Annotated in this window: 47 protein-coding genes and 2 tRNA genes; 28 read left to right on the forward strand and 21 right to left on the reverse strand. The window is 45.6% G+C overall.

The features are described from left to right. Positions 1-408: 408 nt before the first annotated feature. Positions 409-909: an autotransporter gene (locus QUA44_RS17325; RefSeq protein WP_333252553.1), complete on the reverse strand. Its 501-nt coding sequence runs from the start codon at positions 907-909 to the stop codon at positions 409-411. 671 nt (positions 910-1,580) lie between these two features. On the opposite strand from QUA44_RS17325, the gene QUA44_RS17330 reads away from it, so the two are divergent. After that, on the forward strand, positions 1,581-2,216 hold the full coding sequence (locus QUA44_RS17330; protein WP_333252552.1) for a L,D-transpeptidase: 636 nt from the start codon (positions 1,581-1,583) through the stop codon (positions 2,214-2,216). Between the two features lie 202 nt (positions 2,217-2,418). Here the strand turns inward: QUA44_RS17330 and QUA44_RS17335 are convergent, their stop codons facing one another. Both QUA44_RS17335 and QUA44_RS17340 read right to left on the reverse strand, forming a co-directional pair. Further along, the gene (locus tag QUA44_RS17335; RefSeq protein ID WP_333252551.1) at positions 2,419-4,287 is read right to left on the reverse strand and encodes a tetratricopeptide repeat protein; all 1,869 of its coding nucleotides are present in this window, start codon (positions 4,285-4,287) and stop codon (positions 2,419-2,421) included. Positions 4,288-4,359: 72 nt separating this feature from the next. After that, the gene (locus QUA44_RS17340) at positions 4,360-5,274 is read right to left on the reverse strand and encodes a Uma2 family endonuclease (RefSeq protein WP_333252550.1); all 915 of its coding nucleotides are present in this window, start codon (positions 5,272-5,274) and stop codon (positions 4,360-4,362) included. A gap of 555 nt (positions 5,275-5,829) precedes the next feature. Between QUA44_RS17340 and QUA44_RS17345 the strand changes: the two genes are divergently transcribed. Continuing rightward, positions 5,830-6,753 carry a hypothetical protein gene (locus QUA44_RS17345; protein WP_333252549.1) on the forward strand — a complete coding sequence of 308 codons (924 nt, stop codon included), beginning with the start codon at positions 5,830-5,832 and terminating at the stop codon, positions 6,751-6,753. A gap of 411 nt (positions 6,754-7,164) precedes the next feature. Here the strand turns inward: QUA44_RS17345 and QUA44_RS30730 are convergent, their stop codons facing one another. Both QUA44_RS30730 and QUA44_RS17350 read right to left on the reverse strand, forming a co-directional pair. Continuing rightward, positions 7,165-7,377, reverse strand: coding sequence for a PAN domain-containing protein (locus QUA44_RS30730; protein ID WP_445243734.1), 213 nt, complete (start codon positions 7,375-7,377; stop codon positions 7,165-7,167). A 55-nt stretch (positions 7,378-7,432) separates the two neighbouring features. Then, on the reverse strand, positions 7,433-8,299 hold the full coding sequence (locus tag QUA44_RS17350) for a HEAT repeat domain-containing protein (RefSeq protein ID WP_333252548.1): 867 nt from the start codon (positions 8,297-8,299) through the stop codon (positions 7,433-7,435). Between the two features lie 211 nt (positions 8,300-8,510). Here QUA44_RS17350 and QUA44_RS17355 point away from each other — a divergent pair, with 211 nt between their 5' ends. The 6 genes from QUA44_RS17355 (at position 8,511) to QUA44_RS17380 (ending at position 18,050) form a co-directional block, all read left to right on the forward strand. Then, positions 8,511-9,323 (forward strand): ABC transporter ATP-binding protein, encoded by an 813-nt coding sequence (locus tag QUA44_RS17355; RefSeq protein ID WP_333252547.1) that lies wholly within the window; start codon positions 8,511-8,513, stop codon positions 9,321-9,323. 161 nt (positions 9,324-9,484) lie between these two features. Then, positions 9,485-10,222 (forward strand): ABC transporter ATP-binding protein, encoded by a 738-nt coding sequence (locus QUA44_RS17360; protein WP_333252546.1) that lies wholly within the window; start codon positions 9,485-9,487, stop codon positions 10,220-10,222. Further along, on the forward strand, positions 10,219-11,079 hold the full coding sequence (locus QUA44_RS17365) for an EamA family transporter (protein ID WP_333252545.1): 861 nt from the start codon (positions 10,219-10,221) through the stop codon (positions 11,077-11,079). The genes QUA44_RS17360 and QUA44_RS17365 overlap by 4 nt, the downstream gene beginning before the upstream one ends. A 191-nt stretch (positions 11,080-11,270) precedes the next feature. Next, positions 11,271-15,158 (forward strand): cobaltochelatase subunit CobN, encoded by a 3,888-nt coding sequence (cobN, locus tag QUA44_RS17370; RefSeq protein ID WP_333252544.1) that lies wholly within the window; start codon positions 11,271-11,273, stop codon positions 15,156-15,158. A 75-nt stretch (positions 15,159-15,233) separates the two neighbouring features. Further along, a complete protein-coding gene (locus QUA44_RS17375) occupies positions 15,234-16,832 on the forward strand; it encodes a hypothetical protein (protein ID WP_333252542.1) in 1,599 nt (532 codons plus the stop codon). A 297-nt stretch (positions 16,833-17,129) separates the two neighbouring features. Further along, positions 17,130-18,050, forward strand: coding sequence for an NAD(+) kinase (locus QUA44_RS17380; RefSeq protein ID WP_333252541.1), 921 nt, complete (start codon positions 17,130-17,132; stop codon positions 18,048-18,050). A gap of 293 nt (positions 18,051-18,343) precedes the next feature. Here QUA44_RS17380 and QUA44_RS17385 read toward each other — a convergent pair whose 3' ends face one another. The 3 genes from QUA44_RS17385 to QUA44_RS17395 all read right to left on the reverse strand — a co-directional run bounded on the left by QUA44_RS17385 (position 18,344) and on the right by QUA44_RS17395 (position 20,546). After that, complete coding sequence (locus tag QUA44_RS17385) at positions 18,344-18,613, reverse strand: transposase (protein ID WP_333276641.1); 270 nt, start codon at positions 18,611-18,613, stop codon at positions 18,344-18,346. Beyond that, positions 18,610-19,317 carry a transposase gene (locus QUA44_RS17390; RefSeq protein WP_333252538.1) on the reverse strand — a complete coding sequence of 236 codons (708 nt, stop codon included), beginning with the start codon at positions 19,315-19,317 and terminating at the stop codon, positions 18,610-18,612. Before QUA44_RS17390 ends, QUA44_RS17385 begins: the two co-directional genes overlap by 4 nt. 635 nt (positions 19,318-19,952) lie before the next feature. Beyond that, on the reverse strand, positions 19,953-20,546 hold the full coding sequence (locus QUA44_RS17395; RefSeq protein ID WP_333252537.1) for a transposase: 594 nt from the start codon (positions 20,544-20,546) through the stop codon (positions 19,953-19,955). 261 nt (positions 20,547-20,807) lie between these two features. Between QUA44_RS17395 and QUA44_RS17400 the strand changes: the two genes are divergently transcribed. The 9 genes from QUA44_RS17400 to QUA44_RS17440 all read left to right on the forward strand — a co-directional run bounded on the left by QUA44_RS17400 (position 20,808) and on the right by QUA44_RS17440 (position 29,582). Next, positions 20,808-20,978, forward strand: a complete 171-nt coding sequence (locus tag QUA44_RS17400) for a hypothetical protein (protein WP_333252536.1) — start codon at positions 20,808-20,810, stop codon at positions 20,976-20,978. 206 nt (positions 20,979-21,184) lie between these two features. Then, a complete protein-coding gene (locus QUA44_RS17405) occupies positions 21,185-22,195 on the forward strand; it encodes a transposase (RefSeq protein WP_333252534.1) in 1,011 nt (336 codons plus the stop codon). Positions 22,196-22,314: 119 nt separating this feature from the next. Further along, positions 22,315-22,800: a hypothetical protein gene (locus QUA44_RS17410; RefSeq protein ID WP_333252533.1), complete on the forward strand. Its 486-nt coding sequence runs from the start codon at positions 22,315-22,317 to the stop codon at positions 22,798-22,800. Between the two features lie 172 nt (positions 22,801-22,972). Further along, on the forward strand, positions 22,973-24,946 hold the full coding sequence (locus QUA44_RS17415) for a carbamoyltransferase (RefSeq protein WP_333252532.1): 1,974 nt from the start codon (positions 22,973-22,975) through the stop codon (positions 24,944-24,946). Positions 24,947-25,092: 146 nt separating this feature from the next. Further along, positions 25,093-25,500 (forward strand): SxtJ family membrane protein, encoded by a 408-nt coding sequence (locus QUA44_RS17420; RefSeq protein ID WP_333252531.1) that lies wholly within the window; start codon positions 25,093-25,095, stop codon positions 25,498-25,500. Beyond that, positions 25,501-25,665 carry a DUF5989 family protein gene (locus QUA44_RS17425; protein WP_333252530.1) on the forward strand — a complete coding sequence of 55 codons (165 nt, stop codon included), beginning with the start codon at positions 25,501-25,503 and terminating at the stop codon, positions 25,663-25,665. 4 nt (positions 25,666-25,669) lie between these two features. Then, positions 25,670-26,902 carry an SGNH/GDSL hydrolase family protein gene (locus tag QUA44_RS17430; protein WP_333252529.1) on the forward strand — a complete coding sequence of 411 codons (1,233 nt, stop codon included), beginning with the start codon at positions 25,670-25,672 and terminating at the stop codon, positions 26,900-26,902. A gap of 13 nt (positions 26,903-26,915) precedes the next feature. Beyond that, positions 26,916-28,241 carry a hypothetical protein gene (locus QUA44_RS17435; protein ID WP_333252528.1) on the forward strand — a complete coding sequence of 442 codons (1,326 nt, stop codon included), beginning with the start codon at positions 26,916-26,918 and terminating at the stop codon, positions 28,239-28,241. A gap of 6 nt (positions 28,242-28,247) precedes the next feature. After that, positions 28,248-29,582 carry a hypothetical protein gene (locus tag QUA44_RS17440; RefSeq protein WP_333394934.1) on the forward strand — a complete coding sequence of 445 codons (1,335 nt, stop codon included), beginning with the start codon at positions 28,248-28,250 and terminating at the stop codon, positions 29,580-29,582. Between the two features lie 191 nt (positions 29,583-29,773). On the opposite strand, the gene QUA44_RS17445 is transcribed toward QUA44_RS17440, so the two are convergent. Beyond that, positions 29,774-31,105 (reverse strand): hemolysin family protein, encoded by a 1,332-nt coding sequence (locus QUA44_RS17445; RefSeq protein WP_333252525.1) that lies wholly within the window; start codon positions 31,103-31,105, stop codon positions 29,774-29,776. 344 nt (positions 31,106-31,449) lie between these two features. Between QUA44_RS17445 and mfd the strand changes: the two genes are divergently transcribed. The 3 genes from mfd (at position 31,450) to QUA44_RS17460 (ending at position 37,495) form a co-directional block, all read left to right on the forward strand. Next, the gene (mfd, locus tag QUA44_RS17450; protein WP_333252524.1) at positions 31,450-35,022 is read left to right on the forward strand and encodes a transcription-repair coupling factor; all 3,573 of its coding nucleotides are present in this window, start codon (positions 31,450-31,452) and stop codon (positions 35,020-35,022) included. A 132-nt stretch (positions 35,023-35,154) separates the two neighbouring features. Then, complete coding sequence (locus QUA44_RS17455; protein WP_333309815.1) at positions 35,155-35,808, forward strand: S-layer homology domain-containing protein; 654 nt, start codon at positions 35,155-35,157, stop codon at positions 35,806-35,808. A gap of 466 nt (positions 35,809-36,274) precedes the next feature. Beyond that, positions 36,275-37,495: a GTPase domain-containing protein gene (locus tag QUA44_RS17460; protein WP_333252522.1), complete on the forward strand. Its 1,221-nt coding sequence runs from the start codon at positions 36,275-36,277 to the stop codon at positions 37,493-37,495. A gap of 102 nt (positions 37,496-37,597) precedes the next feature. Here QUA44_RS17460 and QUA44_RS17465 read toward each other — a convergent pair whose 3' ends face one another. From QUA44_RS17465 to QUA44_RS17475, 3 genes are all read right to left on the reverse strand, one after another. Then, positions 37,598-37,999 carry a hypothetical protein gene (locus QUA44_RS17465; RefSeq protein ID WP_333252521.1) on the reverse strand — a complete coding sequence of 134 codons (402 nt, stop codon included), beginning with the start codon at positions 37,997-37,999 and terminating at the stop codon, positions 37,598-37,600. A gap of 97 nt (positions 38,000-38,096) precedes the next feature. Beyond that, positions 38,097-38,174, reverse strand: a tRNA-Glu gene (locus tag QUA44_RS17470). Between the two features lie 29 nt (positions 38,175-38,203). After that, positions 38,204-38,276: transfer RNA gene (locus QUA44_RS17475), tRNA-Asp, on the reverse strand. 141 nt (positions 38,277-38,417) lie between these two features. Here QUA44_RS17475 and QUA44_RS17480 point away from each other — a divergent pair. Together QUA44_RS17480 and QUA44_RS17485 are read left to right on the forward strand one after the other, a co-directional pair. Further along, positions 38,418-38,618, forward strand: a complete 201-nt coding sequence (locus QUA44_RS17480; protein ID WP_333145486.1) for a glutathione S-transferase family protein — start codon at positions 38,418-38,420, stop codon at positions 38,616-38,618. Positions 38,619-38,630: 12 nt separating this feature from the next. Next, entirely contained in the window at positions 38,631-38,882 is a 252-nt protein-coding gene (locus QUA44_RS17485; protein WP_333252520.1) for a hypothetical protein, read from the forward strand. A gap of 123 nt (positions 38,883-39,005) precedes the next feature. Here the strand turns inward: QUA44_RS17485 and QUA44_RS17490 are convergent, their stop codons facing one another. Continuing rightward, on the reverse strand, positions 39,006-39,722 hold the full coding sequence (locus QUA44_RS17490; protein ID WP_190739611.1) for a biliverdin-producing heme oxygenase: 717 nt from the start codon (positions 39,720-39,722) through the stop codon (positions 39,006-39,008). A 756-nt stretch (positions 39,723-40,478) separates the two neighbouring features. Then, positions 40,479-42,419, reverse strand: coding sequence for a DNA topoisomerase (ATP-hydrolyzing) subunit B (gyrB, locus tag QUA44_RS17495; RefSeq protein WP_333252519.1), 1,941 nt, complete (start codon positions 42,417-42,419; stop codon positions 40,479-40,481). Between the two features lie 257 nt (positions 42,420-42,676). On the opposite strand from gyrB, the gene miaA reads away from it, so the two are divergent. Then, positions 42,677-43,582 carry a tRNA (adenosine(37)-N6)-dimethylallyltransferase MiaA gene (gene miaA, locus QUA44_RS17500; protein WP_333252518.1) on the forward strand — a complete coding sequence of 302 codons (906 nt, stop codon included), beginning with the start codon at positions 42,677-42,679 and terminating at the stop codon, positions 43,580-43,582. A gap of 61 nt (positions 43,583-43,643) precedes the next feature. On the opposite strand, the gene QUA44_RS17505 is transcribed toward miaA, so the two are convergent. Together QUA44_RS17505 and msrP are read right to left on the reverse strand one after the other, a co-directional pair. Further along, positions 43,644-44,303: a Uma2 family endonuclease gene (locus tag QUA44_RS17505; protein WP_333252517.1), complete on the reverse strand. Its 660-nt coding sequence runs from the start codon at positions 44,301-44,303 to the stop codon at positions 43,644-43,646. A 267-nt stretch (positions 44,304-44,570) separates the two neighbouring features. Continuing rightward, positions 44,571-45,554: a protein-methionine-sulfoxide reductase catalytic subunit MsrP gene (gene msrP, locus QUA44_RS17510; protein WP_333252516.1), complete on the reverse strand. Its 984-nt coding sequence runs from the start codon at positions 45,552-45,554 to the stop codon at positions 44,571-44,573. Positions 45,555-46,060: 506 nt separating this feature from the next. On the opposite strand from msrP, the gene QUA44_RS17515 reads away from it, so the two are divergent. From QUA44_RS17515 to QUA44_RS17530, 4 genes are all read left to right on the forward strand, one after another. Beyond that, positions 46,061-48,139, forward strand: a complete 2,079-nt coding sequence (locus tag QUA44_RS17515; protein WP_333252515.1) for a serine/threonine-protein kinase — start codon at positions 46,061-46,063, stop codon at positions 48,137-48,139. Between the two features lie 482 nt (positions 48,140-48,621). Then, positions 48,622-49,191, forward strand: coding sequence for a tetratricopeptide repeat protein (locus tag QUA44_RS17520; protein WP_333252514.1), 570 nt, complete (start codon positions 48,622-48,624; stop codon positions 49,189-49,191). 55 nt (positions 49,192-49,246) lie between these two features. After that, complete coding sequence (locus QUA44_RS17525) at positions 49,247-50,164, forward strand: hypothetical protein (protein WP_333252513.1); 918 nt, start codon at positions 49,247-49,249, stop codon at positions 50,162-50,164. Positions 50,165-50,305: 141 nt separating this feature from the next. Further along, complete coding sequence (locus tag QUA44_RS17530; RefSeq protein ID WP_333252512.1) at positions 50,306-50,599, forward strand: DUF3288 family protein; 294 nt, start codon at positions 50,306-50,308, stop codon at positions 50,597-50,599. Between the two features lie 97 nt (positions 50,600-50,696). Here QUA44_RS17530 and secA read toward each other — a convergent pair whose 3' ends face one another. The 5 genes from secA to QUA44_RS17555 form a co-directional block, all read right to left on the reverse strand. Further along, positions 50,697-53,513 carry a preprotein translocase subunit SecA gene (gene secA, locus QUA44_RS17535; protein WP_333252510.1) on the reverse strand — a complete coding sequence of 939 codons (2,817 nt, stop codon included), beginning with the start codon at positions 53,511-53,513 and terminating at the stop codon, positions 50,697-50,699. A gap of 464 nt (positions 53,514-53,977) precedes the next feature. After that, the gene (locus QUA44_RS17540; RefSeq protein ID WP_333252509.1) at positions 53,978-54,238 is read right to left on the reverse strand and encodes a hypothetical protein; all 261 of its coding nucleotides are present in this window, start codon (positions 54,236-54,238) and stop codon (positions 53,978-53,980) included. 250 nt (positions 54,239-54,488) lie between these two features. Continuing rightward, positions 54,489-54,803, reverse strand: coding sequence for a hypothetical protein (locus QUA44_RS17545; protein WP_333252508.1), 315 nt, complete (start codon positions 54,801-54,803; stop codon positions 54,489-54,491). Further along, positions 54,796-55,110, reverse strand: coding sequence for a hypothetical protein (locus QUA44_RS17550; protein WP_333252506.1), 315 nt, complete (start codon positions 55,108-55,110; stop codon positions 54,796-54,798). The genes QUA44_RS17545 and QUA44_RS17550 overlap by 8 nt, the downstream gene beginning before the upstream one ends. An 85-nt stretch (positions 55,111-55,195) precedes the next feature. Further along, positions 55,196-56,134, reverse strand: coding sequence for a ribonuclease Z (locus QUA44_RS17555; protein ID WP_333252505.1), 939 nt, complete (start codon positions 56,132-56,134; stop codon positions 55,196-55,198). Between the two features lie 264 nt (positions 56,135-56,398). Between QUA44_RS17555 and QUA44_RS17560 the strand changes: the two genes are divergently transcribed. Beyond that, entirely contained in the window at positions 56,399-57,574 is a 1,176-nt protein-coding gene (locus QUA44_RS17560; protein WP_333252504.1) for a SpoIID/LytB domain-containing protein, read from the forward strand. Positions 57,575-57,671 lie beyond the last annotated feature (97 nt).

Consider the following 57,671-nt stretch of genomic DNA (forward strand, 5'->3'; position numbering starts at 1 on the left):
GAACTCTAAACCTGGTGGGTTTACCCTATCGCTGCTAGCCATCCCCCCTTTCAGGTTTCGGCTAAACGAATCGCACCCAATTCTATTATTCTAACTGCTATTAAACAGCTAAGCCACCGCCGACGCGGTGGCTTAATTCCATTTACTGATACCAGTTGCCAAAAAGAATGCAAGTGTAGGCGAGTGATCCAAACCTTGAGCTTGATCAGTCAATCGATTTGAGATTTGAGATTTTAGATTAAAGAATTGAAGAAAGCGACCCCACTGATAACTCCGAGGGCTGGCGATCAGGATTCGAGCTTTTTTTCTCGCTCCACGAATGAATCACGCCGCTGGTGACCACATTGCTTTTGGTCATTCCCAATTCTCTAATCAAAAATCAAAAATCGAAAATAGTATAACCTCGCTCTACCAAAGTCCTCTCACAGGAGCCGGACGGGGAGCAGGAGCCGGAATTGGACGGGGAGCCGGAATCGGAGCCGGAGCCGGAGCTGGACGAGGAGCCGGACGTGGTGGCGGTTCTGGGGCCGGACGCGGTGCCGGTGCTGGGGTTGCGGGACGAACAACCGTTGTGGCTACCACCTTATAATCGGGGATCACCGCGATATTTTGGATCTGAGATCCGGCGACGGTGGCTCTGACTTTCATTCCCGGTACTAGACCAATAATTCTCAGGACGCATCTTTGAATCCTGAGAGTCCTGTACGGCGCGCTTTCTTCGCGAATAGTTACTACGTCGCCGACAATACTTTTGACAAAACCGGTAATGGTTCGAGTGCTTGCTGTTGTGGTGGTCTGCGTTTGGGCTATTTGAGTTGCAGGGTTAGCCATCGCAGGATGTACTGAAACCGCCGAAATTAGCACCGACAGGGTTGCACCTGTCAATAATTTGATCTTCTGAAGACGCATTGAAACCTCACATTAACTGCTATTCAGGGTCGGGTTTGCTTCCGCTGCGCGAAAGTCCCAACCTCTATACCTAATCCAGTTTAATCCCCAGAGTAGGAAATTTATGACAATCTCAAAAAAAGATTATCGAACAAGTATTGAAAGACTTAATTTTACATCATAAGTTCCCGATTTACAACAAGTTCAGCGGTTCGCATCTATAGAGTGTTGGCGTGATATATTTGAGTTTGTTCGATCGACCTTAGCAGTTTTTTTCCGCCAACCTAACTGTTGCTGGGGGCAACTCTACCCAAAGACAGATTGTGCTTGCCGGATACAGCAGCGCCATATTTTGAATACTCGATCGCCAGTCGGCTATGGCTAAAAAATCAAATTAGTCGGAGGTATAATTTAATCATTTTCTGGCAATATTTACGCACAAACCGGGTTTTCTCACGACATTCTATTGCGTAACTCCACTGATCCCCTTCTAAAAACCTTGTGGTTTTAGTATTATTGCCTAAGCTTTGTGTAGAGTTACAAATTATCAGTGGTGGAATTTAAACTAAAAACTGTGCAGCGCAGTGGCCGTCAAAAAGCCATCTCAAAATTTTTCTGATCGGGTGCGATTTGCGGATAATTAGATAGGAACTTTGTAGGAACTGCTGGTGAGGAGTTTAGCGAACAAAACAATGGTGAAGAGCAAATTTTTGTTTAACAAGTTAATTGTACTGAGCTTGAGTGCAGCCGCGCTGTCGGTCGGCATACAGCAGCAGGCGACTGCCGAAGTGGTGGCTAATTCAAGTAATAGTGCGATCGCAGCGCAGCGGCCCACATCCGAGACACAATTGCCGAATCTCGGAACCCCAGAACTGCCGCCCCTGGGAGAACCATTTCGTTATATTCCCCAGGAACCCAAGCCTGCGGTAAATCCTATTGAGGAAGTGCGTTTAGTCCTGAAATTGCGAGAACGCCGCGTCTATGTTTACCGACAAAATAAGGTGCAAACCAGTTTCCCGGTTGCTGTGGGAAAAGGCGGCTGGGAAACTCCTACAGGCAATTTTAAAGTTATGCAAATGATCAAAGATCCAGTTTGGCAAAATCCTTGGACAGGAGAACTTATTCCTGCTGGGCCAGACAATCCATTAGGGAGTAGGTGGATGGGGTTTTGGACGGATGGCAAGAATGTGATTGGTTTTCATGGTACTCCGAATCCAGAGTCGATCGGGGGGGCGGCTTCTCACGGTTGTGTGAGGATGTTTGATAAAGATGCACAGGCTTTATTTGAGAAAGTCGCAGTTGGCACACCGGTGATAGTTGAGCATTAGTTGTGATCGAGTAGAAAAATATCAATTCCCGGCGATTGAAATCGCGGCTACAAAAACAAAGTCCGCCGACGCGGACTCAAGAATCTCTTAGTCTGCGAAGGCAGACTTCGTTTGACAAGGAGCGGTTTCAACAGCCGAGTGATTAAGGGGCTGTGGTTTCTACCGCTGATCTATAAAATGGATAACAAACCCTGATTTGATATTAAATAGATTGCTGATATTTTTCCAGCAACTCCGGGATGTAATCGTAGCCATCAACACCGATCGCCGGAATGATATTCGCTCGACTTTTAGCCAAAGATTGTTTAAAAGATTCCGCCCCCATTTGACCCCGCAAAATTGTCAACAAACCAGCCGATTGACGCCACTCCATCGCTCCAATTTGCTCCAAAGTATACATCCCCAAGCTACCCGCAAATATCGCTTTTTCTAGTGAGTTGATTCTGTAATAAGCTTGAGCCAAATAAGCCAAATTCAGGCCTTGCAAATACAAGTCGCCAGAAAATTGGGCAGCTTGCCAACCTTTGAGCAAATATTCGATCGCACCTTCAGCATTTTCCAGGGCAATTTTAGCAATACCGAGACTGCTGGAACAAAAAGCTTGACTTTGCCTGTCCCCCAATTTTTCAGACAGCAACAAACCTTGTTCCAAATAACCGATCGCACTCTCGTAAACCTCCGGTTCCACCTCCTCCAACTGCCGCGCTTGAAAGACTTCACTGTAACCCAAATTAGCCAGAGCATTTGCCTCGCCTTGTCGCTCTCCCGCTTGTCGTGCCATAATTAAAGCCCGCTGACTGTAATTAATCGCTTCTTGATAATTTTTTTGAGCAACATAGTTGCGGCTGATGTGATTGAGATTAGCAACTTCGCAAGCTTTATCTCCTTCCAGACGGGCAATTTCCAGCGATTCCTTGTGCAGCAAGATCGATCGCTCGTAGGCCCCAGCCGCCTGCATCGAATAACCCAAAAGCGTCAGAATCCGAGCTTTCGCTTGAGTGCCTTCAACTCGCCGCAGCGGTTCATCTAAATAATCCAAAGTATGCCGCAGAGCTTTACCATCAAATGAAGCAAAAATTCCCCCGTAAAGCGGAAAATATTCTCGCTGAGAAAACGCGCGCAAAATTTGCAAAGTTACTTGAAAACAAGCATTTGCCAACTGCTCGCCGCTCTTGGTAGAATTATTAAACCCACTAGCTAGTTGACTCCAAATTACCGCAAAAGTAATGTAAGTAGAAATTGAAGCCTTTGTTGACACTTTGGAATCATAAACTTGCTTATCAAACCATGTCGCCAACGCCCGTTGCAAGCACTGCAAAATAATCGCCACTTCCACCAATGTACCAATTTCTACAGCAGATTGCTTTGCTGCAAATTCAACTATAGATTCACCGATTGAAATAGCGTGCAAAAGAGCGTGAGGCAACGGACTGTTAACCTTTTTTGCCCAAAAAGCCCAAGGCCCATTTTGTTCGGGACTGCCAGCGAATCCTAGCTGCTGCGGCTGATAAATCCAACCGACGAGTTCCGGTTCCAACCGCTGCCAAGATTCTAAACCTTTGGCAATACCGGCGGTAATTTGCTGCAAATCTCGCTCGGTTTCGGGATTAGTTGTTTGCAGCATTTGTTGGTGCAGAGATTTTGCCAATTGCTGCAATTGAGCGAGAGTCAGCGGATGTTCTTTATTGGGATCGATTACTTGCAATATTGCCAGGAGGCGGCCGTTGGATTCGGCGGTAAGGATTTGTTGGATGGAAGATGCAATTTCGCGATCGACGCGGTTATCTTTCTGCCAGCGTTCCCATTCTCCTTGGATGGTTTTGAGCGCTCGCAGGCTGCGATTTGCCTTTGCTTGTTTGATTTCGTCTTTTTCATTCCTGAGTTGATTTTCGGCGGCATCAAGGCGTTCGCCGAAACAGCGTTCAAAGATTTCGCCAGTACCGGTACTAATGTCTTGCACCAGCATTTGATAAACTTGTTCTTTGGAGCGAATTTGACCTTTGAGGGTGATTTCGACAATTTTGTCGATTAGGGCTAGGTAGCGATCGCGCAATGAGGTAGATTCAGGCATAATTTATTTTTTGTTAATAAGTTTTTATTGACACCGCTTGCAGCTTGCACCATTTCATGCTGCTACTTAATTTTACAGCTCATCTGGATTAATGCCCATTGCTCGCAGTCGATCGGCCAATTGATTGGCTCGTCGACTTTCCGATTCAGCCCGTTGACTTTCTAATTCAGCCCGTTGACTTTCCGATTCGGCTCGTTGTCTTTCAAATTCAGCTCGCTGTCTTTCCGATTCAGCCCGTTGACTTTCCGATTCAGCTTGCTGTCTTTCTATTTCAGCTTGCTGCCTTTCAAATTCTGCTCGTTGACTTTCCAATTGAGCTCGCTGTCTTTCAAATTCTTCAGGAGTCGGAATCAAATTGCCATTAATATCATACCAGCGCAGCCACAACCTTTGATTTTGGAGAAAAGCACCTTCCCACAAACCCAAACTTAACTGTATTTCCGGTATCCAGAATCGAGAACCTGTTAACAATTGTTCGCGGTAACGGTTGCCAATTAAGCGAAATACTCTCAGTTTATTGTTGTATTTGCTAAAAACAAAGTAATAAGGAATTTTCAAAATTTTCTCGTAAACTTGCCATTTAGTCGGCGGTTTGTTTGGTTCGGATTCTGTTAGCCCCAAATCTTCATCTTCCGTACTTGGTGATAGAAATTCGATCGCAATTAAAGGACTTACCACCTCATCCCAAATTACGTAACTTTGGCGCAAGTCTCTGTCTTGGTAAAATCTTGAAACGCCGACAACTAAATACCAATCGGGTCTTTTGTACCAATTGAGGTGGTTGGAGTCGTAGTATAGATTCAGATCGCTGGCAGAGAATACCCGATCGGCTGGATAATTAGAGGGGAGGCAGCTATCGCACAAAAGTTGTGCTTGCCACCGATGATATTCGTCAGGCAAACCGGCTTCCTCCGGGTCTTCACTGGGTAGATCGTACATCGTCGGCAGCACTTTTGCTTGGGAAGATTGCGAGTCTGGTATGTACATTGTTATACAATTATCCCTGCGAGATGTTCAGGAGATTCAGGCATTGCGGTAATTGTTACATTATAACGCGATGTGATTTGTTGTGGCAGAACGTCGCTATCCTTTGCACCGGAAATTTTTGCTAGATATTTTTTACTAAATAACGATCGCCCACTGCTTTTTTTAATAAAAATTATTACCTCGCTCCGAGGGTTGGCTTGAGTTTTTTGGGGAGACTTATCAGGTGTTTTAGTATGTAATGTAGGTAACAGTTTTAAGTGCGAACACTCAGATTTTTGAGTCTGATGGTGCGCCGAATTCGATCGACCAAAAAAAAATGACGACGGGCAGTAAAAAGATGTTGACATACACGAGCTATTTGTGGTAAGTTAAGTGGAATCATGTATTATACATCTGCTACCCAATATCTGCGACACAATTAGTGGTGGCTATGCCAAATTTTTGGTGATCACAGAAGGCGTTTTGGGTCAACGGTTAGACGGCTATACCCGGACTCAATTAAGACTCTGTTAGTATCTTTACTGTTTACATCTACTGATTTTGAGGTAACAAACAATGAAAGACTTAATAATGGGTTATGCAACAAACTGTAAATTCGATGATTTCTACAGGTTCGTTGTATCCACTCGTCAGCATTGTGATCCCGATAAAGTTGATATTGTTGTGTTTATTAATGCCTTAGGGGATGAGTTCGCAAAGGTAGCTCTAGAAAAAAATATCACCCTTATACCAGTTGAAAATGTGTGGAAATGGGTTACTAGCTCAAAAATCCTAAATCTAATCTATCACGCAAAGATGGTGGGACTGCAAGCTTTAATTCGACTAAGTTCAGGCTCTAACCGTACCTACTTAGAGGAGGATTATAGGAGTACGGTTGCCAATTGGATTCATCCACTAGCAGGTCGGTGGATTACTTACCATACATTCCTTAAGGTTAACTCCAGTTATCGAATGGTTATGACTTCAGATGTGCGTGATGTTGTTTTCCAAGCTTCTCCCTTTCATGACTTAGACTCTAGTAAGCTTCACGTTTTTGAAGAAGCAGGTATTTATTTTGGGCCGCCCACTAAAGAAAATGTAGATAGTGAATGGTTGAGTGCTGTTTATGGAAAAAAAACTCTTGAAGAACTGTTGGGAAAACCTATACTCTGTGCAGGGACAGTATTAGGAGGAAACCATCTCATGATGCAATTAATTGAATTAATGGTGTTGGAGGCTCAACGCCATCGTCGTAAGCCTCTAGATCAAGCAATGTTCAATAAGGTGATTAACTATGAATTTCCCAGTAACCAAACGGTGAAACATAATTTGAAGAGTGGTGCCGTCCTCACACTGTGTGGAGATCATGAGGGAGATTGGGAGATTCAGGATGACAAAGTGATGGTTGACGATCGGCTTGTTCCTGTTATACATATGTACGATCGCGATTCTCGGACTAAGGAATTATTTCTCAGCAAGATTCCCAGTCCACAGAACTAAGCTGTAACCGGAGTTGCTTAGGAATTATTTAACTGGCTTACCTTAATCGGACTCTGCGATTTTCTCAAGTCTGGGTTTAAACCCCGTGAACGGTTACATCCGTGGTGTTCTAGTCGATGAAATTCTTTCATTCAGTTGACAGTTGACAGTTGACAGATGAGTGCGACCTCTACCTAGAAGCAAGAGGATTGGAGTAATGAATAGTTTTCTTTTAATTTCTCCCGATCAGGGAGAGGCTTTAAACCAATTCTTTGTGGTAATCGCTTCGGAAGTTGAGTTTAACTTCCCCGTGGGGGGAAGTTGAGCTTAAAAAGGGAAACTTTAAGAACATTCTGCTTCCGTTTTTCTTTAACGCCTTGGTTTTACACTAGAAATCCTGCCTTCTCTCAGACTTGGCGACGGCACACCATTCTAGAAATAACACCAAGCGCCATCCAATCCCGGCCGCACGTAAGTAAAAGCCTGACATTGTTGATCAAACGCACGGATTTGTTTGCAAAGATCCGGGTCTGGTTTGCTAATGTACATATTGCTATAATTAGCGCCGATTCTGTCAGTATTTAAATCTAAATTCCACCTTGTCAACAGCCAGTAGCTGCAGCAGTGCAGTTTTAGCTTCTGCACCAATCATCCCCAAAGCAGAGTCTTTCAGCAAGAGAATTAGCTGCGGCAGTGCAGTTTAAGCTTTTGCACGGATTTTATTCAAAGCAGAGGCTGTACTATTACGCACATTTGGATTGGAGTCTTTCAGCAAGACAATTAGCTGCGGCAGTGCAGTTTTAGCTTCTGCACCGAAACTTCCCAAAGCAGAGGCTGCACTACTACGCACAGTTACATCTGAGTCTTGAAGTAGGGAAATTAGCTGTGGCAGTGCAGTTTTAACTTCTGCACGCATCCTTGCCAAAGCATAGTCTGCACGGCTACGCACATTTGCATCGGAGTCTTTCAGCAAGAGAATTAGCTGCGGCACAACAGTTTTAGCTTCTGCACCCATACTTCCCAAAGCATTGGCTGCACGGCTACGCACGGTTGCATCGGAGTCTTTCAGCAAGAGAATTAGGTGCGGGACAGCAGTTTTAGCTTCTGCACCAATCCTTCCCAAAGCATAGCCTGCACGGCTACGCACATTTGCATCGGAGTCTTTCAGCAAGAGAATTAGGTGTGGCAGTGAAGTTTTAGCTTCTGCACTAACCGACACATCTGAGTCTTTCAAGGTTTTGACAAAGGCAGGAATAGCAGGAGGACGAATTTGTCTTAGAACCTCAGCAGCACTCTGGCAGACTGACAAATTCTGATCCTGCAAAGCTTCCATCCAATCAGGGATGGCTGGTTGACCTATTTTTTGTAAGAGCTTAATAGCTGGATCAAGTGCCGTTTCATCGTTAATGTTTGACTTCTCGGTAAGGGAGGCAATCTGTTTGGGATTAGCTGTGGGTTCGTCCCCAATTCCAGCCGCAGCATTGCGAGTCAACAGCAAAGGCGATGTGAAAGATAGAAACGAGAGAGCAATTACGGCAGCTAATCTTTGTCGGCAGTGCTTCGTCATGGGCTAGAATCCTTGTGTTTGATGAGCCGTCTCAGCCATTTGAATAATTGTGTATACATTCTCATCAAACTGTTTCAGGACTCTGGGCGATCTAAATTTGTGCTTGTCCGTGGTGAAATCGATCGCCCTAAATACTGCTTAAAAAGCGCCACTTTAAGAAGATTCCGCAGTCTAAGGCATAATTAGATATCTTATATTCTATGATTTCTTTATGATTTCCGAACCCCTTACCCTCTCAACAAGCAATCCTGTTTTAGCAGCCAAAGGATTAACTCGCCGGTTTGGTGGTTTAATTGCCGTGAATGACGTATCTTTTACAGTTGAAAAACACGAAATCTTTGGATTGATCGGCCCTAACGGCGCGGGCAAGACAACTCTATTTAATGTAATGACTGGACTGATACCTGCCTCTAGTGGCAATCTGATTTATCAAAACGAAAATATTTCTAAATTGCGGCCTTATCAAATTGCGAATAAAGGTATGGCCAGAACATTTCAAAATATTCGGTTGTTTGGCGAACTTTCTGTTTTGGAGAATGTGGCGATCGCCCGACACATCCACAGTCGCTCTGGAAATCCGGTATTATCGCTACTATCGGGGATTTTCGGCTTACCAGCGTCTAACGCAATGGAACGCAAAACCCAGCGGAAAGCGCGGGAATTGTTGGATTTAGTCGGATTGGGCGATCGCGCGGGCGAACAAGCCAAAAACCTGCCCTACGGCGACCAGAGGCGCTTAGAAATCGCCCGCGCCCTAGCCCTAGAACCGACAATATTGCTGTTAGATGAACCAGCGGCGGGGATGAATCCCAGCGAAAAGCACAAGTTAAGTGAATTTATCCGCGAAGTGCGCGCACAATTCAATTTAACTGTAATATTGATCGAGCATCACGTACCGCTAGTTATGGGATTGTGCGATCGAATTGCGGTGCTGCATTTCGGTCAGCTTATTGCCTTGGGAGAACCTGCTGTTGTTAGGAATGACCCGGCAGTGATTGAGGCTTATTTGGGAGATGAAAATTAAATAAATTAAAATTAGATAAAATTCCTTCACATTGGGTACCAATTTCACCCATTCTGTAGGGGCGGGTTCACCGACAATAATTGCCTAAAATCCACGATATCATAAACCCGCCCCCGCCCAACCGCAAATCAGAATATACCTCAAATTAAAAGTTACAATAAATGCAACACAGCCCAATCCAAGCCAAAGAAAACATCCTCTTAGAACTAAAAAACCTTTGTGTAAATTATGGTGGCATTCGAGCCATACAAAATATTAATCTGACAATTAATGCGGGCGAAGTTGTCAGTCTCATCGGCGCTAACGGTGCGGGGAAAAGTACGACGCTGAGAGCAATTTCTAAAATAGTTAATTTGCAACAAGGACAAATTATTTATAGCGGGCGCGATATTACGCGCCGCCAAGCTCACGAAGTGGTAAAATTGGGCATCGCCCACAGTCCCGAAGGGCGCAGGGTTTTGGCGCAGCAGACGGTGTTGACAAACTTGGAATTGGGGGCTTACGTGCGATCGGACTTTGCGGCCGTCAAAGTTGATTTAGCCCGCCAATTCGAGCTATTTCCGCGCCTAGCAGAAAGGCGCACTCAACTAGCTGGAACCCTTAGCGGTGGGGAACAGCAAATGCTGGCGATCGCCCGCGCGCTCATGAGCCGCCCGAAACTGCTATTATTAGACGAACCGAGTTTAGGCTTAGCACCTGCGATCGTCAAAGAAATTTTCACAATTATTCAAAACCTGCGCTCTACGGGCGTTACAATTCTGTTGGTAGAACAAAACGCCAACTTAGCACTCCAAATTGCCGATCGGGGTTACGTACTAGAAGCTGGTAATATTACTCTCACAGGTATAGGAGCAGATTTGCTAAACGACGAGCGAGTCAGGAGCGCATATTTAGGTTGACTTGGTTAATTTTTGGAATTTTGACCGCTTTCTTTGAAGCCGTCAAAGATGTTTTTGGCAAACAAAATCTCAAAAAAAGTGACGAATATGTTGTCGCTTGGTCTCTCTCATTTTTTTCAGTCATTTTTTTGATTCCCTGGGTATTCTCTACAGAAATTCCAGCATTAAACTCTCAATTTTGGCTCGCCCTACTAATCGGAGGTAGCATCAACGCTGTCACAGCCCTCCTCTACATCAAAGCCCTCAAAGTATCAGATTTATCCCTGACAGTACCGCTGCTAGCTTTGACACCATTATTCATGTTGGTAACTTCACCGTTAATTGTCGGTGAATATCCCCAATTTTTTGATTATATTGGCATTTTACTAATCGTAGCAGGCTCTTATTTATTAAATATCAAAGATAAATCTAAAGGATATTTAGCCCCATTTAAAGCACTGCTGGATGAACCAGGATCAAAATTGATGTTAATCGTCGCATTTCTATGGAGTATTGCCGGAAATTTTGACAAAATAGGAGTTACAAATTCCCACCCTATTTTTTGGGTATTCTCTTTGTTTGGTACCATGAGTGTTTTGCTACTGCCAGTTTTATTGCACAAAACCCCAAATCCAGGGCGACAAATTTTCAAACAATTACCAATGCTAGCGGCTATGGGGTTTTTCAATGCTATTGGAATAATTTTTCAAATGCAAGCTTTGACATTAACTTTGGTAGTGCAAGTGATCGCAATTAAGCGTACTAGCGTGTTAATGGGTGTATTGTTCGGTCATTTCATTTTTAAGGAAAAAGATATTCAACAAAGATTATTAGGGGCCGGAATTATGATTTTGGGAGTTTTATTTATCAGTTTATAGGTTGAGATTTCCGGGACTTTGACGCCCATTCTCCCCCCAAATGTAGGGGCGATGCCCCCGTGCTCGCCCTCTCTCGGTTTGCCGGGGATGTCCGGGTTGGAAACAAGCCCTAGCCTCTATTGATGTATAAGTCATGTTATACTCAAGGCGATCGCACCTTCTCTCACTATTTATTAACATAAAAAAAAATAATGCACAAAATAGCTGCCACACCCGGAGGTTGGAACCCTCAAGCAGAAGGAGTAATTTTTATTCAGCAAACCCCAGCGCCAATAGTATTTATTAGTGCTGCTGACACCGACATTCAAACTCTCGCAGCCGCCGCATCCAAAATGCCGGCAAAATTTCCCAAAGTGCGGGCAGTAAACCTGCTTCAGTTGCAGCAACAATTAACAATTGATACTTATGCTGAGGAAGTTTTAGAACGCGCAGAGGTCATAATCTTAAGACTTTTAGGAGGGCGTTCTTATTGGTCTTACGGGTTAGAAATTCTGCGGGAAACTGTGCAGAAAACTAACGCCTCACTGATTGTAATGCCGGGAGAAGACAGTCCCGATCCCGATTTAATCAGCCATTCCAATGTATCGCTGTCAGCAGTCAATAAACTGTGGCGCTATTTCACAGAAGGTGGAGTCCAAAATTTTGTTAATGCACTAAAATTTGCCGCCGATACTTGCCTGAAAACTGCTTACAATCCACCGCTACCTCAAACAGTTTCCCGCGTCGGAATTTATGATTGGATCGGGCGCGGGGAGGCGTGTTTTGAAACTTTTCAATCAGATTCATATCCCCCTAAATCCCCCTTAAGAAGGGGGACTTTGACAACTTCTTGCTCCCCCCTTATTAAGGGGGGCTGGGGGGGATCTCCGGGTTTACCCACTATAGCTAAAGTGGGAATTTTATTTTATCGCGCTCATTATTTATCAGGAAACTTAGCACCGATTGATGCACTTTGTCAAGCTCTAGCAGAGCGAAACTTAGTACCGGTTCCCGTCTTTGTGTCTTCTCTGCGGGAACCAGATTTGCAAATAGAATTGCTGGAATATTTTCAACCAAAAGAATCTGAACCCGTTCAATTATTGCTCAACACCACAAGTTTTGCAGTCTCCGGTTTCAGCAGTCAAGAGCCGGAACAAAACAGCTTAAACTCCTTAGATGTTCCTATCTTGCAAGCAATCTTCAGCGGCGGCGGTTTGGAACAGTGGGAAACTGAATTACAAGGACTTTCGCCCCGCGATGTGGCGATGAATGTAGCATTACCCGAAGTAGACGGAAAAATCATTACTAGGGCTGTTTCTTTTAAAGCCGTACAGACTTGGAACGATGAATTAGAAACAGATGTGGTAGGATATGTCGCAGCGGGCGATCGCATTTCATTCGTAGCAGATTTAACGGCGAACTGGGTGAAAATGAAACAAACCCCAGCCGCCAACAGACGCATCGCCATAATTCTCGCCAACTATCCCACTCGCAACGCCCGCTTAGCCAACGGTGTCGGCTTGGATACGCCCGCTAGCTGTGTGGAAATCCTCAAAGCTATGCAGCAAGCCGGTTATCAAGTTGAAAATATCCCGGCTAACGGTAATGAGTTAATTGAACTGCTGACTTCGGGCGTGACAAATGACCCGGAAGGACGCGAATTGCGGCCTGTTAATCAATCTTTGGATTTAGCAGAATATCAGAAATATTTTGCTACTTTGCCGCAGGAAGTACAAGATGGTATTTCTAAAAGATGGGGAATTCCCAGAATCCACGCACAGGATTTAATCGCTAACAATACCTCTTTTCCGATTCCAGGAATTCAATTCGGCAATGTATTTGTGGGAATTCAACCATCGCGGGGATACGAACTAGACCCAGCCTTAAACTATCACGCCCCAGATTTAGAACCAACTCACAATTATCTAGCTTACTATTACTGGCTGCGAGAAAAATTAGGAATTGATGCGATAATTCATGCGGGAAAACATGGGAATTTAGAATGGCTTCCCGGTAAAAGTATCGCCTTGTCTAACAAATGTTATCCCGAAGTAGCATTAGGCGCGATGCCGAATTTTTATCCCTTCATTGTCAACGATCCGGGGGAAGGTTCCCAGGCAAAAAGACGATCGCAAGCCGTGATTATCGACCACCTGACCCCGCCGATGACTCGCGCCGAACTTTATGGGCCGTTGCAGCAATTGGAAGCCTTAATCGACGAATATTGCGAAGCCCAAAGCTTAGATCCGTCCAGATTACCGATGATTCGCGATCGCATTGTAGCCCTCACCAACCAGGAAAATCTAGATAAAGACTTAGGTATCCAACTCAATAAATCGGAATTTACCGAATTCATCACTCGCACCGACGGCTATCTTTGCGAACTCAAAGAGTCCCAAATTCGCGACGGATTGCACATTTTCGGTCAATGTCCTGAAGGTAGACAGTTGCGAGATTTGATAATTGCGATCGCCCGCCATCCTAGCACAAATCGCGCAGGCTTAACCCGCTCCCTCGCCAAAGACTTAAACCTAGATTTCGATCCCTTAACTATAGCAGGCGACTTAACAGCCGAATTAGAAGAAAAAGCCGCTGAATTAGTAGACAATTTAATCGAAAATATCCGCGTTCATCCGCGTCCATCTGCGGTTACAAATTTCCAAATAGGAGAAGCAACTCAACAAGAATTAGATTGGATTGCCAACTATCTTTTACCCTCACTGCTGCAAACAAACCAAGAAATTACTAACCTGTTGCGCGGACTAGATGGGCGACACATCCCCAGCGGCGCATCCGGCGCGCCCACCCGCGGCAGAGCCGATGTATTGCCCACCGGCCGCAATTTTTACTCAGTAGATATCCGCGCCATTCCCACAGAAACCGCTTGGAGAGTTGGCAGAGTTGCGGCCGAAACTTTAATCGAAAGATACACTCAAGAAAATGGCGAATATCCCAAAACTTTGGGTTTGTCAGTGTGGGGAACATCGACAATGCGGACAGGGGGAGACGACATCGCCGAAGCCTTAGCATTAATCGGAGTTCAACCGATATGGGATGGGCCTTCGCGCCGGGTTGTAGATTTTGAAATCTTGCCTGTTGCTGTTTTGGGGCGGCCGCGCGTTGATGTGACTTTGCGGATTTCTGGCTTTTTTCGCGATGCTTTTTTTAATTTAATTGATTTGTTTGACAGTGCGGTGAAAGCTGTAGCAAACTTAGACGAACCAGCGGAAGATAATCCTTTAGCAGCACAAGTTAAACAAGAGATTTTGGATTGGGAATCGGCGGGTTTGAGTCGAGAAGAGGCCGAAGTGCGATCGCAATTTCGAGTCTTTGGTTCAAAGCCGGGGGCTTACGGTGCGGGACTTCAGGGCATAATTGAAGCTCAAAACTGGAGAGACGATTCTGATTTAGCAAAAGCTTACATTAATTGGAGCAGTTACGCCTATACTTCCTCTAGTTCCTCAAATTTGCCGGGAGATGTAGCAGGAATTAAACAGAGTGAATGGGGATGTTCCGCGCCCGAAGCATTTACACAACGCCTCGGCCAAATGCAAATAGTTCTGCAAAACCAAGACAATCGCGAACATGATATCCTCGACTCCGACGATTATTATCAATTCCAAGGTGGAATGACGGCGGCAATTCGCAATTTGCAAGGCAAAAATCCTGAAACTTATTTCGGCGATAACTCGATTCCCGAAAATCCGAAAGTGCGACAACTGAAAGAAGAAATTGCGCGGGTTTATCGCAGCAGGGCGGTAAATCCGAAATGGATTGAAGGGGCGATGCGTCACGGTTATAAAGGTGCTTTTGAAATTGCCGCAACGGTGGATTTTTTGTTTGCTTACGATGCTACGGCAAATTGTGTTGAAGATTTTATGTATGAGGGAATCGCACAGGCTTACATTTTTGATGAAAAAGTGCAGGGATTTATCCAGGAAAATAATCCTTGGGCGCTGCGTGATATGGCGGAAAGATTGTTAGAAGCTCGTCAACGGGGGTTGTGGCAGAGTGCGAGTCAGGATACGCTTGATAAATTGCGATCGATCGCCCTGCAAGCCGAAGCAGTCATCGAATCCCACACAGAAATACGCAATTAAGGCCGCGATCGCCGCCAGACACATCTGGCCGTTTGCGGTAATATCTACTAATGTTTCGCCAACGGTGAAAGCTGTATGATTCGCCGCTATATTGCTAGCCTGACCATTAACATCTTAAAACTTACCTGCGGCGCCGCAACCGCGATCGCCCTAACAGCCGGATGTTCGCAACCCAACCAGCCCAACAGCCCTGGGGCATCTAACACCATCGAACCCGCAGCCCTAGCGGAGCCACCAACCTCTGTGTTAGCTAAAAACGCCAACCAAGCCCAAAAATCCGTCAGCGTTGCCTCCTGCACCCGAAACGACCCATTTGCGGAGTCAGTTAACTTTGCCACCGAAGCTTCTAATTTGGCTCAATCAGCCAATTCAAAACAAGACTGGGACGAAGTAGCAGCCCTGTGGGTGCAGGCCGTCGCCTGGATGCAAGCGGTTCCCCCCGGCAGTCCCAGACGGGCGTTTGCTGAGAAAAAAGTAATCGAGTACATGAGAAACCTGGTTTATTCCCAACAGCAAGCGAGCGCAACCCGATCGCAAGCCAGTACAGTCAGTTTCAGCAGCGATTTACTCAACGAACAACTAGAACTTTACCTATCCTACGTTGCGACTGTCGGGCCGCCAGATGTTTTGATAGTCGGCAGTTCCCGGGCATTGCAGGGCGTAGATCCCAAACAGCTAAAACAATCTTTGGCCGCCAGCGGCCGTCCGGGCTTAAAAGTATTTAACTTTTCAGTCAACGGCGCAACTGCACAAGTAGTTGACTTTCAACTACGGCGGCTTTTGAAGCCCGGTCATTTGCCTCAAATGATTGTCTGGGCAGACGGTGTGCGGGGATTTAACAGCGGCCGGGACGATCGCACTTTTAATTCGATCGTCGATTCCGAAGGCAGTCAACTTTTAGCAGCAGGCATTCGCCCCCAACTGGAGTCCGACGAGCCCAACGTGATTCCGCTGTGTTACAGATTCCCGCAGCCCTGCGCTAAAAACACTTTCGGTAAAGCATTTACCTCTGTCGATCGACTTTTCAGGGGCGGGCAAGATGCCCACCCCACAGTCAAATTTATGTCTAGTGGAACAGGCATCTTGCCTGTTGCTTTTAGGGGCGGGCAAGATGCCCACCCCACAGTCAAATTTATGTCTAGTGGAACAGGCATCTTGCCTGTTGCTAATAATGCAGCGCCACCAACAACAGTAGCCCTCAGACAAGTCAACCAATTGGCAGATTCGATCGACTCCAACGGATTCATGGCTATGTCGGGCAAGTACAATCCCAACACTTATTATCGAGAACGCGCTTACGTTTCAGGCCAGTACGATCGCGACTACGAAAACTTCAACCTCGGAGGCAAACAAGCAACAGCCTTTAATTCAGTTGTAGCATTTACCAAAGCTCGCAAAATTCCCCTAATTTTCGTTAATTTGCCTCTCACCAACGACTACTTAGACGGAACTCGCCTGTGGGCAGAACAGCAGTTCCGGCAGCGAATGCAGCAACTCTCGCGGCAAAAAGGCTTCGCTTTCCGCGACTTGTCGCAGCGGTGGCCGGGCCGTAACGACTATTTTGTTGACCCCAGCCACCTCAACCGCTTTGGGGCGATCGCAGTTTCTCGCCTACTCGCGGCCGATTCGAGCATTATCTGGCCGCGGCCCAAATCCAGCCGCAGCGAGGGGTAATGGAGGGAGTGGGAGAGAGGGAGAGAATTCTTTTTCTCATTTCTCGTTTCCTCGTTACCAGGCAGAACCTGATAACGCAGATCCGGAGGCTCTGCCTCGAAATTGTGAAAAATGCTGCAAGATATCAATTAGACTTATTGCATAAATCTTTGATGGATAGGGAAACCGCAGATAAACGCAGATAAACGCAGATAATTTCAAGATACTTTGCGAGTTTTGCAATCTAGTCTAGTCTAAAATCTAATAATCTAATAATCTAAAATCCAAAATCTAAAATCTAAAATTGATTGATTCATTGTGCAACTAAAACAAGTAATTATCGCCCACAAAGCCAGAGATACCCTCAGCCAACGGTGGGCAGAACAGTGTGCCCGCCAGTTAGAAAGTCGCGGGTGTCAAGTTTTGATGGGCCCCAGTGGCGCGAAAGATAATCCGTATCCGGTGTTTTTAGCTTCTAGTAACAGTCCAATTGATTTAGCAGTGGTTCTGGGGGGCGACGGTACGGCCCTGGCTGCGGCCCGGAATTTAGCTGCTGACGGCATCCCGATTTTGGCGGCGAATGTGGGGGGACATCTGGGTTTTTTAACCGAGTCTTTTGAGGATTTCCAAAATACTGAGGAGATTTGGGACAGACTTTCGGAAGATAGGTATGCTGTGCAGAAGCGGATGATGTTGCAGGCGACGGTTTTTGAGGGAAACAGAACCAATCTGGAACCCCAAAGCGATCGATTTTTGGCACTAAATGAAATGTGTGTCAAACCTGCTTCTGCCGATCGAATGCCGAGCTGTATTCTAGAAATGGAAGTTGACGGCGAAGTAGTCGATCAATATCAAGGCGATGGTTTAATTGTGGCAACTCCCACCGGTTCGACTTGTTACACTGCATCTGCCAATGGGCCGATTATGCACTCGGGAATGGACGCGATCGCAGTTACTCCGATTTGCCCTTTGAGTTTATCCAGTCGGGCGATCGTCCTGCCGCCCGGTTCAGTTGTCAGCATTTGGCCTTTAGCAGATTACGAACTCAGTACCAAACTCTGGACAGACGGCATTTTAGGTACTGCAATTTGGCCAGGACAGCGCGTAGACGTGCGGAGGGCAGACTGCGAAGCCAAGTTTATCATTTTGCGGGAAAACTATTCTTATTACAACACTTTGAGGGAAAAACTTCACTGGGCAGGAGCCAGAATTCGGTACAGCAACAATCACCGCAATTAATCCAAATCATCCACCATTATAAATCATTAAACGGTAGGGGCGGGTTTAGCCCTCAAATTGTGAAATCACAAACAATCTACAGGCAAAACCCGCCTTTTTTCCACCATTAAACGGTAGGGGCGGGTTTAGCCCTCAAATTGTGAAATCACAAACAATCTACAGGCAAAACCCGCCTTTTTTCCACCATTAAACGGTAGGGGCGGGTTTAGCCCTCAAATTGTGAAATCACAAACAATCTACAGGCAAAACCCGCCTTTTTTCCACCATTAAACGGTAGATACTGTCTTGATCTGTCAAGGGGTAGCGAGCAAATAAGTTGGATCGAAAGGCTTTTGGGACTTTAAAATACCAAAAGCCAAATGCACCAACTTCCTCATCAAAGCACCAATCACCTGCATTTTGACCTTTCCACGACCCAATAATCGCTCAGTCATGGCTTTGAGCAAAGGATTACAACGCATCGCCACCACCGCAGGCATATACAATGCCTTTCGCAATCGGACATTTCCCGTACAAGACTCTCCGAGTTTTGCCATGCACAGAAGTTCCTGAACTACGCTCACACGGAGTCAAACCTGCATCTCTCTGCGAGTTGACGAGCATTTTTGTAATCTTCAATACGACCAACTTCAGCTAACAATACAGCGGCAGTTTGTTCTCCAATTCCTGGAATCGAAGTCAATAGCTCGCGCTGCTGTTTTAAATGTGGATGTTGGTCAAAATGATCGCTAATCATTTTTTTGATTTCTGCTTGTTGTTCTTTGATGTATTCCAAATGAGCTCTGGTAAGTTTAGCTACGGAAACTGTAGCTGTTTCTAAACGATTCTCTTCCTGTTGATACATTTGGGTCAAAGATTCTAGTCGTCGCAGTAAAGCTTGTAATTCCTTGACTTCAAACGGGGTTGGCTTCCAGAATGACGGTTTAATCGCTGCACAAAAACGAGCAATTAATGCTGCATCTACAGAGTCGGTTTTAGTACGCAAAAGTTCGCTTTTAGCAAACCCTTTAATCCGAGCCGGATTAACCACACTCACCTGGTAGCCTGCTTCATACAGAAATTCAGCTAGGGCATCTCCATAAATACTCGTGGCTGACCTGCAAGCATGAAGTTCTTCAACACCTTGTTTTTTGAGCCACTGATTTAAGCTCTCAAACCCTTCGGTATTATTCGTGAACTTTTTTGGTTTTGAGCCACGTTCTTCTTTCAGTAAAAAAACATGAAAGTCTTTTTTACTGATATCTATGCCTAAAAATGTCGATGTCATTGTTTGCTCCAAGCTCCCTGTTTGTATGAAAGAACATGACAGGCAATTTAACTAACCTTATAAATGCAGGCTGTCCCGTGAAAACGAGCGCCTAAGATACTGTCCAGCTTTTTATATGCGCCTGTCATCAGTCATGGGAGCTTATCTACGCAACAGACTTGTGAGTGTCTAAGGGGCGGGCCAACTTCACCAATTTCTGATGTCCGATCACAACACTTTTTACTGTCATGTGTACCTATAGGCAAGAAACTTTAATGGTTTCTTTATCTTTACTCGTGTTACGATTCAATTACAACCGTGTTTGCGATTCGATTACAACCGTGTCTGCGGTTCTATAGCCTGCGGTCTACGGTTTGAGCGCCTGACTCTTTTAAGATACAAGGGGCGGGTTTAGCCCTCAAATTGTGAAATCACAAACAATCTACAGGCAAAACCCGCCTTTTTTCCACCATTAAACGGTAGGGGCGGGTTTAGCGAAAATACTTGTGAAATCACAAACAATCTACAGGCAAAACCCGCCCCGGCCCAACGCAAAATCCACAGACTTGGTGCAATAGATCAAGGAGGAGGAGGAGAGGGCGGGTTTTGAATAAAATTATTGGTTGGGATGTTAGAGATTGTGGCTAAACCCGCCCCTACTTTAAATCCAATTGCCATCCCAAATCTCTAATTTTTCCATCCCATTTACAGATATTATTAGGATGCAATTCATCCCGGTCTTCCCAATTCATAGGATTGTTTATAATGTATTCACGAATTCTCTGCAATGATTCTTGACTGCGAATAATATGTTCATAATAACCGCGCTGCCATACAGAAACACCAGTCAGTTTGCGATGTCTATTAATACTGCGGGCTGAAAATGTTTTGAAACCACGAATAATTTCTGGAATCCCGTGACGCTGGGGGCGGAATTGATTTAGTCTAGCCGACAAATCATTATTTGCAATCACTTGGTTATCCGTTAATAAAATAATGCCATGAACGTGATTCGGCATAATAACAAATTGATCTAATTCAACATGGCGATGATGTTTAATCAAATTATCCCAATATAACTCAATGATTTCACCATAACGACTTAACTGCATTTTGCCACTGACAATATCGCCAAATAAATTTTGGCGCTTCCACGTACAAATAGTGACAAAATATGCTCCGTTTTGTGTATAATCGTATCCTTTGAGACGAATCGATCGACGGTGATGTTTGTCTGGATCGTATTTCATAATCAGCTACAGACGTTTTTCTGATTAACATATATTTTGGCACTCGTAGGGGCGGGTTTAGTCACAATCCATAACATCCCAACCAATAATTTCATTCAAAACCCGCCCTCTCTCTTCTCCTTGATATATTGCACCAAGTCTGTGGATTTTGCGTTGGGCCGGGGCGGGTTTAGCCTGTAGATTGTTCGTGATTTTACAGTTTTTTGGGCTAAACCCGCCCCTTGTATCTTAAAAGAGTGAGGACGGTCGATCGCCACGTCATTGATTCAATCATACCGACTTTTAGGCGATCGTACCGACCAGTGGGCGATCGAGCCAACAATCAGGCGGTCGTACCGACTTTCAGGCGCTCTTACCTTATTCTTGGTAAATCTAAAGAAACTAGAAAAGTTTCTGACTAAGGTGCAAGTTTCAGTAGAAAGTGCTGTTTAAGGACATCAGAAATCGGTGAAGTTGGCCCGCCCCTTAGACTAAACAAGTCTGTTGCGTAGATAAGCTCCCATTACTGATGACAGGCGCACACAACACTGGACAGTATCTGAGGCTCTCGGTATTATCGGGAAAGCCTGCATTGACTCTCGTTAGTATTCAATTGCCTGTCGGTTCTTTCATAAATCGGAGTAAATCGGAAGCAAACAATGACATCAACAGTCTTAGGTATAGACATCAGTAAAAGAGACTTTCACGTCTCATTACTGAAAGAAAGTCGTGCAACTAAACCCAAAAAGTTCACGAACAACATTCAAGGGTTTGAGAGTTTATATAACTGGCTCAAACAACAAAGTGTCGTCGAACTCCATGCTTGCATGGAAGCTACTAGCATTTACGGCGAAGCTTTGGCAGAATTCCTTTATGGGGGAGGCTTTCAGGTAAGTATCGTGAATCCAGCCCGGATTAAAGGCTTTGCTAAAAGCGAACTTCTGAGAACTAAAACAGACTCCGTAGATTCCGCATTAATTGCTCGTTTTTGTGCGGCGATGAAACCATCTCTATGGACACCAACTGCGCCCGAAGTCAAAGAATTACAAGCCCTGTTGCGACGGCTCGAATCTGTGATCGAAATGACTACGAGCGAGCAGAACCGTCTGGAAACAGCTACGCCAACTGTTGCTGGTCTTACACTGGCACATTTGGAGTACCTAAAAGAACAACAGCAACTGATCAAAAAACTGATTAGTGACCATTTTGACCAGCACCCACATTTAAAACAACAGCGTGATCTTTTGACCTCAATTCCAGGAATTGGTGAACAGACGGCCTCAGTATTATTAGCTGAAATCCGTGATGTTTCTGATTACAACAATGCCCGTCAATTAGCAGCTTATGCAGGCTTAACACCTTGTGAACGGAGTTCTGGGACTTCGGTTAAAGGCAAAACTCGTTTGTCTTGCACTGGCAATGTCCGACTCCGAAAAGCGTTGTATCTGCCTGCGGTAGTGGCGATGCGTCACAATCCGTTACTCAAGGCTATGAGTGACCGATTATTGGGTCGTGGCTGGCGTCAAAATGCAGGTGATTGGTGCTTTGATGCGGAAGTTGGTGCATTTGGCTTTTGGTATTTTAAAGTCCCAAAAGCCTTTCGATCCCAATTATTTGGCTGCTACCCCTTGACAGTTCAAGACAGTATCTACCAATATTATTTTACTTAGAACCATAGGAATAGATCAACCCGCCCCCACCCAATTATCAAATATTCTGCGACTTACAAAAACCCGCCCTCACCCAACTCTGTTAAGATCGCTCAATATCTTGACAAACCGCCCGATCCATGCAAACTTTCAAAAAATCAACCAGACCTTTCAACTCTCAAGATACATATCCCTGTCCCGTCTGTCGCACCGGTGAAATTGCTACGATGCCGATGATGGAAGCTCTAGCTTGCAACTTCTGCCAGCACATTTTTACCGCCAGCGAAGAAAGGCAATCGCTCCAAATGGCCGATCGCCAGCCGCCGGTAACTTGGCACTGGAATGGCAAAAAATGGATAGGAGCACACCTCGAAGGCGTAGAATTCGGATGGCCTTATTTTGCCGCAGCGATCGGGCTAATCTTCCTTCCTACCACCTTGCTCGGACTTTCAGCTTACTACTTTCCCCCGGTTCCCGGCAGCCGGTTGTCGTGGCTGCCCGCAGCTTGGACTGGTTTAGCCTTTTTGTCCCATTTAGGCATAGTGCTGTGGTTGGTAGGCGAATTTTATCAATTCCCCGCGGCCACTTACTTGAGAGCTTGGGGGCGCAGGATTCGCAGGCGCTAGCTGGCTGGTGTCAGACGGTTGAGGGGCCGCGCACCGAGATTTATTTCGGTAAAATTTAAGTAAAATTGGAGGCGATCGCAAAAGTCAATTCCAAATCAGCATTACTAAAGCTATAATCATTAGCTATTCTAAATACTCAGATACGAGCGCATAGCGATTTGTAAGGAGAGCGATGAACATACTTGGAATCTCGGCGTACTACCATGACAGCGCCGCAGCCTTAATTTGCGATGGAGAAATTATCGCCGCAGCGCAGGAAGAAAGATTTTCCCGCAAAAAGCACGACGCCAGATTTCCCAAGAATGCGATCGCCTATTGCCTAAAAGAAGCGAACATAGAATTACGGGAAGTCGATCGCATAGTCTTTTACGACAAACCATTAGTCAAATTCGAGCGCCTTCTCGAAACCTACTTAGCCTACGCACCCCAAGGTTTTCGCTCTTTCCTAGCCGCCATGCCCATATGGCTGAAAGAAAAGCTTTACCTCAAAACCATGCTCAAAAGAGATCTCGCAGAAATAGCCAACTGCAAAACCAATAAACTGCCACCTCTGCTATTTACCGAGCACCACCAATCCCACGCAGCCTCAGCATTTTTCCCCAGCCCATTCCAAAAAGCCGCCGTTTTGTGCCTCGACGGCGTAGGCGAGTGGGCCACAACCTCCGTTTGGCTGGGAGACGGCAACCAACTAACACCTCAGTGGGAAATCGATTTTCCCCACTCCCTAGGTTTGCTTTATTCAGCTTTCACCTACTACACAGGCTTCAAAGTCAACTCTGGTGAATACAAACTCATGGGTTTAGCGCCCTACGGCGAACCCAAGTATGTAGACAAAATTCTCACCCATTTGATGGATCTCAAAGATGACGGAACTTTCCGTTTAAACATGGATTATTTCAACTACACAGTTGGCTTAACCATGACAAATAAGAAGTTTGACGAACTGTTTGAAGGGCCGCCGCGTCAAGGTGAAGGACAACTGACTCAGCGGGAAATGGACATTGCAGCTTCCATTCAAGTTGTTACTGAAGAAGTTGTTTTGCGGCTTTGCAGAACAGTTAAAAAAGAATTGGATGTCGATTATCTTTGTCTCGCGGGCGGCGTTGCTCTCAACTGCGTTGCTAACGGCAGACTTTTGCGGGAAAATATTTTCAAAGATATTTGGATTCAACCGGCAGCGGGAGATGCTGGCGGTGCTTTGGGCGCGGCTTTGGCGATTTGGTATCAGTATTGCGAACAAACTCGCACTGTGGGCGACGAGTTACCTGTCGCAAATAATCTCAAACAAGAGAGGAGTGAAGTCCTTACTCCGAGCGGGGAGGAGAGGACTGAAGTCCTCACTACAAGCCAAGCTGTCGCAACAGTGGCGAAGTCGGTGGCTCATTTAACTTGTCACGACAAAATGCGCGGTTCCTATTTGGGGCCAAGGTTTACAGACGCAGAAATTCTCGAATATTTGGATGCTGTCAAAGCTAGCTATCACCGATTGGACGATGCCGAATTGATGCCGCAGTTGGCGGAAATTTTGGCACAGGGAAATGTCGTCGGATGGTTCCAAGGGCGGATGGAATTTGGGCCGCGGGCTCTGGGCGGGCGATCGATTATTGGCGATCCACGCAATGCTAAAATGCAGTCTGTGATGAACCTGAAAATTAAATATCGGGAATCATTTCGACCTTTTGCACCGTCAATTTTAGCCGAACGAGTTGCGGATTATTTCGAGATTGACCATTCTAGCCCTTATATGCTATTGGTAGCACCTGTCAAGTCCAGTCTCCGTATTCCGATGACTCCCGAACAAGAGCAGTTGTTTGGCATTGAAAAGCTCAACATTCCGCGATCAGAAATTCCGTCTGTCACCCACGTCGATTACTCGGCTCGCATCCAAACAGTTCACAAAGAAACCAATCCTCGGTACTATGACTTAATCAGTCATTTTGAAGAGCGATCGGGCTGTTCGATTCTGGTAAATACTTCCTTCAACGTCCGAGGCGAACCCATTGTTTGTACTCCCGAAGATGCTTACCGCTGTTTCATGCGAACCGAAATGGACTATCTGGTTTTAGAGAATTACTTGATTCCTAAATCAGAACAAATTCCTTGGAAACAAGATGATGCTTGGAAAAATGAATTTGAACTAGATTAGCAAAAAGAGCGGGTTTTCGAGTTTTTTTATAAGAGAAAAAATTCCGCCTAAAACCCCCTAAAAACTACCTACCTTCTTTTTTCATCCGTTACATCCGTTACATCCGTTACATCCGTTACACAATCCGCTGCCGAACTTCCTTCACAATGAGCGACGAAATAAAAAAACTCGATAAAAAAGGCTTGCGCGATTTCGGGCTGCTAATTGGCGGCTTAATTGCAGTGCTGTTCGGTTTAGCAGTACCTTTACTGCGGCGCGGTTCTATACCTTGGTGGCCTTGGGCAATCGGCGCAGTCCTAGTTGTGCTAGCATTAGTTGCGCCGAAATCGCTGAATCCCGTTTATCACGCATGGATGTGGTTTGGACTTACCCTCAACAAGATCGAAACGCCGATCGTCCTTGGGATAGTTTTTTACCTGATAGTTTGGCCGATGGGAGTTATCAAAGGCCTGTTTGGCGAAGATGCAATGCGGCGCAAACTCAATCCCAAAATGGATACCTACCGCATCCCAAGCAAAACAAGAACAAAAGTTAGTATGGAGCGTCCTTTCTAAGTGTTTGAAGCAACTTTAGACTTTATCAAAGATTTGTGGGCGTTTATGCAAGAACGCCAAAAGTATTGGCTGATACCCTTAATTGTAACTTTAGTATTTTTGGGAGCTTTGATTGTATTGAGTCAGGGTTCTGTGATTGCTCCGTTTATTTACACCCTGTTTTGAAAGAATGAGCAAGTTGAAAAATTTGGGTATCAACTTAGGTTTGATACTCGGCAGTTTATTGATGGGGGTGGTAATTAGTGAAGTTGGATTGCGAGTTGCTAGAGTTGATGGCTACCCAAAAATTCCTGATGTCGCAGACTCTGCACCCACAGGTTTCCACACTGCCGATCCCGATTTGGGCTGGCAGCTCAAACCCGGTGTGTCGGGGGAGTGGAACGGCGAAGGTGAGAGTTTTGTGCAGGTGAATAGTGAGGGTTTGCGCGATCGCGAACACACAAAAGCCAAACCTCCCAACACTCTCAGAATCGCAGTTTTGGGCGATTCTTTCACCGAAGCAATTCACGTACCTGTCGAACAAACTTTCTGGTCGAAATTGGAACGAAAGTTAGGCAACTGCGAAGCTGTTAAGGGACGCAAAAATGTTGAGGTCATGAATTTCGGGGTGCAGGGCTACGGTACTGCTCAAGAATTGATAATGCTGCGAAAAAAAGTGTGGGATTACAGTCCTGATATTGTAATTCTTGCCTTTTTTGTGGGCAATGATGTGATTAATAATTCGCCGAAACTAGAATACGATCGCTACCGACCATTTTTTGCTTATGATGCTAGCGGCAAGTTAGTACCGGATATGTCTTTTCGCAATCTGGCGCCGATCGATCGCAACGAAAGAGCAGTTTCCTTCGTAGACCTAATGCCCAGTTTGATCGTCAACAATTCGCGCATTTTGCAGGTCATTAAAAAAGTAGACTTAGAGCGGAAAAAGCGGGAGTTATCGGGACACTTTACCACTTTAAGTACCCTGAACCTCAAGGAACCTCAAGATGCAGCTTGGCAAGAAGCTTGGAGAGTGACAGAGGGTTTGATTGTGACGATGCGGAATGAAGTTGTGCAGAAAAATGCTGATTTCTTGGTTGTGACAATCGGCGATCCGATGCAAGTTAGACCGGAGGCCCAGCGGCGAAAAAATTTTATGAAAAAGAACAACATTCAGGATTTGTTTTATCCCGATAGGCGGCTGGAAAAATTGGGCGCGCGCGAGGGTTTTCGGGTACTAAATTTATCCGAACAGATCCAAGGTTACACTGAAAAATATCAAGTCTGCGCCCACGGTTTTGAGAATTCTGTACCCTGTGGGGGTCACTGGAATGAACTCGGACACCGACTGGCTAGTATCCTGATTAACCGAAATTTGTGCGAAAATTTGAAGCAGTCTCAAGTACCCAAAAAACAACCCTAAGCCGTCAAATTTCATGAAAGATTCAACGGTATTCAAAAAAAGCAAAAATATATTAATTATAATTGCGGTTAATTTGGCGATCGCCTTTATTTGTCTGGAAGCCTTGTCGCTAGCTTTTTATTTTATCAATCAAAAACAGTTTTTTTATACCAGAACGAAAGGCAAAGAAAAAGCAGTAGAAGATATTGAAAGGATTGGAATTAGACTAGATGAATCTATCGTAGAAAGACTGCACCCGTTTTTTGGATACGTGCTCAAACAAGGTGCTTTTCCTAATGAAAACTTAAAATTAAAAGTCAACAAAGAAGGCTTTTATTCCCTCTACGAATATCCGTTTATTAAAACTAATAAAAATCAATTTATTATCGGAATTTTTGGCGGTTCAGTTGCGAATAACTTTGCAGTAAATGAATACGTACATCGTAGATTGTCTAACAAATTGAAGACTTATCCAGAATTTGCCAACCAGGAAATTATTGTTTTAAATTTCGGTAACGGCGGCTACAAACAGCCCCAACAATTACTAATTTTAAATTACTTTCTGACTTTGGGTCAAGAGTTAGATTTAGTCATTAATATTGACGGTTTTAACGAAGTAGCACTGTCAAATTTAAACAACAAAGCCCAGCTAGAAATAGGTATGCCCAGCGTTCAGCACATACAGCCGCTGACGAGTTTAGCCAACAACAACTTGTCGCCGGAAGCGATGAGTTCGATCGTGCAAATTAACGAAAACAAAAAACAATTGAAAGCAGGTATTGACAAATTGCAAACTTGTCAACTTGCTTTGTGTCACGCTGTCACCTCGCTACAGGTGAAACAATTACTCAACAATTACCAGCAAGCCGTTGTCAAGTACGACGCGCAAGTCAAACAATCCAACCCAGACACGGCAAATAGCGGTATAGTATACATTCCCAAAGCTGACTTTGTTTTGCAGGATGCCGCTGCTTTTGACAAAATAGCATCGATGTGGTACGAATCGTCGATTGGGATGAATCAAATTTTATCAAGTAGACAGATTAAGTATTTTCACTTGATCCAGCCCAACCAGTATTATCCCACTAAGCGAGCCTTTACCGCCAAGGAAAACGAAATTGCGATCGACCAGAAGAGTCCTTACATTGAAGGAGTGAAAAAAGGTTATCCCGTATTGTTGTCCAAAGTCGATGATTTGCAAAAAGCTGGGGTCAATATTTTTAACGCCGTGAATATTTTGGACAATACAAAAGAGACGGTTTACAAAGATGCGTGCTGCCACTATAATTCAGTGGGAGAGGAAGTATTGGCAAACTATGTTTCCAGTTCGATTATTAAAGTAGTAAGAAAGTCGAAATAGATATTTATGAAAGATTTAAAGTTTTTCAAAACAGGGCAAGAAGTTTTCAAGCTCGCTCTAGTTAACTTAGTGCTTTTACTTGTTTTCCTCGAACTCGGCTCCTTGGGATGGTATTTTGTCAAGCACAAGCAATTTTTCTATACTAGAGAAAAGGTGCAAAATAAGTCGGATTTAGGAATTAATTTAGAAGGAGTACGGCTGAACAAGTCTGTTGTTGAAAGATTTCATCCTTTTTTTGGGTTTATTCAAAAACCCAGCCCCGATTTTAGACCTGGTTTTAAAGTCAATAATTATGGGTTTATTTCTCCTTACGATTACCCTCTCAAAAAAACTAAAAATAATCAGTTTTTTATCGGAGTTTTTGGCGGTTCTGTGGCTTCCGATTATGCAATATTTCAAGTTCAGAATCAAATTTTACCTAAATACCTCAAACAGTTGCCCGGTTTAAAAGATAAAGAATTTGTAATTTTGTCTTTTGCGACGGGAGGCTACAAACAGCCGCAGCAATTATTAATTTTAAACTACTTTTTGGCTTTAGGTCAAGAATTAGATATGGTTGTCAATATAGATGGTTTTAATGAAGTAGCACTTTCTAATTTAAACAATAAAAATCAAGTCGATTTAGCGATGCCAAGCATTCAGCATATTTTGCCGCTCGCTAACTTCGCGAATAATAGCCTTTCTACTAAGGCTATGGAAGCAACTCTCAGAATTCAAGAAAATAAAACTAGGATTAATCAGGGTTTGTCAAGTTTGCAAAACTGCTCTTTAGCTGCGTGCGATGCTTTGACTTCTGTTTACGTTCAAAATCTAGTAAATAACTATAAAAGAGATGTCATTAAGTTTGAAAAAGAACGGACTAAACAACAAAAAGATGACAGTAGCAACGTTATTTATATAAATACTAATAAGTCGGTTTTACCGGATTCAGTAGCTTTTGACAAAATGGCCTGGAATTGGGCAAAAAGTTCAATCTTTATGCACAAAGTGCTGTCAGCTAGTAATGTGCCTTATTTTCATGTTCTTCAGCCTAATCAATATTATCAGACGAAAAGGGTGTTTGGTAAAGCTGAAAAGCAGATTGCTTTTAACAAGGAGACTCCTTATGCTAAATCTGTACAAATTGGATATCCGGCTCTTTTAAAAAAGTTTCCGAATTTACAAAAAAATAATATTAATATATTGAATGCTGTAAATGTATTTGATCGGACTAAAGAGGCTGTTTATGTAGATAGCTGCTGTCATTACAATCAAACTGGAGAGGTGGTTTTTAGTGATTATGTGGGCCGTTCTATTCTGGAAGCTTTGCGGAAGGATCGGGCTAGGAGTAATAAAAAATAATGAGATATAGAAGACCGGGCGGTTGAAACCGCGTCTATACAGACAAAACCCGCGACTCGACTTCGCTCGCCGAACACCTCCGCGGGTTGAAGACAGAGCCGTGAAAATTACGTTTTTTTCTTCAGTCCGCAGAGGCGGACTTCCTTTGTGTAGACGCGGTTTCAACCGCCGTCTGATCTTTTGGGCGGTTTTTAGCTTTTTGCTTCGATTTTAGCTCGATCGCCCACAGAGTCGATCGGCATTACCAATATCTTATCAACACGGTTGCCGTCCATATCCACGACTTCGACTCGCAAACCGTTCCACTCAAAATGCTCGGCTGCTGTCGGAATCTTGCCCAAATTTGTAATCACAAAACCGCCCATTGTGTGGTAACTTCCCCTATTTTCTGACGATATTTCATCAATTCCAAACAGTTCAAAGAAATCATCGACCGGCAACATTCCGTCTAACAACCAAGAACCGTCTTCGCGCTGCACGGCTTGCGGCTCGTCGGCATCTTCTATTGAAGGAAAGTCGCCAACGAGTTCGACTAAAATGTCGTTAACTGTCACCAATCCTTGAATGACTCCATATTCGTCAACCACTAAGGCAATTTGATTGCTAGATTGCTTAAAAAGCTCTAATACTTTCAAACCGCGCGTGCTTTCCGGCACAAATAAAGGCCTCCGCAAAGAAGCACTTAAATCGAGGGGTTGACCTGTTAAATTGCGAGATAACATATCGGTAACGTGTACTAAACCGACAACGTTATCGAGTCCGCCCTGACAAACTGGAAACCGAGAATGACCGCTGCCGAGCATTTTTTGGCGGTTTTCTTCTACTGAGTCGTCGAGGTCGAGCCAGGTAAGGTCTGGTCGCGGAGTCATTAAGGCGCTGACTCGCCGATCGCCCAAACGAAAGACTCTTTCTACCATGTCTTGTTCGGCTTCTTCAAAGGTTCCCGCCTCGGTTCCTTGCTCGATTAAAACTTTGATTTCTTCTTCTGTAACTTGCGGTTCTGTTGAAGGCACAATCCCCATAATCCGCAAGATTAAGTCAGTGGAATAACTTAAAACATACACTGCTGGCGCGCCAATTTTTGAGAGCATTCGCATGGGAATAGCGACACTAGAGGCGATCGGTTCGGGGTTGTTGAGGGCCAGCCGCTTCGGCACGAGTTCGCCGATAATTATGGTGAGGTAAGTTATGATTAAAATTGCGACGACTGAGGCGATCGGCTTAGAGTAGGGTTCCAAGGCCGGAATCAAGCGCAACAGAGGCTCTACCCTTTTAGCAATCGTCGTTTCTCCGAAAGCGCCGGACAGGATAGCCAGTAGCGTAATCCCGATTTGAACAGTGGGCAAGAACTGATTCGGGGCATTAGCCAGATCCAAAGCTACACGGGCATTGATCGAACCCTGGTTTGCCATCTGTTGCAGTCTCACCTTCCGTACTGAGATGATGGCCATCTCTGACATCACAAACACGCCATTGAGGAAAACCAGCAGGAGAACAATCAGAATATCGGTACTTGGGGACATTTCTCAAATTATCGATGGTAAAGACGAAGCGCGTTTCCCGGTTAGTCGATTTGAGATTTGAGATTCTAGATTTTAGACTCAATTGAATCTATAATCTGGGGATCTGTCAATCTCGACCGACAATCTCGATTTGGCGATCGACCTGTCCCTAGATTAACGGAACTGGCTTGCTGCGATCGCAAGTTCGAGATATTTATAGAAGGCCTCTAGCAGAAATCTACCTGTAGTTGAGTGGCACTGCCAACATCCGATCGCCACAATGATAGATGTTTGTCGTACAATCTTCCTTACTAGCCAGAGGGAAAGACCTCCCAAGGCCGATCGGGGATTAAAATTAACAGCTCATGACTTTCTCTTCGATAATTCGTACTTTGGGGCGATCGCCCCTAGCAACAGAACTCCTCAACAAGCTCAAACGGCATCACTGCTTGCAACTCGCAGGCATAGCCCGCTTGCCCAAAGGTTTAGTAGCTTCCGCCCTCGCACAGCAAGAAGGACGGAGTTTACTGGTAGTTACAGCAACTCTGGAAGAAGCAGGCCGCTGGGTGGCCTCTCTAGAGGCAATGGGCTGGCAAACCGTACATTTTTACCCAACTTCGGAGGCTTCGCCCTACGAGCTATCTTACTCCGACGAGAACGAAATGACCTGGGGACAAATGCAGGTGCTGGCGGATTTGGTGGACAAGCAAGAAAAAACCGCCAATCAGTCCAAGCCGATCGCCATTGTCGCCACAGAAAGAGCCCTGCAGCCTCATTTGCCACCTCGAAGTGATTTTGAACCCTACTGTCTGACGCTGAAGCGAGGCGAAGTTCAAGACTCCAAGATACTTGACCGCCAACTGGCATCGATGGGATACGATCGGGTGAATTTGGTAGAAATGGAGGGCCAGTGGAGCCGCCGGGGCGATATTGTCGATGTCTTTCCGGTAGCGGCGGAGTTGCCGGTGCGGCTGGAATGGTTCGGGGATAATTTGGAACAACTGCGCGAGTTCGATCCGTCTTCCCAGCGATCGCTCGATAAGGTCGATCGATTAGTTTTAACTCCTACTAATTTTAACACAATTATTAAAGCAGTTTTAGCTGAAAAAAAGCTTGACGCAATCAACCACCTAGGCTCTCTTGACCCCGAAAAAGAAGCGGAAAATGAAGGGGAAAAATTTGTCCGCAGGCTGTTGGGTTTAGCGTTCGAGCAACCTGCATCTTTGTTGGATTATTTGCCAGAAAATACTTTAGTTGTTATTGACGAACCCCAAGGGTGCGAAGCTCACAGCGACCGCTGGTTTGAGAATGCACAGGAACAGTGGAATAATTGCAATCGGGAATCGGCAGTTGCTGGTGAGGCAACAGAAAAATTGCCAATTGCTAATTTGAAAGTTCCGAAAATTCACCGCACTTTTGCTGAATCTATGGCAGATGTCGCAGCTTTCGACAGGCTAGAACTTTCAGAATTGGCAGAAGATTCTACTGCTAAAAAATTTCAAAGCTCTGCAGAGGGAGACCAGCTACCGTCTGCGATTAATTTGGCTTCTAGGCCTGTGCCGGTGATGCCTCACCAATTTGCTAAGTTGTCTCAAATGCTCAGGGAAGAGCGCGATCGGGGTTTTACAATTTTTCTGGTTTCTGCTCAACCCAGCCGATCGGTTTCTCTGCTGTCGGAACACGACTGTCCGGCTCAGTTTGTGGTGAATCCGCGCGATTATTTGGCGATCGACAAGTTGCAATTGCAGCACGTTCCGGTTGCTTTGAAGTACAGCGGCTTAGCAGAATTGGAAGGGTTTATTCTGCCAACTTTTCGGATTGTTTTAATTACCGATCGCGAATTCTACGGCCAGCATTCTCTTGCTACTTTTAGCTACGTCCGCAAGCGCCGTCGCGCTGCTTCTAAGCAAGTAGATCCGAATAAATTAAGCCCTGGTGATTATGTGGTTCACCGCCAGCATGGAGTGGGCAAATTTCTCAAGTTGGAACGCTTGACGATCGATCGGGAAACTCGCGAATATTTAGTGCTGCAATACGCTGACGGTACTCTCAGGGTGGCGGCAGATCAATTGGGCGCGTTGTCGAGGTTTCGGACTGTCGGCGATCAAGTACCGGATCTCAACAAGCTGACAGGCCAAACTTGGGAAAAAACTAAAACAAAGGTTCGCAAAGCTGTTAAAAAATTGGCAGTGGATTTGCTGAATCTTTATGCTAAAAGAGCTAAACAAACAGGTTACGCTTTTCCTCCTGATATGCCTTGGCAGCAAGAATTAGAGGATTCTTTTCCTTACCAGCCAACGCCGGATCAGTTGAAGGCAACTCAGGATGTGAAACGCGACATGGAGGGCGATCGACCAATGGATCGCTTAGTCTGTGGCGATGTCGGTTTTGGTAAGACAGAAGTTGCTCTCAGAGCTATTTTTAAGGCAATTACAGCGGGCAAGCAGGTGGCTTTGCTCGCGCCGACGACAATTTTGACCCAACAGCACTATCACACGCTCTCTGAGCGTTTTTCCCCTTATCCGATCGAAGTTGGTTTGCTCAATCGCTTTCGCACTGAAACCGAGCGCCGGGAGATTCACAAGCGTTTGGCGACTGGGGAATTAGACGTGATTGTTGGTACTCAATCTGTTTTGAGCAAAGCGATTAAATTTCGGGATTTGGGCTTGTTGGTGGTGGATGAAGAACAGCGGTTTGGAGTTAAGCAAAAGGAAGCGATTAAAGCTCTCAAAACAGAGGTAGATGTTCTGACTTTGACAGCAACGCCGATTCCCCGGACTTTGTATATGTCGCTGTCGGGGATTCGCGAGATGAGTTTGATTTCGACTCCGCCTCCCAGCCGGCGCCCGATTCAGACGCATTTGGCTCCCTATAACCCGGAAGTGGTGCGATCGGCAATTCGTCAAGAATTGGACAGGGGCGGTCAGGTTTTTTACGTAGTGCCGCGGATTGAGGGGATTGATGAGTTGGCCGCTCAGTTGCAGGAGATGGTTCCGTCTGCCAGAATTGCGATCGCCCACGGTCAAATGGATGCTTCGGAATTAGAATCGGTCATGCTGACTTTCAGTGCGGCAGATTTCGATATTTTGGTGTGCACGACAATTATTGAGTCGGGTTTGGATATTCCGCGAGTCAATACTATTTTAATTGAAGACGCGCAGCGCTTTGGTTTGGGTCAGCTTTACCAGTTGCGGGGACGGGTGGGACGCGCGGGGATTCAAGCTCATGCTTGGCTGTTTTATCCGAAGCAGAACCAACTGTCTGATGCTGCAAGGCAGCGGCTGCGGGCAATTCAAGAGTTTGCCCAGTTGGGTTCGGGCTATCAGTTGGCCGTCCGAGATATGGAAATTCGCGGTTCGGGTGATGTTTTGGGTAATGAACAGTCTGGTCAAATGGAGGCGATCGGTTTTGATTTGTATGCTGAAATGTTAGAGGAGGCTATTCGGGAAATTAAGGGTCAGGAAATTCCGAAAGTGGAGGACGCGCAAATCGACCTCACTTTGACGGCGTTTATTCCTGCTGACTACATCGCAGATTTGGATCAAAAGATGAGCGCTTACCGGTCTGTGGCTTCTGCTAATACCTCAGAAGAGTTACAGCAGATTCAGGCTGATTGGTGCGATCGTTATGGGCCAATTCCTCTGCCAGCCCAGCAACTTATCCGTGTGGTCGAACTCAAACAAATCGCTAAAAAAATCGGTTTTTCTCGCATTAAACCGGAGAATAAGCAGAACATAGTTTTGGAAACATCGATGGAAGAGCCTGCTTGGAATTTGCTCAAGGCTAATTTGCCGGAACATTTGCGCTCTCGTTTTGTCTACAGCAAGGGGAAGGTTACTATTCGGGGTATGGCGGTTTTGACGGCCCAAAAGCAATTGGATAATTTGATTGATTGGCTGGGTAAAATGCAGGGCGCTTTGCCTGAAGCAAATCTTTGATTTTAATATATAATCCCCAAATGTCGCGCACCGCCGAAACCACAGAATAATACCGATGGAAGCAGAAAAAATATTACTGCTGTTTTCATGATTGTTTTAGCGACAGAAAGGATTAAAATCGTGAAAAAGTTAGTGAGTATTTTTTTGGCGATCGCGCTAGTGCAAGGAGTGCCAATGGGGGTTCAATCTCAACAAATAATTGACGCGATCGATCGGGTTGTGAGTGCTGGATTGATGAATAAAGATGCCAGTGGCAATTTTAATGCTGATGGCCTTGTCAGTCGCGCCGATTTGGCGGTGATTTTAGTGAAAACTTTTGGTTTGGAACGCCGGAAAACCGCTCAAAAACCGGATATGGAATTGCCGGATGTCCCGAAGAGTTACTGGGCATACAGTGCGATTCAAACTGCTTTGAAAACGGGAACGATGAGTGGATATCGTGACGGAATGTTTTTCCCAAACCAAAGGGTAACTCGGGCTGAAGCTTTGGCGATTTTTGCTCAAGCTTACGGGGTTTTTCAGTTTCCCGATGCCAGCATTTCCGAGATTTTAGCTAAGTATCCAGATGCAGGGGAAATCCCTAATTGGGCTAGAAAGTCTATAGCTACTGCACTTTATGAAGGGTTTGTTAATGTTGAGTTCGGAACTAATAAGATTAATCCTTTGAAGCCGATGACTCGCTGGGATATCGCTTACGCTTTGAGCAAGTATTTGGAGCGGCAGGCAAGGCCCAGTTCTTTGCCTGTCCCGGACGAGCAGCCTCCTGATCGCGGCGTGGGAAGGTGAATTATTTTGAATTTTGGATTTTAAATTTTGGATTTTGGATTTAAAAATTATAGCCGTAGGGTGCGTCGCCATCAGCCATCTACTGAGAAACCTAAAAAATCTGATAGCGACGCACCCTACTGTCAACTTGAACCTTCGACCTTGAGATTAAGAGTCACCTGCTCTAACCAACTGAGCTATACTCCCGCATCTAGGCTCATAACATAGCTGATTGATTTTGTCAATACTTTTTCAAATTTAGTGCGATCGCCCTGACTCACCCCAAAAGTCTCTCAACGGAAACGCGAATGTCGGGAAATGCCAGCGGTATCACCCTTCCGGCGTCGATCATGAGATCTGTCTCAAGCAATCACAACCATTTGAAGGCTGAGAGAAAAATACTTATTCAGAAAAATCGGATGCGGGAGTGTAGGGAAAACTGATACATTGATAGACGTAACTTTAAATAAAAAAGCGGTGGCTGGATATGGTTTTAAGCTTTGGTCATAGATTTCCAACAGCTATCAAGCAGATTAAAAGATGTAACGTTTTGGTGATTGGCAGTACCGGGGCTGGGAAGAGTACACTAATTAGTTCAATGTTGAATTTTCCCATTAGCGACTCTGTTACAAACAGCATTTCAAACCCACCATATCAAAAGCCAGGACTACCAATAGCAATCTATGATACACCGGGACTTGAAAATAATAAAAAACAGCAGGATAGGGTCAAGGAGCAAATTGCTAAGTTCATCAAGCAACAGAAATACAAAGAACCAGAAGACCAAATCCATGCAATTTGGTACTGTGTAAACTCTCAAGTTATAAGAGAAACACTAATCGATCGGCGTTGGATTTCGTCAATTGCGAAAGAACTTCCAGTTATTGCTGTAATTACTCGCGCTTCAGGAGTGGAAAAAAGCTGGTTAGAACCTTTTCTCAGGGGCATTTCGGAAATTAAGAAAGTGATCCCAGTCATGGCAGTGCGAGAAAAAACACCTCATTACGACATTAAACCTTACGGTTTAGACTCTTTACTATTTGGCACTGAACATTTACTAGAAGAGATTGCTAAAACAGCAATTTTGAATGCGATGAAATCCAAGGCAGATAAATCTTTTGGTTTGTGTATAGATGGATGCGCTAAGGTACTTACCGCTCGATTGTTGCCAGTTCCAATGATGCAAACACCGCTAGTAGCTACTCTACAATCTTGGATGCTTGCAGATATTTCCAAAACCTTTGGTTACAATTTTGATGGGAAACTTCTTTCAGAATTGTGTGCAGTAATTGGTACAACAGGTATTGAGGTTGAACTGGCTCAAATTCTCAACAACTTGCCAGGAGTTAATTATGACAATATCCAAACTGTTCATGACGTTTTATCTCAATTTGGTGTTATGCTTAACGGAATGACAGATGCACTACCCTTCAAAGATCAACTAATCGATTTGTTACCAGGGTTGGACAACTTCAATCCAGTAAGTGGATTCCCCATTTTCAGATGTATTGCTGCTGTTACTACTGCTCTCTGCACAGGTTTTCTAGCTCTTGCCTATATCGAGGCGATGAAAATATATAAGCAAGCTGAGTATGAAGGAGAACCACTGCCAGACATCAAAGAAACCTTGAAAGATATGGTGCAACAGTGGATGGAAGCTATCAAAATTGGGTTGGGGATAGGCTCAATTCCCGCTTTTGCAAACTAAGCCATCGTCATCACGAGGCAATTACCTCAACAACTAAAGCGATAACAACTAAAGCGATCGCCCTGGAAAGGTTAATAATATAGGCGTTCGCTATTTTTTGTTTTAGAAAGGGGGTAATAAAATTTTTTCTGAGCTGCATTGTAAACCACTCATTAAGGAATAGCTGATTTCACCTAAATTATCCTTCCGCCATATACAAATGGGAGTCCAAATCACTGTTGCGTAGTTATTAAACTGATCTCGAAAGTCTTTGGGTGAGACTCCAATCTCTCTAGCTGCTTTGACGATCATTCTGCCAAGCGAAAAAGCAATTTTGCGACTAGCCTCATCTTCGTCAGACTCCATAAATGCCTCCATATAAGAATCGAAAATGATCGAGAGTTCATTTTTAATGTTGGGGTCAAACAGAAAGAAATCTGCGGTATGCCAATAAGTCTCTTCACCTTGTACTCTTTTATAGCGTTCGAGATTTTCATGAGTTGGTTCAAGAACAAAATTATTCATTGCCTGCAATACACAAACTCTTATTTAACACTTAGAAGTTTAACTTAACTATCTCAGAATTGCCAATCTAAAAATACTTCTGATCGGCCACCTAACCTGGGATTCCCGACGAGGTTTGAACTCGCAATCTTCTGCTTGAGGGGCAGACGGCTTAAACCAATTTGCCTATGGGACTTTAAAACTCGTAACTCCCGGAAACGGAGACGAGGTTGACGGGTTTCGATCCCGCTACCTTCGCTGTGACAGAGCGACGCTCTCCCAATTGAGCTACAGCCTCACAAATTGCTGTTTGGACGGGGTGGCGCTTGACTTCGCGTACTACAACCCAAGGGGGCGATCGCACTTGCAGTCAAGCCTGTCCAAAAGTATGTGACATGACTAATTACCTATTCGGTAAACCCCTGATCAATCAAGATGTTTGGGAGCTAAACTGGTAGTGTCGCGGGTGGTGAATCCGATGCTGAAGTTGTACTACACTCCAATTTCTCTGAACGATCGCCGCCTGTGGGTGGCGCTGGAAAAGCAGATTGCTTTTGAGCCGATCGCCCTTAACCTAGATGGCGACCAATTTGGGCCGGAATTCTCCGCAATCAACCCTTTCCATCGCATTCCTGTATGAATAGATGAAGATTTGACTTTGGTTGAGTCGCTGGCAATTCTGGTTGATCTGGAGGCGAAATACCCCACACCTGCACTGCTACCAACTGAGGCGAAAGCGTTGGGAATTGTGCGGATGGTGGAAATGGTGGCGTTGATTGAACTGTTGCCGGCGATGTTTCCCTTAACAGGTCAAATTCTGGGTGTAGCCGGAGATACAGCGGAAAAATTTGAGGAGTTACTGGCGGATGATTCCCTTCGGGATAGCTCCGCTCGCGCGGACTGATTTTGCAGAGGAACACAATGCAAAATCCCGGAGATTTGGTGACTGTAAAAGCAGCCATCAAACCCCCAGGATTTAAGTTTTTCCTCTTAAACGAGGCTCAAATTATTCCCAGTGAGCTTTAACTCAATCAGCAGTAGCCAATTCGGTACTGGCGCCACCGCGCTTCCGCGTCAGGGTATTGAAAAGCATCTGACCGACAGCTTTAATCAAATTGCCTTCTAACTCCATGAACATCTTCATGTTCATGCCAAAAGCTGCATTAGCTTCGTCAACAATTCGCTCTGCTGTGGCTTCGTCAATCGGCAGTTCGTTCATTGCCTGACGGTAGTTAGCTTTGAATTCTTTTTCATCAGGAATATCCTGGAATTCATAGAAAGCAGTGCCTTCTCCCTCGGAAAGATTCATCCCCCGCTGGGCAATTCCCTTCAGGATTTGTCCGCCGGATAAATCGCCAAGGTAGCGAGTGTAAGAGTGAGCTACTAACAGTTCCGGTGCGGTCGCCGAAATCTCACGAATGCGCTGGACGTAGGCTTTAGCTGCTGGTGACGGGGCTACTTGTTCGCGCCAATTCGCACCGTAGTAGTAAAATAAATCTTGCTCTAAGCTTTGTTTGCGATTCAACTCAGAAAAGTTAATTTTTGAAACAACCGGATGCTGCTTTTGGCGTTCCATTTCCTCTTCCATTGCCGAGTAGACAAAGTAGAGGTTTCCTACTAACTTCCGGTAAGAAGTTTTTTCTACAACGCCTTTTAAAAAACACTTGACAAAACCGACGTTTTCTGCCATTGTGTGGGACTTTTTCGTTCCCTCACGCAATTTGGTCGCTAAATTGATGCTCATAAAAAAATTCGGTAAGTGGGAAACTCAGCGTCTTTAGACCTGAGAGGGAAACGGCTCGGCGGTTTCAACCGCCGTGAATCTTTGCATTACACGAGGATTGCTAGATTCGGTGTAATGAATCTAATGTACTTTCGATGGGACACTTCGGCTACGCGAGCGTGCATCGAAATTACCCTCTCAAATTTTGCAACCCGCGATCACATAATGTTTGCTCTTTCGAGCCTCCCTTTCGGGGTAATGTTAGCTTCGACAAAGTTAACGGCCGGTACTATATCTAGGACACTGATTTAACCCAATAAGTCTGTTTAATCCTAAATTTCTAGAGCAAGGAACTAGCTTCGCATTCCCTGGTAGGTCTTTAACTCTTACCGTTAACGTAGTACCAAGGTACTGAGTCTGGTCAACTGTGGTTTAAGTCTTAGGCTAGAAGCCCAATCTCTTTAGACCTGGGTCGTTGACGCTATATTGTCCAACCTTCTATTTTTGTGGTAGTTGATGGATGCGCCAAAAATCTAAAAATTACCTAAGTGTTTACCTTAGATCGATTTGATGAGAGATTGTATTAATTTTTATAACAAAAGTTGCAGTAGTCAGTTGGCGGTAGTCAGTTGGCGGTAGTCATCAGTCATCAGCCACTAACTAATGACTAATGACTCATCTTTACCAGCAAACAACTGTCAAATGTCAACTGCCAACTGCCAACTGTCAACTGTCAACTGTCAACTGTCAACTGCCAACTGCCAACTGTCAACTAACTTAGATGTCCAAGTCGAGCATATTGAGTTTGGGGCCGTAGGTTTCGATGAATTCGCGGCGGGGGGCGACACGATCGCCCATTAAGATCGTAAAGATGCGATCGGCTTCAGCAGCATCCTCAATCTCCACCCGTTTCAGCGTCCGAGTTGCTGGGTTCATCGTCGTATCCCACAACTGTGTCGGCATCATTTCACCTAAACCTTTGAACCGCTGGACGGTATAGTTAGCATTCGCCGGAAATTCATTGCGGATGAGAGCATTCCTTTCGCGTTCGCTGTAACAGTAGTAATGATTGCGTCCCCGTTCCACTTTATAGAGAGGAGGACAAGCAATATAGATGTAACCTTGTTCTACAAGTGCGCGCTGATAGCGGTAGAAAAAAGTCAGCAACAGCGTGCGGATGTGAGCACCATCTACGTCAGCGTCAGTCATAATTACGATGTGGTGATACCGCAATTGACCCGGATCGAATTCTTCGCCTTTGATGCCCAAACCCAGGGCTGTAATTAACGATTGAATTTCGTTATTTTTGTAGATTTTGGCGTCGTCGGTTTTCTCAATGTTGAGAATTTTACCGCGCAAAGGCAGGATTGCTTGGAATTGGCGATCGCGCCCTTGTTTGGCAGATCCGCCCGCAGAATCCCCTTCAACCAGGTATATCTCAGACAGGGCGGGGTCTCTGGAGCTACAGTCCGCTAATTTTCCAGGCAAAGGAGACGATTCTAAGACGGATTTTCGGCGCACTAAATCGCGGGCGCGGCGGGCTGCTTCAGCGGCCTTAAATGCCTGAATTGCTTTTTCCAAAATAGCGTCAGCTACCTGGGGGCGAAACTCCAAATATTCGGTCAATACTTCGCCTACCAAGGAATCAACAATTCCCCGAACTTCTGTATTTCCCAACTTAGTTTTAGTTTGGCCTTCAAATTCCGGATCGGGAACTTTGACCGAAATCACTGCTGTCAAACCTTCGCGAACGTTTTCGCCGGCGAGGTTGGGCTCGTTTTCTTTGATTTTGTTGCGCTTGCGGGCGATCGAATTCATCGTCCGCGTCAAAACAGCCTTCAAACCTTCTAAGTGCGTCCCTCCGTCGATCGTCCGAATGTTGTTCGCAAAACCCAAAACGTTGTCGCTAAAAGCATCGACGCACCACTGCAAAGCCACTTCTATTTGCACGTTATTGCGTTCGCCTTGCACGTAAATCACTTCTTCGTGCAGAGGCTGCTTTTCGCGGTTCATGTAGGCGATATATTCCTTGATTCCGCCCTCGTAACAGTAAGTTTCGATGCGAGGTTCGCCACTTTTGAGCAGTTCCAAACGGTGGTCGCTAAACGTAATTCTCACGCCAGCATTCAAGTAACCCAATTCTCGCAAGCGCCCCGCGAGTATAGTGTAATCAAATTCAATGCCAGTGCTAAATATTTGAGTATCTGGCAAGAAAGAAACTGAAGTGCCGGTGCGATTGCCTTTGTTCGGCTTGGCATTAAGTTCGGTAACGGGATTACCTCTTTCGTAGCGCTGTAAATGTTCTTTTTGGTCGCGCCAAACTGTCACTTCTACCCACTCGGACAGCGCGTTAACAACAGAAATACCTACACCGTGCAATCCTCCAGAAACCTTGTAGCCACCACCGCCAAATTTACCGCCGGCGTGGAGTACAGTCATTACTGTTTCTATTCCCGATTTGCCAGTCTTGGCAACGATGCCAGTGGGAATACCCCGTCCGTCGTCTGTTACGGTAACGGAACCGTCGGCGTTGATGTCAATCTCGATGTGAGTGCAGTGGCCAGCCAGCGCCTCATCGATCGAGTTGTCAACAACCTCGTAAACTAAATGGTGGAGTCCTCGCGGGCCCGTGGTACCTATGTACATCCCCGGTCGTTTGCGGACTGCTTCGAGACCTTCGAGAACTTGAATTTGGTCGGCGCTGTAGCTGCTGGTCATACAAAAATAGCTCCAATAATGAGGCTAAAGCCCCAAAAGCTTCTAAAATGGGAAAACTCCTAAAATTATAGCACAAAACCGTTAAAGGCGATGCTAGGGCTTTCTGAAGGGAAATTTATCGGGGGGACGGAGGGGAATAGTTTTGAGATTGCTTCGCGACTCCCCAGGCGTAGCGCCGTCAATCAGCGGAGGAAGAGAGGGGAAAGCATGGAGAGGAGAGGATTTAAGAGTTTTTATAGGGAAATGTGCGACAGCTTATGGCTAGATTAATTACGATTTGCGGGGCGACGGCGACGGGGAAGTCGGGAGTGGCTTTGGCTTTGGCGGGGCGACTGCAATCCTCGATCCTGAGTGCGGACTCTCGTCAAGTGTACCGCGAATTTGACATCGGAACCGCAAAACCGACGACGGTCGATCGCGCTTCTGTACCGCATCACTTAATCGACATCTGCGATCCGACCGAAACTCTGACACTCGCAGAATACCAGCAGCAAGCTCAAAAATTAATTGCTGCTGTCGATTTTCCTGTTTCTCCCCCCCTGTTGTTGGTTGGAGGGACGGGCTTATATACTAAATCGATTGTCAGGGGTTTGAAAATTCCGAGAGTAGCACCGATGCCCGAATTGCGATCGCAACTTGCGGAACTCGGACAATCTCAATGTTACGCGATGTTGCAGCAGGTCGATCGCTCTGCAGCCGAGAAAATTCACCTGAATGACCCAGTAAGAACTTTAAGAGCACTGGAAGTATTTTATGTAACTGGGCGCTCTATTTCCGAACAGCAGGGCGAAAATCCTCCCGATTATCCTATTTTACAAATTGGGTTGGATTGTGATATTGATGTTTTAGTCGATCGGATCAAACAGCGCACCGAACAAATGCTAGAACGCGGTTGGATCGATGAAGTAGAATATTTGTGTAAAAAATACGGCTGCGACTTGCCACTGTTGAACACGCTGGGCTATCAGGAAATCAAACAATATTTGGCTGGCGAGATTAAGCTTGAAGAAGCTAAAGAATTAACAATTTTGCACACGCGGCAATTTGCCAAGAGACAGCGGACTTGGTTTCGTGCTTATCCTGAAATTGAATGGTTTGATGTTAGTACACCAGATTTATTAGACCGAGTTTGGCGGAGAGTTGCAGAGTTTTGCGAACAATAAGGATTTTTTTACCGCAGAGGGCGCAGAGGACGCAGAGAAGGAGTAAGGAGATATGTAAGTGTTATTTTTGACTTAGTAAAATTTCTCTAATTCTTTCGCGAAACAAACGCACAGCAGCACGCTGTCCGATTGTTCTGCTTTGTTCGATGAAACCGGGGATTTCGGCAACGGGCAAAAACGGAAAAGCTAAACTACTATCGCACTTTTCATATTTCCCATCTACCAATTGATAAACTTGCAGAGATTCCCGGCGATACCTCCAGATTTCGGGCACGCCAATAGCAGCATAAATTGTAAACTTATTCACAGAATAATTTGTGTAATCTGACTCTATTGCTAAATCCGGCGGCGGGTCATTTGGCAAATTGATATTTCTGCCTCTAACTAAAGATTCATTTTGAATGTAGAAACAGGAATCAGGTTCGACAGCACAAGTTAAATCTTCTCGTTCAAGAGTCAGCGAACCCAGACTCCTAAGTTCAATTTCCAGCTCATCTACAATGGCTTCCACAAAGCTTTCTATCAGTCGTTTGGGTTCTTCGTGTTCTTCCAGTGGCATCCTGATTTCTAATACTCCTCCATCGTAAGCAATTCTCCAAGCTCTATCGTCCCCAACATCTGCCAGCAATGCTTTAAAAGTTGACCAACTGACACCTTTTAAAACAACTCGGTTTTCTGGGGTAGTTTGCTGCTCGACGGGAGTTGATGTTGTTGTTACCATTTAACAATTCCTTGGTAGCTTCATCAATTTTTATTGTAGTCGATAGACTGCAAATTTAAGGTAAAATTTACAAACATAGTGCAGGTATCGGGTACGGACACGGCACTCCCGTGTCCTGTATTTCATTTTCCGGAAGCGAAGAAAAAAGATTTTTTTTAATTAACCGCAGAGAACGCAGAGGGCGCAGAGAAAGAGAAAAGAGAGAAATTAATAATTTGAGGAACAAGCCGAAAAGCCTGTTCCTCAAATTACATCTCGCGTAGTTAATTAACTGTACAAACTAGCTACATATTCGCCGTAACCGTTATAAGGCAAAGTTGGGCGAGTTTCCCACGACCAACTGTTACCGGGGCCGACTATCCGTTCGCTGGCCTGCGACCATCTGGGGTGTGGCTTATCTGGTTCGACATTTGCTTCAAAAGCGTATTCGTTGGGGCCGATTGTATTCCAAAAAGTGGCGGGCTGTTTTTCGACAAATTCAATTTTGACGATCGACTTTGCGCCCTTAAAACCGTATTTCCAAGGAATCACTTGCCGCAGCGGCGCACCATTTTGTTTTGGTAGCCTTCGGCCGTACAAGCCTGTGGCAAAAAATGCTAAATCGTTGGCCATTTCTTCAATTCGCATACCTTCGGTGTAAGGCCAAGGATAGAATTGGGACATCAAACCGGGGCCGGGAGTTATTTTGGGGTCGTAAAATGAGGTGAAGCGAACGAATTTAGCTTTCGATTGCGGTTCGACATCAGCCATCAGTAATTTCATGGGAAATCCGACCCAAGGAACTACCATCGCCCACGCTTCTACACAGCGAAATCGATAAACTCGTTCTTCGATAGGAAATTTTTTGTAGAGGTCGTCAATATCATAAGTGCGGGGATTTTTTACTAAACCCCCTACTTCTACTTTCCAGTTTTCTGTTGGCAAAGCTTGAGCAGCTTGCCAAATAGATTTGGTGCCGCCGTATTCGTAAAAATTGTTGTATTTTGTAGCTAAGGCTTCGTCGGTAATCGCTCGATCGACTTTGGCAAAGGCGGAATTCCGGCTCAATCCCGCGTATGCTTGGGTTGAGCCTTTGTCCAGAGCCGTTTTTGAGCTATTACTGCTTTGACAACCTGTCAGCGGCAGCAGCGAAGCTGTCACGCCGGCGCCAATTAAATTTGTCATGAAGCGGCGGCGGTTGAGAAAGGCTGTTTCTGGGGTAATTTGTGGGTTGAGAATTTCCCAAGACTTGGGTACGCGAATTAAGGGCATAAGTAATAGTTAAAAGTTAGTAGTTAGTTTGGCTGAAGTTGCCTAAGTTTTAATCTGTTAGTCGATTTGAGATTTGAGAAAAAAGGTTTGAAATTGACTCCATAGAATAAAGAATCGCGGATATTTGGCAAGGCGTCGCGATTGCTTTGCTTTGCTGCGATCGCACAGAAAGTATTCGCAATGACAGTATAGCTTAATTCGGTAACAACTGAGATATTGCACCATTCTCAAGAACAGGCAAGATGCCTGTTCCACAAAGAATGATTTGATTGTGGGGTGGGCATCCTGCCCGCCCGTATGATCGACCTATTAAACCTCGCTCGCAGGAAAGTCAGCAATAATTTACGCGCGATCGACCCAAGCAATTGTGGCGAAAATCTGGGAAACAATTATGATCAAGCAAAGATTCCAATTATTTAATTTGTCCACAGGAAGCGGCACGCACCGCCCCGCTTTCCTCCCCCACTAGCAATAATGTCGGACGGGGGTCTCCAGCGGAAAGACAAATGAGTTACTGCACAAATCCCAATTGCCAGAATCCCCAAAATCTTGATCGCGCGACAGTATGCAAAAGTTGCGAGTCGAACTTGCTGCTAAAAGGCCGCTACCGAGTCTTTCACACCCTCGGTCAAAGTCTCACTTGCCGCACCTTCTTAGCAGTCGATGAAGACCAACCTTCCCAACCCCGCTGCGTCATTCAACAATTCTGCGGCTCAGCAGCAGTCGCCGACGGTCGCACCCAGCAAAACCGGACATTTCGCGGCTCGGCCTCAGTTCTCGACAAGTTGGGGAAACATCCGCAAATACCGAAACTGCTGGCATCTTTTGAAGTCGAAGGCTGCCAGTATTTAGTGCAAGAATACATCGAAGGCCGTAGTTTAGCCGATCGGCTTTCAGAAAAAGGTGTTGTTAAAGAAATTCAAATTTGGTATCTGCTGAGCGAATTGTTGCCAGTCCTGCAATTTGTTCACGAAAATCAACTGATTCACCGAGATATCAAACCGTCCAATATTATTCACCGCAAAACTCCCCAAGCATCCCCAGCTTTGGCAGGGAAAGATGATTTACATGGAGTGTCTCAGGAAAGTGCATCGGGGCTAGTTTTAGTCGATTTCGGCGCGACAATTCCGGCAAACAGCGGGCCGCTGAAAACAGAAACGGTGACAGGTTCTGCCGAATACGCGGCCCCGGAACAAATTAAAGGCCAAGCGATTAAAAGCAGCGACATCTACAGTTTGGGCGTCACTTGCATTCACTTGTTAACGGGAATGTCGCCCTTTGATTTGTTTGACATCAAAACCGACAGTTGGACTTGGAGAGATTATTTGAAAGTACCAGTTTCGGCGCGACTCGGCCGCATCCTGGATAAAATGGTGCAGCGAGAACCATCAAAACGCTATCGATCGACCGAGGCAATTCTCACAGACATGAAATACGGCCCGGCACCGGTAGACGTGATTCTCAGCAAACCCAAGTGGACTTTGGCCATCTGGGGAGCAAGTACGGTTGCCCTGCTGTCCGTAGTGCTGGGTTCTCGCTTGCCATCTCCTGCACCGCAGGCTTTCACTTCTGGTGAGCCTGTTTCTACCATTCCCGAAATTCGGTTCAATCCGCCCCCGATGCACCATTTCAGCCGTCAGGAATCGCAGTCAGGGCCCGCAGTACGCACTCTGGCGGATCAAGACAAAAACCCGGTTTGGGCGGTAGCAGTCGCTCCCAACGGTCGCGTGATTGTCAGCGGGAACAACGACGGCACAATTCACCTGCTGCACAAGCGTCATGGCAAGCTGCTCAAGGTTTTAGCAGGACACTTGGGGCCGGTGTGGTCGGTAGCTGTCAGTCCCGACGGCAGGACGATCGCCAGTGGTGGCGTTGACGGTACGATTAAATTGTGGAATTTCTATTCGGGCAGGTTAATTCGGACTTTGGACGGACACCAAGACGGCGTGTTCTCGGTGGTTTTCAGTCCCGACGGAGACAAGCTGGCCAGTGTCGGTAAGGACAAAACTTTGAAGATGTGGGAAGTCCAAGGCGGGGCCGAGTTGGAAACTCTTAAGCGGGTTTTTGATGAGGTGCAGTCGGTGGCTTTCAGTCCCGATCGACAAACTTTGGCGATCGGCAGCAGCGACGGTAAGATCAACCTGTGGAACTGGCAGACTGGGGAATTGAAAGAAACTCTTTGGGGTCATTCCGAGGGGGTTTGGTCTCTGGCCATCAGCCCGGACGGTCAAACTCTCGCCAGCGGCAGTTGGGACAAGACGGTGAAGTTGTGGGATATCAGCCCAAATAATCAGTCCCGGCAGTCCAACGGTTCTCTGCTGCGGACTTTGATCGGCCATTCCGACAAGGTTAAGTCCTTGGCTTTCAGTCCCGACGGAGACAAGCTGGCCAGCGCCGATTTGAGCGGCACTATCAAGCTGTGGCGCATGAGTCCCGGTGAGCAGTGGCGCATGAGTCCCGCCGACACGGTGGGCACGCTGAAGGGTCATTCTACTTGGGTGGAATTGGCTTTTAATCCTCAAGACAAAACTCTGATCAGTGGCAGTTTTGACGACACGATTAAGGTGTGGCGGCTGTCTCCTTGATTTTTTTGATCGCCCGTTCAATTAATTTTTGAACAGCTAGGGCGATCGAACATTTAGTTAATTGATCTATCAACACTTCCGACAGTTTCAATGCTGACGCATGGGTGTTAGAAACCCGGTTCCTAGGAGTTTTGCTAACAGGAACGAGAAATATAGTCAGCAACCGGGTTTGCGATCGTCAAGAGTGCGTCCAGGACTTTGCTGGATTTTATCTTGCTTTGAGCGGAGTTCTCTGAAACCCCTATTCTGCTGTTGGTAATCAAAAACTGTCCGAACTGTTGCAGGACTTACGCACAGCCTCAATATATAGTGTTTTATAGGGGCAAACCCCCCGTGGTTGCCCCCATACTTGGAATAATTGCGTAAGTCCTATGTTGCTACAAAAACAAATTTAAAATATCAAATAGTTAGAATATCCCTAGAAATCGCGGTTGTTAACTAACACTTGTGGTAAAGTAGTTTCGGCTGTTAAAGTAAAATCTATGACCGCAAATTCCGAGTTAGCAGAGCAGTATTTGTCAACGGGCGATAGCCTTCAGAAATCAGGAAAACTTGAGGAGGCGATCGCTCAATATCAAAAATTACTAGCCATTCCAGCAGATAATGCGATCGCACTCAACAAGATCGCAGAAATTTATTATACGCAACAGAAATATGTAGAGGCGATCGCCTCCTGTTACCAAGCACTTCGCCACCAACCGAATTTCGCCGCAGCCTACAAAACTCTAGGCAATATCCTGCAAGCCCAAGGCAAAATAGACGCGGCGATTCGCGCCTACTCCAAGGCGATCGAATTTGATCCTAATTTTGTCGAAGCCTATGTTAACTTGGGCAGTATGTTTTACAAACAAGGCCGGCTCGATGAGGCTATAACTTACTACCAAAAATCTATTGCTCTTCAACCAGATTTAGCCGTCGCTTATTGGAATTTAGGCAAAAGTTTGGAAGAGCAAGGTCGAATCAATGAAGGTTTATTTTATCAAAAAAAAGCTCTAAATTTACAGCCGGAGTTAGAAGGTAGAAGCAATTTAGTAAAAAATAGCACTTACTGAAGAGGAATGTTATAGTCAGAATAATTAAATCATTAACGATACAAGCTGGATCAACATGGAAATTAACCAGAATCCGCTCGAACTCCTAACGGCTAAAGTACAAGAAACTATTGCCGATATCCAAAACTTAGGCAACCAAATTGATGCAAAATTTGATGAAAGTGCAACTGTATTAACGGCGTGGGTACAATCAGCGCCAAGTTCAATTGTTAGTGCCGGGGCGATCGCCACTCAAGAAGCTTTTAAAATAGCACATAACATCCGTTTTGAGAACCTGCCAACAGATCTGCAAATCAAATTTGCGAGGGCTGGGATGCGTGACGGCATCCGAGAGGTTCAAGAAGCAGCAAAAGTATTTGAATCCATACCCGCCCAAATTCGTGCCCAAGGCCCAGAAGCAGTTCGCAACTTCTGTCAAGATAAAAATTGGAGTCACATCCAAGCCCACGTCAATGGAGGCGGAAGCGAAGCGGCTAACGGGATTTTTGAATATTTTTCGGTGAATCATGCTCGCGGTGGTGTAGACATGACTGCCGCAGAATTAGCAGTCGCTAAGCAAGTTTTAGCGGATGCAGCGTTTAAAGCAGCAGTTGCGGAAATCGTTGGGGCTGCAATGAAAGGGGCGATCGCCGCAGCAGTAATTGAGTTAATATTTTCGATCTTAGAAAATTCGCTATTGTGCGTTGAAGGCAAAATTACCCAGTCAGAGTTAGTCGAAAAAGTCGCCACTGCCACCGCTAAAGCTGGCATTGCTGGTGGTGTTATTACTGGTATTCTGTTAACACTGTGCATGATATTTCCCCCCATTGCCGCGCTTTTAGGTGCCGCAGCGATGCCCTTGGCGGTTGCAGGTATTGGTTTTATGGGAATTCGCGCTTGGGAAATCTTTTGTCACGGCGATCGACTATTTGGTATTACTGAACAAGCACAAAAATTTCTGGGAATGACTGAACAGTTGACAGTTGACAGTTGACAGTTGACAGTTATGATACCCGAATCAAACCGTTTATGAGGCGCGGATTTAAGAGTCTATTCATTAGGTTATTTATGTCCGCGCTTTTGGGTGGCGGTTGCTTGTAGAAACCTTTTCAGATGATTGGGAAACATAAATAGTATGGATTCAGTAGTAAAAACTCAAGATCAGCAGCATCCGCAATACAAGCGCGATCGAGCCAGTGTCGATACTTTATTAGCAGGAGAAGCAACCGACTACAATTTATCGGAATTAGCAAGATTAATAATTCGCTACCGAGGCTTTCCCGGCGCTAGAGATATTCAATCCCACTTAAAAGAAGTTCTTCAAAAATGGAATCATACCGAAGAAACTCTTTACGAAAAAACCCGTAAAATTCACGCCAAAGGTGAAGTTTACAGGAAACAAAAAAGCGATCAAGAAGATTGGCTTTAATCTCAAATCTGCAACTTCCAGGAAGAGCCTGGCAACCAGCAACAGTCAACAGTCAACAGTCAACCGTTAACTGTCAACTGTCAACCATTAACTATTTTCAAACCATCTCTGGCGAAACTTGCATAGCCGGCTGGGGCTGGAACTGGAACAGCGAATAAACCACATTGCGGCGGATATCCGTCATCATGTCCAAAAACAGCTCATAACCTTCAGTCTTGTACTCGATCAGCGGATCTTTCTGCCCGTAACCGCGCAGCCCTACAGACTCACGCAAAGCATCCATTTGTTGCAAGTGTTCCCGCCACAAAGTATCAATTTGTTGCAAAATAAAGAACCGTTCCGCATCTCGCATCAATTCAGCTCGGATTGCATTAACTTCCGCTTCTTTCATGTCGTAAGCGTTGCGTACTTGTTCGTGCAAGAAAGTTTTAATTTCCTCAACGGACAAATCTTCTAGCTGATCCGGTGTCATGTCAGCCAGCAAATAAACAAATTCCTTTACCTTGCTCACAAGTTTTTCGACTTCCCATTCTTCCGAAGGCAAATCGGGATTGATGTATGCTCCCACGATATCATCCATCGTTTGTTCGGCATATTTAATTACCTGTTCCTTGGAGTCCAAACCTTCCAATACTCGGCGACGTTCCGCATAGATTGCTCGACGCTGATTGTTCATCACTTCGTCGTATTCAAATACCTGCTTGCGGATATCGTAGTAGTAGGTTTCGACTTTTTTCTGAGCGCCTTCGAGGGAACGAGTCAGCATTCCAGATTCGATCGGCATATCTTCCTCAACACCGAACATCTTCATCATACCGGCCACCCGTTCACCGCCGAAAATCCTGAGCAAATTGTCTTCCAAACTCAAGAAAAACCGCGTAGAACCGGGATCTCCTTGCCGTCCCGCCCGGCCCCGCAACTGATTGTCAATCCGGCGCGACTCGTGGCGTTCGGTACCGATGACGTGGAGGCCTCCCAACTGCACAACTTCATCATGTTCGCTGCTGGTAAAAGCATCGTACTCGCTGCGAGTTAAATTGTAAGCTTCCCGCAATTTTTGAATTACGATGTCTTTGGTAGGGGCTTTTTCCGAGGCTACAGCCACAATGTCATCGGCTTTCAATTCCGAGAGCGATCGCTCGCCGTACTCCTTCACCGCCAATTCCACCGCCTCCACGAGCATTTGTTTGGCATTTTTCGATAGCTCCGTCGGGAAAATCTGCGCCGAAGCTTTCCAAGACTTGACCTTTTTCGCAGTTTGACCAAAACCTTGAGGTGCGGGGCGGCCACTAATACCAGGCACTTGCACCACCGAAAACCCTTCGTCATCCTCGGGTTGCACGATCCGGGGCATCAAATATTCTCGCAATTTGAGCCGCCCCATGTACTCAGAATTACCGCCCAAAATGATGTCTGTACCGCGTCCCGCCATGTTTGTGGCGATCGTCACAGCGCCTTTGCGTCCGGCTTGAGCAATAATTTCTGATTCCCGCTCCACATTTTCCGGTTTAGCATTCAGCAAATTGTGAGGAATTTTCCGTTCCTGCAGCAGGCGCGACAGCAACTCCGACTTTTCCACGCTTGTAGTACCCACCAGCACCGGCCGACCCATCTCGTGCATTTCCGCGCATTCTTGGGCGATCGCATTCCACTTCCCAGCCTCCGCCTTGTAAACCATATCCGAAAGGTCAGTACGGCTGGTAATCCGGTTAGTGGGAATCAGCGTCACTTCCAGATTGTAAATCTTCTCAAACTCCGTTTCCTCAGTCTTCGCCGTCCCTGTCATCCCCGACAGCTTCGGATAAAGCAAAAAGAAATTCTGATAAGTAATCGTCGCCAGCGTCTGAGTTTCCGGCTGAATTTCCGCCCGTTCCTTGGCTTCTATCGCCTGGTGCAAACCGTCACTCCAGCGCCGTCCCGGCATCACCCGGCCGGTAAACTCATCCACAATCACGACTTCGCGATCGGGAGTGACGATGTAGTTAATATCCTTAATAAACAATTCCTTCGCCTTAATCGCATTAAAAATGTAATGCGCCCAAGGGTCAGCCGGGTCGTACAAATCCGTAACACCCAACAAATTCTCAGCTTCACCAAACCCTTCATCGGTCAATAGCACATTCCGAGCCTTTTCGTCAACCTCGTAATGTTCTTCATTTTCCTTTCTCAGAGCAGCAGCTACCTCAGCTGCCCGCATATACTTTTCACTGGGGCGTTCCACCTGGCCGGAAATAATTAAAGGCGTCCGTGCTTCATCAATCAGCACCGAGTCAACCTCGTCAATCACGCAGAAATTAAAAGGACGCTGCACTACATCTTCCATGACAGTAGCCATGTTGTCGCGCAAATAATCAAAGCCGACTTCGCTGTTAGTGGCGTAGGTAATATCGCAGCTATAATTTTTCTTTCGTTCTACCTGATCCATGCCCTGCTGAATCAGTCCCACAGTCAATCCCAGGAAGCGGTGCACCTGTCCCATCCATTCCGCGTCCCGTCTTGCGAGATAATCGTTGACGGTGATGATGTGTACGCCTTTACCATTGAGGGCGTTGAGGTAAGCTGGCAGCGTCGCCACAAGAGTTTTGCCTTCACCGGTTTTCATTTCGGCAATTTGGCCTTTGTGCAGGATAATGCCCCCGAGGAGTTGGACATCAAAGTGGCGCATTCCTAAAACCCGTTGTCCCGCTTCCCGCACGACTGCAAAAGCCTCCGGCAAGATTTCGTCTAGGATCTCTTTCTCCTCGTTGAGAGATTTAGCTTTTGCCAGACGTTCTTGAAACTCCGCCGTTTTGCCTCTGAGGCCGTCGTCTGAGAGTTCGCGAATGTCTTCTTCCAAAATATTGATATCAGCTACCCAAGGCTGAAATTTTCTCAGTTTGCGCGCGTTGGGATCGCCTAGCAGATTTTTAAACATGGCAGGAGAGGCAGATTTTTAATAATTTAGCTATTAGCTTTCAGGGTTACGGGCTGTAGTGTTAGCCACAACATATACCCTCCCCGATTGTAGCAACCATTGGGTCTGCTAAGCCGTCGAAGGAGTCGTTGGGGGCGATCGATCGATTTTGGATTTTAGATTTTGGATTGAAGAATTGATTCCTCTTGCCCCCTCCCGATTAAGCAAATCATTTCCAGAAACTATTGAGTAAGGGCGTTATGCGGGCATTTTGTGGATTAGGTGTATAGCCCGAGGGCGGATGAGAAGATTTTAGAGCAACGGGAAGTCATTGTAATTATGTCATTCTGAGCGAAGCGAAGAATCTCGCTCGATTCTTCGGGGAGTTTACTTGCAGAACCCTTCACTCCGTTCTGCAAGTAAACTCCGGGTCGGGATCGGAATGACAGACAATAGATGCGTAAGTCCTGTACTCAACAAAACGGTTACTGATTTTTATTGACGAGCTTATAAGCTTGATAACCTCCGTAGGTTAAAAGTGCCCCTGCTGCCAGAATTCCTCCAACTGAGAGAGTCACTGGAGCAGTCACAATAGTTGTTGCTGTCGTTGTCAAGCCCAACCAACCTGCGACACCAGCAGCAGGCACTGTTGCAGTAGTGGCTATAGGTACGGTGGCAATTGTAATTGAACCCAATGACGAACCACCAAGTGCAGCGATTCCAGCGAGCCAACCGTTGTTTTCCATTTTTCTAACTATTGTGATAATTTTATATCTTATTTCATAATTTACTGCATATTTTATGGCCTGTCAATATCGAATTAAAACAAATTAGGATTTTCCAGTGTTTGCACCGGGCTGCAACGCAGCATTTTAAAATATCTATCTCAACTATCTCTAAATTTAGGACACACTTCAAACGCTAATTGCGATCCATAAAAACAAACATCAAACTCATTAAAAAAATTAGTTCGCCCTAAAAGAATCGGAATATTATTCACCCTAGTCCAGGCAAAACTAACTGAACTGGCTCAAAGTCCCCTACTTTTGCCAAGACTAATAATCCTTTCGTTTTAGCACTCGCTAAATTTCCTGCTAAAGTAACAGAAAATCTTTGGTCTTCCCAAATTGCCCCTAATTGCACCCCAACACTATAGGGCAAAACATTTACACTAGCTCCTGTATCTAGTAAACCCATAACCTCAACAGAACGATTTTGATAAGTTAGTGTTAAAGGCAGATACGGAACATCAGCTAAAACACCTGACTCATCTCGTTTAGGTTGAAAAGAATATCGCCTACCATTAAACATTTTGAGTTTTTTTTTGTTCTGTTTCTAGTAACTGCATTAATTGCTCTGCTGCACTATTAGAAGTATGCACCGAATACATGATTTCAGCAGATTCGTTGCCCATGACAATTCCTTCTTCTTTCGCCAATTCTGCTATTAAAAACAGCATCATCTGAAATTTATCAGTACGGGACAATTGCTGAAGTTGGGTTAATAATTCAAGATTTGACATAAAACGCCATTGAATTGGTTTTTTTATTTTACCACGACCTTGAGATTTAAACCACTCCAAAACAGTAGTGTCAATCTCTAATTCCTGAACAGGCAAGATGCCTGTTCCACAAAGAATGAATTTGATTGTGGAACAGGCATCTTGCCTGTTCTTGAGAATGGTGTAAGATGTGAGATTAACCCTACTCTTCAACAGGCCTGGGCACTTCGTAAGTCAAAAAGTCATAGGCCATTTTCGTATTCGGAAAAATTGCCTGCGCTTCCTTGAGCAAATCGTCTAGGACGATCGCATTCCCCGGAGCATAGCGCGGGCTAAAATGCGTCATAATTAACTGTTTCGCCCCAGCGATCAAAGCCACTTGAGCCGCCATTGTGGAAGTTGAATGCAGGCGATCAAATGCCATTTGAGCATCTTGATGAGCAAAAGTAGCTTCATGAACCAACAAATCAGCATCCTTCGCTAATTCCACGGCCCCGTCACAAAAAACCGTGTCAGTACAATACACAAACTTGCGCCCGATTTGATCCGGGCCACAAAAATCAGTACCTTTAAACTGTCGCCCGTCCTCTAACTTTACGGTCTTTCCTTGTTTTAATTGACCGTAAATCGGCCCAGAAGGAATACCCACAGCCTTTGCTTTTTCAACATCAAAATGTCCCGGACGGTCTTTCTCAGTTACTCGATAACCAAAAGCAGTAACTCGGTGCTTCAAAGGGCCACAGCTAACAATATATTCGTCATCTTCATAGATAACTCCCTCGTGAATTTTGTGTACCTTAACCGGGTAAGAAAAATGAGTTTGAGAATAGCGAACACCAGCTTGCAAATATTCTTCTAGTCCCGGAGGCCCGTAAAGATCGATGCGCTTGACATTCCCGGCCAAACCGCAGCTAGCCAGCAAACCCATTAAGCCGAAAATATGGTCGCCGTGCAGGTGAGTGATGAAAATGCGGCTTAGTTGGCTGACTTTGAGATCGCTGCGGAGAAACTGGTGCTGAGTTCCTTCGCCACAGTCAAACAGCCAGAGTTCCGCTCGCTGGGGCAAACGGAGGGCGATGCTGGAAACGTTGCGCGATCGCGTGGGTACGCCGGAGCTAGTTCCGAGAAATGTAATCTGCAAGAGTTAAATCACCTCAATTAAGTCTTAAAAAATATGTTACATATATCCAGAGTGCGACAAATCCGACCTATAGGAAATAGTCGCAGGCAGGAACCGGGATAAATCGCTGTTCCTGCGAACATCTCTTCGCTAAAATCATTTTTGACAAGCGTACAGAGTGATCCACCCAATTCTAACGTTTTGTTTCTTCCGTTCCCCTTCCTTTTTTCCTTGCCTTCCCTTAAAAATTCTTAAACTCATACAGCACAGGAGGAAAATTTTCAAATGCAGTCAGGAGTATTTTTTGATTCCGTTTTTTCGACATTAAAAAAACGCTACTTTTGGATTGCGCTGTTGTTTTGGCTGGCAATGGTAGCCCCAGCACAGGCCGCGCTGATCTTGCGAGTGGCGGTACAAGACGGGGCAAGTCAGGTAAAAGTCGGCAGTTCTACTAAGGCTGCAATCCGCGACGGTAGCGGGCGCAATTTGGGCGAACTGTCGGCAAACAGTTCTCAGTCGGCTCAATTTCGATCGGGAACAGTGGCAATTGGTCGCTGGGCGGCCAACCAAGTTTGGATCGAGCCGACGGGGAACGGTTATGTTTGGATTGGCGATCGGTGGTATCGGGGACGCACGCTTCTAGTTCCCCAAAAAGGAGGCTTGACTGCCATCAACTACGTCGATATCGAACAGTATCTCTACAGCGTTCTCGGCGCCGAAATGAGTGGCAATTGGCCTCAAGAGGCTTTAAAAGCGCAAGCAGTCGCCGCCCGTTCCTACGCTATCCACCAGCGCCTGAAAAGCGAAACCGAGCTTTACGATGTGGACAACACTCAGTCTTCGCAGGTTTACAAAGGACTGCAAACAGAATCTTCTGGGACTTATTCCGCAGTCGATGCAACCGCCGGCCAAGTTCTGGCTTACAACGGTCAGATTATTTTAGCCGTTTTCCACTCTGCGTCTGGGGGACATACTGAAAATGTCGAGGATGTTTGGACGGAACCCTTGCCTTACCTGCGTGCTGTTCCTGACTTTGACCAAGGGGCGCCGGTTTACCAATGGAAAGAAAGTTTTTCTCGGGCTCAAATCAGCAGTAAGATTTCTGGCGTGGGCAATGTGATCTCGATGAAGCCAGAACGCACTACCGCTTACGGCAGCGTTTTGAGGATGAAAGTAGTTGGAGATGGCGGTTCTAGGGTCATGACTGGCGCAGATTTACGCCGGGTTTTAAATTTGAGGAGTACGCGGTTTACCGTGATTCCTCAGTATGGGGGCGGTGGGAACCCAAGGAACAGTGGCCAAGCTCCTACCGGTTTTCAGGTTGCTGGCAAAGGTTTCGGCCATGCTGTAGGAATGAGTCAGTGGGGGGCATACAATTTGGCCAGACAAGGATACGGCTACCAGCAGATTTTGTTGCACTATTACCGAGGTGCTACTTTGGCTAGAATTGCAGTCCAGTAACTGCTGGGAATTGGGAATTGGGAATTGGGAATTGGGAATTGGGAATTGGGTCGAAAAGCATTGGGAATTGGGAATTGGGAAGTGGGGCGAAAAGCAT

The sequence above is a fragment of the Microcoleus sp. N9_A2 genome (assembly GCF_036701775.1).
Taxonomy (GTDB): Bacteria; Cyanobacteriota; Cyanobacteriia; order Cyanobacteriales; family Microcoleaceae; genus Microcoleus.

Bases quoted from the DNA above. Each gene is read 5' to 3' on its own strand.
- QUA44_RS17325 (WP_333252553.1), bottom strand. From the start codon at position 909: ATGCGTCTTCAGAAGATCAAATTATTGACAGGTGCAACCCTGTCGGTG.
- QUA44_RS17330 (WP_333252552.1), top strand. From the start codon at position 1,581: ATGGTGAAGAGCAAATTTTTGTTTAACAAGTTAATTGTACTGAGCTTG.
- QUA44_RS17335 (WP_333252551.1), bottom strand. From the start codon at position 4,287: ATGCCTGAATCTACCTCATTGCGCGATCGCTACCTAGCCCTAATCGAC.
- QUA44_RS17340 (WP_333252550.1), bottom strand. From the start codon at position 5,274: ATGTACATACCAGACTCGCAATCTTCCCAAGCAAAAGTGCTGCCGACG.
- QUA44_RS17345 (WP_333252549.1), top strand. From the start codon at position 5,830: ATGAAAGACTTAATAATGGGTTATGCAACAAACTGTAAATTCGATGAT.
- QUA44_RS17350 (WP_333252548.1), bottom strand. From the start codon at position 8,299: ATGACGAAGCACTGCCGACAAAGATTAGCTGCCGTAATTGCTCTCTCG.
- QUA44_RS17355 (WP_333252547.1), top strand. From the start codon at position 8,511: ATGATTTCCGAACCCCTTACCCTCTCAACAAGCAATCCTGTTTTAGCA.
- QUA44_RS17360 (WP_333252546.1), top strand. From the start codon at position 9,485: ATGCAACACAGCCCAATCCAAGCCAAAGAAAACATCCTCTTAGAACTA.
- cobN (WP_333252544.1), top strand. From the start codon at position 11,271: ATGCACAAAATAGCTGCCACACCCGGAGGTTGGAACCCTCAAGCAGAA.
- QUA44_RS17375 (WP_333252542.1), top strand. From the start codon at position 15,234: ATGATTCGCCGCTATATTGCTAGCCTGACCATTAACATCTTAAAACTT.
- QUA44_RS17390 (WP_333252538.1), bottom strand. From the start codon at position 19,317: ATGACATCGACATTTTTAGGCATAGATATCAGTAAAAAAGACTTTCAT.
- QUA44_RS17395 (WP_333252537.1), bottom strand. From the start codon at position 20,546: ATGAAATACGATCCAGACAAACATCACCGTCGATCGATTCGTCTCAAA.
- QUA44_RS17405 (WP_333252534.1), top strand. From the start codon at position 21,185: ATGACATCAACAGTCTTAGGTATAGACATCAGTAAAAGAGACTTTCAC.
- QUA44_RS17410 (WP_333252533.1), top strand. From the start codon at position 22,315: ATGCAAACTTTCAAAAAATCAACCAGACCTTTCAACTCTCAAGATACA.
- QUA44_RS17415 (WP_333252532.1), top strand. From the start codon at position 22,973: ATGAACATACTTGGAATCTCGGCGTACTACCATGACAGCGCCGCAGCC.
- QUA44_RS17420 (WP_333252531.1), top strand. From the start codon at position 25,093: ATGAGCGACGAAATAAAAAAACTCGATAAAAAAGGCTTGCGCGATTTC.
- QUA44_RS17430 (WP_333252529.1), top strand. From the start codon at position 25,670: ATGAGCAAGTTGAAAAATTTGGGTATCAACTTAGGTTTGATACTCGGC.
- QUA44_RS17435 (WP_333252528.1), top strand. From the start codon at position 26,916: ATGAAAGATTCAACGGTATTCAAAAAAAGCAAAAATATATTAATTATA.
- QUA44_RS17440 (WP_333394934.1), top strand. From the start codon at position 28,248: ATGAAAGATTTAAAGTTTTTCAAAACAGGGCAAGAAGTTTTCAAGCTC.
- QUA44_RS17445 (WP_333252525.1), bottom strand. From the start codon at position 31,105: ATGTCCCCAAGTACCGATATTCTGATTGTTCTCCTGCTGGTTTTCCTC.
- mfd (WP_333252524.1), top strand. From the start codon at position 31,450: ATGACTTTCTCTTCGATAATTCGTACTTTGGGGCGATCGCCCCTAGCA.
- QUA44_RS17460 (WP_333252522.1), top strand. From the start codon at position 36,275: ATGGTTTTAAGCTTTGGTCATAGATTTCCAACAGCTATCAAGCAGATT.
- QUA44_RS17465 (WP_333252521.1), bottom strand. From the start codon at position 37,999: ATGAATAATTTTGTTCTTGAACCAACTCATGAAAATCTCGAACGCTAT.
- QUA44_RS17490 (WP_190739611.1), bottom strand. From the start codon at position 39,722: ATGAGCATCAATTTAGCGACCAAATTGCGTGAGGGAACGAAAAAGTCC.
- gyrB (WP_333252519.1), bottom strand. From the start codon at position 42,419: ATGACCAGCAGCTACAGCGCCGACCAAATTCAAGTTCTCGAAGGTCTC.
- miaA (WP_333252518.1), top strand. From the start codon at position 42,677: ATGGCTAGATTAATTACGATTTGCGGGGCGACGGCGACGGGGAAGTCG.
- QUA44_RS17505 (WP_333252517.1), bottom strand. From the start codon at position 44,303: ATGGTAACAACAACATCAACTCCCGTCGAGCAGCAAACTACCCCAGAA.
- msrP (WP_333252516.1), bottom strand. From the start codon at position 45,554: ATGCCCTTAATTCGCGTACCCAAGTCTTGGGAAATTCTCAACCCACAA.
- QUA44_RS17515 (WP_333252515.1), top strand. From the start codon at position 46,061: ATGAGTTACTGCACAAATCCCAATTGCCAGAATCCCCAAAATCTTGAT.
- QUA44_RS17520 (WP_333252514.1), top strand. From the start codon at position 48,622: ATGACCGCAAATTCCGAGTTAGCAGAGCAGTATTTGTCAACGGGCGAT.
- QUA44_RS17525 (WP_333252513.1), top strand. From the start codon at position 49,247: ATGGAAATTAACCAGAATCCGCTCGAACTCCTAACGGCTAAAGTACAA.
- QUA44_RS17530 (WP_333252512.1), top strand. From the start codon at position 50,306: ATGGATTCAGTAGTAAAAACTCAAGATCAGCAGCATCCGCAATACAAG.
- secA (WP_333252510.1), bottom strand. From the start codon at position 53,513: ATGTTTAAAAATCTGCTAGGCGATCCCAACGCGCGCAAACTGAGAAAA.
- QUA44_RS17540 (WP_333252509.1), bottom strand. From the start codon at position 54,238: ATGGAAAACAACGGTTGGCTCGCTGGAATCGCTGCACTTGGTGGTTCG.
- QUA44_RS17545 (WP_333252508.1), bottom strand. From the start codon at position 54,803: ATGTTTAATGGTAGGCGATATTCTTTTCAACCTAAACGAGATGAGTCA.
- QUA44_RS17560 (WP_333252504.1), top strand. From the start codon at position 56,399: ATGCAGTCAGGAGTATTTTTTGATTCCGTTTTTTCGACATTAAAAAAA.